Origin of the sequence: Nigerium sp. (assembly GCF_039811905.1) — a bacterium.
Lineage (GTDB): Bacteria > Actinomycetota > Actinomycetes > Propionibacteriales > Propionibacteriaceae > Propioniciclava.
This window is the reverse complement of the sequence record NZ_JBDHZL010000001.1, coordinates 57,672-114,255: the sequence shown is the minus strand read 5'-3', so window position 1 is coordinate 114,255 and position 56,584 is coordinate 57,672. Positions and strand designations below refer to the sequence as shown.

The following is a 56,584-nucleotide window of genomic DNA, read 5'->3' as shown; positions in this document are numbered from 1 at the left end:
CGGAAGTACCCGCCCTCGGTCGGCACCGTGCCCGCGAGCACGGCCGGCAACGACGGCTCGTCGACCTGCAGCCGCACGACGGCCCCGGGCACCCGCCGGGCCACCTCCGCCACGTGGTCGGCCACCCCGGCCGCGAGCGACTGCGCGAGGTCGCGGCGCGCCCCGCGGTCGGCGAGCAGGCGTCCGCCGAGCGGCAGGAACACGGACGCCGCGAGCGTCCACGGGCCGGTCACCTGCACCTTCAGCGGCCCGGAGTAACCGTCGGCGGCCTCTTCCAGGATGTCCAGGTCGTCGCGCAGCGTCGCCCGCGCGCGCCGCAGGTCGACGCCGGGGTGCGCCGCGAGGCGCCACTGACCGGCCGCGAACTCGGCGTCCAGCCCGGCGAGGAGCGCGGCCGCGCGCCCGATCATGCCCGCCCACGGCCCGCGGGCGGGCAGCTCGGGCAGGCACGGCAGGTCGGGAACGTCGCTCAGCATCAGGCGGGCGGCTGCCGGGAAGTCCCGCCCGGGGAGCGATCCGAGGACGGTCGCCCCGCTCACGCGGCCTCCGCGGCCGGGGTCGTCCGGGCGACGGTGCAGGCGCCGACGACCAGATCGTCGGCGTAGTACACCGCCGCCTGACCAGGCGCGATGCCGTACGCCGGCTCGTCGAGGGCGACCCGCACCTCGTCCGCCCCGGCGGTAATCGTCGCCGGCATGGGCTCGCCGTGCGCCCGCACCTGGACCAGCCCGCGCCACGTGCCGGGCCGCGCGTCGGCCGTCCAGGTGGGCCGGATGCCGGTCAGCTCGGTGACGCGCAGCCCCTCCCGCGGGCCGACGGTGACGGTGTTGTCGGCCGGGGAGATGCCGAGCACGTAGCGCGGACGCCCGTCGGGCGCCGGCACGCCCAGGTGCAGCCCCCGGCGCTGGCCGACCGTGTACCGGTGCGTCCCGTCGTGGGTGCCCACCCGGACGCCGTCGGCGTCCACGATCGCGCCCTCGCGGCGCCCGAGCTTGCCGGTCAGGTAGCCCGCGGTGTCGCCGTCGGGGATGAAGCAGATGTCGTGGCTGTCGGGCTTCTTCGCGACCGACAGCCCCCGCGCGGCCGCCTCCGCGCGCACCTCGGGCTTCGGCGTGCCCGCCAGGGGAAACAGCGCCCGCCGCAACTGCTGCTGGTTCAGGACGCCGAGCACGTAGCTCTGGTCCTTCTCGGCGTTGCCGCCGCGGTGCAGCAGCACGGTGTCGCCGTCGCGCGTCAGCCGCGCGTAGTGGCCGGTGGCCAGGGCGTCGAAGCCGAGCGCGAGGCCCCGCTCGAGCACGGCGGCGAACTTGATCTTCTCGTTGCAGCGCAGGCACGGGTTCGGGGTGCGCCCGGCGGCGTACTCGGCGAGGAAGTCGTCGACGACGTCGGCGGCGAACCGGTCGGACAGGTCCCACACGTAGAACGGGATGCCGAGCGCGTCGGCCGCGCGCCGGGCGTCGTGGGAGTCCTCCAGCGAGCAGCAGCCGCGGGCGCCCGTCCGGAACGACTGCGGGTTCTTGCTCAGCGCGAGATGCACGCCCGTGACGTCGTGGCCGGCGTCCACCATGCGCGCGGCGGCCACGGCGGAATCGACCCCGCCCGACATCGCCACCAGCACCCGCATGAAACTCCCCTTTCTCGGCCCGACGTCGCCGCGGCGGATCGCCCGGCGAACCCGACGATTGTAGGCGAGCACGCGGCCGGCTCAGAAGGCCGCGCGGGCGCGGGCGACGGCGTCCGGCAGGGCTGCGAGCAGGGCGTCGACGTCGGCGTCCGTGCTCGTCCAGCCGAGCGAGAAACGCAGGGACGCCGACGCCTCCGCCTCGCTGCGGCCCATCGCAAGCAGCACCTCGCTCGGCCGGTGGACGCCCGCGGTGCACGCCGAGCCGGTCGAGCAGTCGATGCCCGCCGCGTCCAGCAACAACAGCAGGTCGTCGGCCCGCGCGCCGGCGAAGCTCACGTTGCAGATGGCCGGCGACCCGGCGTCCCCCGCCGGGTTCACCGACGCGCCCTCGATGCCCGCGACCGCGCTCACGATCCGTTCGCGCAGCCGCGCCCACCCGGACGCCTCCCGCGCGAGCCCCCGCACCGCCTCCTCGGCGGCCGCGGCGAATCCCGCGGCCAGCGCGACGGGAACCGTGCCCGAGCGCAGGCGGCGCTCCTGGCCCCCGCCGAACCCGACCCTGCCAGGCTCCAGCCCCCGCCGGACGATCAGCGCCCCGACCCCGACCGGCCCGCCCACCTTGTGCGCCGACAGGCTCAGCAGGTCGAGCCCGGACGCCGCGAAGTTCACGGGCACATGCCCGAACGCCTGGACGCCGTCGCTCGCCGCCCACGCGCCCGCGACGTGGGCGTCCTCCGCGAGCTCGGAGACCGGCCAGGCCACGCCGGTCTCGTTGTTCACCCACATGGCGGACGCCACGGCCGCCCTCCCGTCGAGGGCGGCGCGCCAGGCCTCTCGATCCAGGGCGCCGTCGGCGTCCACCCCCACGATCCGCGCGCGCTCGCCCAGGGACGCCGCCGCCTCCGCGACGGCGGGGTGCTCGACGGCGGTCGTGACCACCACGTCCCGCCCCTGCCCGGACGCCCACGCCGACGACGCGCCCCCGAGCACCGCGATGTTGTCGGCCTCCGTCCCCCCGGACGTGAACACGACCTCGGTCGGATGCGCCCCCACGCACGCGGCGAGCCGCTCGCGGGCGTCCTCGAGCAGCGCGCGCGCCGCTCGGCCGGACCCGTGCAGCGAGCTGGGGTTTCCACCCTGCGCCCATGCGTCCGCCATCGCCCGCGCGGCCGCCGGCCGCAGCGGCGCGCTGGCCGCGTGATCCAAGTAGTGGCGGGCCAATGGAAGCGTTCCCCTCAGTCAGAAGCACCTGCCCCCGGCGCCGACGCACCGGGGCGGCGCCAGAATAGAACTCTGCTGGTCAGATGATGCACAATAGAACGTCCCCCCAGCCAGGGGACGACGCCCCAAAACGCCACCAAATAGGGCTTTTGGGTCCCGACCGAAAGAGCTACATGACTCGTCCGACACTGACCCCTCCGCTGGACTCGTCCATTCTGGGCGCCCAAGTCCACGGAGACGGAACCAACTTCGCGCTCTGGGCTCCGCGGGCTACCCGCGTCGAGCTCGCGCTCGTGGGGGTCGACCGGCAACAGACCAACGTGGACATGCACCGCGGCCCCGACGGGGTCTGGCAGGTGTTCTGCCCCGGCGTGGGCGCCCAACAGCGCTACGGCTACCGTGTTCACGGCCCGTGGAATCCCGAGAGCGGCCAGCGGTTCAACCCCGCGAAACTGCTCGTCGACCCGTACGCGCGGGCCATCACCGGCGGCGTCGACTACGCGGGCCCGATCAGCGACCACACCTCCGACTCGAACTTCACCCCCGACCCGACTGATTCGTTCGCCGCGGTCCCGCTCAGCGTCGTCGTCGCCGACACCCCGCCGCCGACGCCGCTCGAGCACCGCCCGACGCCCGACGAGCTGGTGGTCTACGAGACCCACCTGAAGGGCTACACGCAACTGCACCCCCAGGTTCCCGAGCACCTGCGCGGCACGTACGCGGGCATCGCGTACCCCGCGGTCATCGAGCACCTGAAGAGCCTCGGCATCACCGCCGTCGAACTGCTGCCGGTGCACCACTTCGTCTCCGAACCGTTCATCATCGGCCGCGGGCTGTCGAACTACTGGGGGTACAACACCCTGGGCTTCTTCGCCCCGCACGCCCCCTACTCGAGCACCGGCAGCCTCGGCGGCCAGGTCACCGAGTTCAAGGAGATGGTGAGCGCGCTGCACGAGGCCGGCATCGCCGTGATCCTCGACGTGGTCTACAACCACACCGCCGAGGGCGGCCACGAGGGCCCGACGCTGAGCTTCCGCGGCATCGACCACGCCGGCTACTACCGGCTGACCGACGACCTGCGCAACGACTACGACGTGACCGGCTGCGGCAACGCCGTCGACGACTCCAACCCCGGCGTCCTCGACATGGTCATCGACTCGATGCGCTACTGGGTGACCCAGATGGGCGTCGACGGGTTCCGCTTCGACCTGTGCTCGACGCTGATCCGCGACGAGCGGCATCACGTCCAGCAGGATCACGAGTTCAAGAAGCGCATCGCCGACGACCCCGCCTTCAAAGACATCGTCATGATCTCCGAGCCGTGGGACATGGGGCCCTACGGCTACCAGGTCGGCCGCTGGGGCCTCGGCTGGAGCGAGTGGAACGACCGGTTCCGCGGCTACACCCGCGATTTCTGGCGCGGCGCGCTGTCCGGCGTCCAAGAGCTGGCGACACGCCTGCAGGGCTCGACGGACATCTACGAGCAGGGCGGGCGTCCGGCGTACAGCTCGGTCAACTTCGTGACCGCCCACGACGGCTTCACGATGCGCGACATCGTCACCTACGACCTCAAGCACAACGAGGCCAACGGCGAGCGCAACCGCGACGGCGCCGACGACAACCGCAGTTGGAACCACGGCTACGAGGGCGAGACCGACGACGGCACGGTGATCGCGGCCCGGCATCGCACGACGCGCAACATGATGGCCATGCTGCTGCTCAGCGCGGGCATGCCGATGATCCTGGCCGGCGACGAGATGGGCCGCACCCAGCAGGGCAACAACAACGCCTACTGTCAGGATTCGCCGTTGTCGTGGGTCAACTGGCACAGCCTCGACGAGTGGGGCGACCAGTTCGAGCTCACCCGCTCGCTGCTGGCGCTGCGTCAGCAGCACCCCGTCCTGCGCCCGACGACCTTCCGCACGCAAGACGAGGTGACGGACGCCGCGGGCGTCGGCCTGGGCCGCCGTGAGACCGCCTGGTTCCACGAGAGCGGCGCCGAGATGGGCGTCGAGCACTGGCACGAGTGGGGGCGCCGCTCGCTCGGCTGGTACGTCGCCGACGCCGACGAGGGGTTCTACTGCTTCCTGCACGGCGGCGAGGAGCCGCTGGAGGTCACGCTCCCGGCCGGGCCGTGGGGCGAGACCTACCGCATCGTCGCGCACACCGGCGAGCCGGGCGAACTGCCCGACGACGAGATCACCGCCGGCGATTCGGTGACCGTGCCGGGCCGGACCATCCTGATCGCCCAGGCGAGCTTCGTCCCTTCGGCCGGGGCCGAGCCGGTCGGCGACTCGGTCGCCACGGCGGACAGCATCGAGGCGCCGGGCGAGAGCGCGGACAGCATCGTCGAGGGCGGCATCATCGGCGAGGAGAGCATCGCCCAGGAGATCACGACCGAGACCGTGCCCGACGACGGGGCCGCCCACGACGAGCCCCCGGCGCAGCAGGACGCCGGCGACGCGCCTGAGGGCGTCGTCGGCCAGGAGGCGTCCGGGGAGGGCCCGCAGGGCGAGGACGAGCCTCGATCCTGACGACCCGCGGGGCGTCCGCGACGTGTCGTCGCGGGCTGCCCCGGCGCGGTCGGTTGCAGTAGGTTGGGGTGGTCTGCGTATCACCGCGCCAAAGCCGCGCCGTACGGATCAGGAGATCACGCCAATGACCGCTGTCCAGACCGCTGGTGTCGTCAACAAGGGGATCGGCCGCATCCCGGTGACGGACGTCTCGCCCGTCGTCGAAGCGGGCGCCTACCCAGCGAAAGCCGTTGTCGGGGAGCTCATCCCCGTCCGGGCGAAGGTGTTTCGCGAGGGCCACGACGCCGTGAACGCCTCCGTCATCCTCACCGACCCGCAGGGCCGCGAGACGCGCACCGACATGAAGCCGCTCGAGCCCCGGGGGCTCGACCCGTGGGAGGCGTGGGTGCGCCCCGACAGCGAGGGCCCCTGGACCTTCCGGGTCGAGGGGTGGTCCGACCCCTGGGGCACGTGGCTCCACAACGCCGAGGCCAAGCTGCCGGCCGGCGTCGACATCGACCTGGTGTGCCTGGAGGGGCGCGACCTGCTGGAGCGCACCGCCCAGGCGGCCGAGGCGTCCGACGATCCGATTCAGGCGTCCATCCTGCGCGCGACCGCGCAACTGCTGATCCCGCAGCGGCCCCCGAAGGATCTGCTCGACGTGGCGAACGCGTCCGGGCTGGACGCGGCGATGCGCAAGTACGGCCCGCGCGAGCTGGTCTCCCCCACGGCCGACTACCCGATCTGGGTCGACCGCAAGCGCGCGCTGTACGGCTCGTGGTACGAGTTCTTCCCGCGCTCGCAGGGCGCCACGCAGGACGCGGACGGCACCTGGCACTCCGGCACGTTCGAGACCAGCATGGGCCGGCTCGACGAGGTGGCCGCGATGGGCTTCGACGTGGTGTACCTCCCACCGATCCATCCGATCGGCAACGCGTTCAAGAAGGGCAAGAACAACACGCTGGACGCCGACGAGAACGACCCCGGCTCGCCGTGGGCCATCGGCGGCCCGGCGGGCGGCCACGACGCGATCCACCCCGATCTCGGCGACTTCGAGTCGTTCGACCGGCTCGTCGCGCACGCCAACGAGCTCGGCATGGAGATCGCGCTCGACTTCGCGCTGCAGGCGTCCCCGGATCACCCGTGGGTGCAGTCGCACCCCGAGTTCTTCACCACCCGCATCGACGGCACGATCGCCTACGCGGAGAACCCGCCGAAGAAGTATCAGGACATCTACCCGATCAACTTCGACAACGACCCCGACGGCATCTACCACGAGGTGCTGCGGCTGCTGAAGTTCTGGGTCGGCCACGGCGTCAAGATCTTCCGTGTGGACAACCCCCACACCAAGCCCATCAACTTCTGGGCCTGGATCATGCAGCAGATGCGCGAGTTCGACCCCGATGTCCTCTTCTTCGCCGAGGCGTTCACCAAGCCGGCGATGATGGCCGCGCTGGGCAAGGTGGGCTTCCACCAGAGCTACTCGTACTTCACCTGGCGCAACACGGCGGAAGAGCTCCGCGAGTACATGCTCGAGCTCACGCGCGAGATGGACTCGTTCTACCGCCCGGTCTTCTTCGTCAACACGCCCGACATCAACCCGTTCTACCTGCAGTCGGGCAACCCGGCCGCGTTCGCGATCCGGGCGATCCTGGCCGCGACGCTGTCGCCGAGTTGGGGCGTCTACTCGGGCTTCGAGCTCTTCGAGCACGAGCCGCTGAAGGCCGGCGGCGAGGAGTACCGCAACTCCGAGAAGTACGAGTACCGGCCGCGCGACTACAACGCCCAGCCGAACCTGAACATGCTGCTCGGCCAGTTGAACTCGATCCGGCGGGCACACCCGGCGCTGCAGCAGTTGCGCCGCATCGACTTCCACCCGACGAACAACGACGGCATCCTCGCCTTCAGCAAGGTGGACGGCGACGACCGCATCCTCTGCATCGTCTCGGTCGACCAGGACAACACGCTCGAGGGCGAGGTCATGGTCGACATGGCCGCGCTGGGCCTGCAGGACGACGCGCCGCTGCACGTGCGCGACGAGCTGACCGGCGCGACGTTCACGTGGGGCCAGCGCAACTTCGTCCGGCTGGCGCCCGCGCAGCCCGCGCACATCCTGCACGTGCTGTAGGCGCGTCCCACCACATCCACCGCCATCCCCCGCGAAGGACCTATGACCCAGGAACCCGACTGGTTCAAATCCGCTGTCTTCTACGAGGTGCTCGTCCGGTCGTTCGCCGACGCCGACCACAACGGCGTCGGCGACCTGGCCGGGCTCACGTCCAAACTGGACTATCTGGCCTGGCTGGGCATCGACTGCCTCTGGCTGCCGCCGTTCTTCCCGTCGCCGCTGCGCGACGGGGGGTACGACGTGGAGGATTACACCGACGTCCAGCCCGAGCTCGGCACCCTCGACGACCTGCGCGAGTTGCTGTCGTCCGCGCACGAGCGCGGCATGAAGGTCATCAGCGACTTCGTCATGAACCACACCTCCGACGCCCACCCATGGTTCGAGGAGTCGCGCAGCGACCCCGACGGGCCCTACGGCGACTACTACGTCTGGCGCGACGAACCGACCGAGTTCGCCGACGCGCGGATCATCTTCATCGACTCCGAAGAGTCGAACTGGACGTACGACCCGGTGCGCGGGCAGTACTACTGGCACCGCTTCTACAGCCACCAGCCCGACCTGAACTTCGAGAACCCGGCGGTCCTGGCCGACATCATGGCCGCGATCCGGTTCTGGCTGTCGCTCGGCTTCGACGGCTTCCGGCTGGACGCCGTCCCCTACCTCATCGAGGCAGACCGGACCAACTGCGAGAACCTGCCCGGCACGCACGACATCCTCAAGCAGGTGCGCGCGATGTGCGAGGAGGAGTTCCCGGGCACGATCCTGCTGTGCGAGGCGAACCAGTGGCCCGACGACGTCATCGAGTACTTCGGCGACGACGACGAGTGCCACATGGCCTTCCACTTCCCGGTGATGCCGCGCCTCTACATGGGCCTGCGCCGCGGGTCGCGCGAGTCGATCAGCCAGATCCTGGCCGACACGCCCGAGATCCCGCCCGGCTGCCAGTGGGGCACGTTCCTGCGCAACCACGACGAGCTGACGCTGGAGATGGTGACCGAGGACGAGCGGCAGTACATGTGGAGCGAGTACGCCCCGGTGCCCCGCATGAAGTGCAACCTCGGCATCCGGCGGCGCCTCGCGCCGCTGGTCGACAACGACCAGCGGCGGATCCGGCTGCTCCACGCGATGCTGCTCGCCCTGCCCGGGTCGCCGGTGCTGTACTACGGCGACGAGATCGGGATGGGCGACAACATCTGGCTGCCCGACCGCGACGGCGTCCGGACGCCGATGCAATGGTCCTCCGAGGAGGGCGCCGGTTTCTCCGACGCCGACCCCGACTACTTCCCCTACCCCCTGATCGACGACGAGGAATACGCGCCCCAGGCGATCAACGTCGAGGCGCAGCGGGCCGACCCGGCGTCCCAACTGAACTGGGTGCGCACCGTGCTCGACGTCCGGCGGCGCCAGCCCGCGTTCGGCCGCGGCGGCTTCCGCGACCTGGGCGGGGCGCAGCAGGTGTTCTCGTTCGTCCGGGAGCACGACGGCGCGGCCGTCCTGTCCTGCAACAACCTGACCGACACCGAGCAAACCGTCGAGCTGAACCTCAGTGCGTACGCCGGACGCCGCCCGTCGCCCCTGTTCGGGGCCTCGCTCGGCACCGAGCCCGCGGAGATCACCGCGGAGCTGTACGTGCTGACCCTGCCGCCCTACGGTTTCTCCTGGCTCACGATGTGAGGCGACGATGACCGATCACGACCTGACCGAAGCGACCGACCCGACCGAGTCGACCGACGAGGCCCTGAGGGCCGCCTGGTGGGGCCACCTTCAGACCGTCCGCTGGTTCGGCGGCAAGGGCTCCCCGGGCACGATCTCCCGGCTGACGCCGCTGGACTTCTACACCCCCGAGGGGGTTCTGCCCGCGCTGCGCAGCGAGATCGCGACGATCGACTACGACGACGGGCGCACCGAGTACTACCACCTGCTCGCGGCCTACCACGCGCCCGGCGAGGGCCCCGGCGAGCCGCTGGGCGAGGCCGACATCTCGGGCCTCGGCCGGGCGGACGTCCACGACGCGACGGAGGACGAGGCGTCCGTCGTCGAGTTCGTCCGCGTGCTCGACGAGAACCCGCGCGCCGCTATGGACTGGCGGCGCCACCTCGCCCCCGACGAGGTCGCGGGCGCGCGCGTGTGGCGCGGCGAGCAATCCAACACGACGATCGTCGTGGGCGCCGGGCTGTTCAAGCTGTTCCGGCGCGTCGAGCCCGGCCCGAATCTGGACGCCGAGGTGCTCACCGCGCTCGACGGCACCTCCGCGGCCACGCCGGCCCTCTGGGGCCGCCTCACCGGCCCGTGGCCCTCGGGGCAGACCACCGACCTCGGCATGGTCATCGAACGGGTCCCCGACGTCACCGACGGCTGGGAGCTCGCCAGCGCCGCCTGCGCCGCCGGGGAGGACTTCACCGAGCGAGCGGAGGAGCTGGGCCGCGCGCTGCGCCGCGTCCACCGCGAACTCGCGGACGCCTTCGGCACGACCACCCGCCCCGGCGACGAGATCGCGGCCACCATGATCCGCCGGCTGGACGCCGCGGCCGCCGTCGCCGGCGTCCTCGATCCCCACGTGGCCGACCTGCGGCGCGGGTTCGCTGCGCTGGAGGGGCAGCAGGTCGCAACGCAGCGCGTCCACGGGGATTTCCACCTTGGGCAGACCCTCGCCGGCCCACACGGCTGGACCATCATCGACTTCGAGGGCGAGCCGGCGAAGACGGCCGCCGAGCGGCGCGAACCCGACTCGGTGTGGCGCGATGTGGCCGGGATGATGCGGTCGTTCGACTACGCTCGGTCGGCCCATTCCGACCCCTCCTCGGACGCGGCGAAGAACTGGGCCGAAGCCTCCCGTCGCGCCTTCTGCTCGGGATACTGTGGGCCGAAGGATTTCCGCGGCGACCTGCTGTCTGCCTACGAGGTCGACAAGGCCGTTTACGAAGTGGTGTATGAGCTGAGAAACCGACCGACATGGGTCTCGATCCCCATGCGGGCGATCCTCGAGCAAACGCAGCGAGCCGCGGGCTCGCCTGAGTCGAAGGAAATAAAGGAGTGACAATGGGACACGACCCGCACGGTGGGCTCACCGGCTGGGACTTGGAGGGCTGGCACAGCGGCGGCGACACCGAGGCGTGGAAGCGCCTCGGCTCGCACGTGGTGACGATCCATGACGACGACCGCGGTGACATCACGGGCACCCGTTTCGCCGTCTGGGCGCCGAACGCCAAGGCCGTCCGCGTGAACGCAGACTTCAACTGGTGGACCGGCGACGCGATGACGCTCGTTCCGGGCTCGGGGGTCTGGGCCACGTTCATCGAGGGCGTCGGCGAAGGCACCTTGTACAAGTACAACATCCTCGGCGAGGACGGCGTCTGGCGCGAGAAGGTCGACCCCATGGCCCGCTTCGCCGAGCAGGCCCCGGCCAACAGCTCGATCGTCTACGAGAGCAAGTTCATCTGGTCCGACGACGAGTGGATGGAGCAGCGCCGCAACACCGTGCCCCACCAGGCGCCGATGTCGATCTACGAGGTCCACCTGGGCGGCTGGCGCAAGGGCAAGACCTACCTCGAGCTCGCCGAAGAGCTCGTCGAGTACGTCCAGTGGCAGGGCTACACGCACGTGGAGTTCATGCCCGTCGCCGAGCACCCCTTCATCCCGTCCTGGGGCTACCAGGTCACCAACTACTTCGCCCCGCAGTCGCGGCTCGGCAAGCCGGACGAGTTCCGTCACCTCGTCGAGGCCCTGCACAAGGCGGGCATCGGCGTCATCCTCGACTGGGTGCCCGGCCACTTCCCGAAGGACGCCTGGGCGCTCGGGGACTTCGACGGCACCCACCTCTACGAGCACGCCGACCCGCGGCAGGGCGAGCAGAAGGACTGGGGCACCTACGTCTTCAACTTCGGCCGCAACGAGGTCAAGAGCTTCCTGGTCAGCAACGCGCTGTACTGGATCAAGGAGTTCCACATCGACGCCCTCCGCGTCGACGCGGTGGCGTCCATGCTGTACCTCGACTACAGCCGCGAGCCCGGCGAGTGGGTGCCGAACAAGTACGGCGGCAACGAGAACCTCGAGGCGATCGACCTGCTCCGTTACGTCAACAAGCACCTCTACGAGCGCGAGCCCGGCGTCATCATGATCGCCGAAGAGTCGACGTCGTTCCCCGGCATCACCAAGCCGGTCTACCTGGGCGGCATCGGCTTCGGCTTCAAGTGGAACATGGGCTGGATGAACGACTCGCTGCGCTACCTCGCGCTCGAGCCCATCTACCGGCAGTGGCACCACAACGAGCTGACGTTCGCGATGGTGTACGCCTACTCCGAGAACTTCATCCTGCCCATCAGCCACGACGAGGTCGTCCACGGCAAGGGTTCGATGATCAACAAGGTCCCCCAAGACGACTGGCGCAAGTTCGCGACCCTGCGCGCCTTCTACTCGTTCATGTGGGCCTTCCCGGGCAAGATGCTCATCTTCATGGGCCAGGAGTTCGGGCAGCGCAGCGAGTTCAACGAGGAGGCCAGCCTGGAGTGGTGGGTCACCGACCTGTGGGGCCACCACGGTCTGCAGCGCATGTTCAAGGATCTCAACGAGATCTACAAGGCACATCCCGCCTTGTGGAAGCTCGATTCCGATCCCGAGGGCTTCCGGTGGATCAACGCCGACGATGCCAGCGCGAACACGTTCAGCTGGGTGCGCAGCGACGGCGACGGCGAAGAGATCGCGGTGGCGGTCAACTTCAGCTCCGAGCCGTGGCACGACTACCGGCTGGGCCTGCCGCACGCGGGCACGTGGTCGGAGATCTTCAACTCCGACTCCACGGTCTACGACGGCTCGGGCGGCACCGGCAACATGGGCCGCGTGATCGCGACGGCCGACCCGAGCAACGGCTTCGAGAACAGCGCGCTGGTCCAGATCCCGCCGCTCGGCGCGGTCTTCCTCCGGTACGACCCGCAGGCCGACGAGGTGACCGGCACGACGGCCGCCTCCGAGTCGGACGCCGCTGGCGAGCCCGCCGCCGAGGTGGGCGAGGCGACCTCGTCCGAGGTGTCCTCGGCCGGCTCGACGTCCGCCGGGTCGACGTCCGCCGGCTCTGCGGCGGCCGGAGGCGTCGTCTCCGAGGTGGATGCCCTCGACGCCACCCCGGCGTCGCCGGTCACCGCGGTCGACGACAAGGCCGACGTCCAGGCGTCCGAGTAGGGGTGAGTGCCCCAGCAGGCCACGTGCGGCTCCTGCGTGACGGGCCCGAAGGGGTCCTCACGTGGGAGCCGTCCGGCGACCCCGTCGCGCTCGAGCGCGGGGTCGCCGAGGCCTGCCGGCACGCGTTCGCCGACCAGGGTCTTCACCGGCTCGTGGCCCGCGTGGCCGTCGACGACACGGTGGGCCGACGGACCCTCCACCGGCAGGGGTTCCGGTTCGAGGGGCTGCTGCGGGGCGCGGCGCGGCGTCCCGACGGCACGTACACCGACCTGCGCCAGTACGCCCGGCTGGCGACCGACGTCGCCGCCGGCCGCGACGGCTTCACCGCGGTGATGAACACCGTCACGCCGCGCAAGCGGCTGATCGCGCACGCGCTGGTGCAGGACGCCGCGGCCCGCGTCCTGCTGTGCGAGACCTCCTTCAAGCCCGACTGGGAGCTGCCGGGCGGCATCGTGGAGCCGTTCGAGTCCCCCGCCGGCGGGCTCTCCCGCGAGATGGAGGAGGAGATGGGCTGGGGGCCCGAGGTCGGCCGTCCGCTGGTCGTCGACTGGCTGCGCCCGTACCTCGGCTGGGAGGACGCTCTCGAGCTCGTCTTCGCCACCCGCACCGTCTCGGAGACGGACGCCACCCGCCTCACCGCCGACGGCCACGAGATCCTCGCGCTGCACTGGCTCACGCCCGATGCCGCCGTCGAGCGCATGACCGACTTCGGCGGCCGACGTCTGCGCGCCGCGCTGGCTGCGGCGTCCGAGGGCACCACGCGCTACACCGAGGGCGGGTCGCCGCGGCCGTCCCGCTGAGCGACTCCGTCCCGACGTCGCCGTCGCATTCTCCATCGGGAGGCCCCCACGTGAGGACGCCCCCGCCACGGGTCGTGGCGGGGGCGTCGCGTCGTGGGGCGTCAGTCGCGATCGCCGGTCGTCGCGCGGATGCTCAGAACAGCGCGGTCATCAGGTCGCGGCGAGCCTTCGGCACGGAGGGGTCGGAGTTGCCGACGGTGTCGAACAGCTCCAGCAGGCGGACGCGGACGCGGTCGCGGTCGTCGCCCGACGTCGTCCGGACCAACTCGATGAGCCGGGCGAACGCCCCGGCGGGGTCTCCCCCGGCCAACTGGACGTCGGCCGCCCCGAGCTGAGCATCGATGTCGGACGGGTCGGCCTGCGCGCGGGCGACGATCGCGCGCGGGTCGTCGTCCCCCAACCGCTTCAGGAGGCGGGCGCCGTTGCGCCCGGCGATCGCGTCGGCGTCCCCCGGCGTCGCCGCCAGGATCTTCTCGAACTCGGCGATCGCGGTGTCGAACTCGCCCTCGGCCATCGCGGCGTCCGCGGCAGCGAACCGGGGGTCCGGGCCACCCTCCTCCTCGCCTTGCGCGTCGCCCGCGGCCGGAGCCTGCCCGGCCACCGGCTCGGCGTGCCCGACGATGCCGTTGGCGACGGCCACCTTGATCAGCTCGTCGATCATCGCCGACGCGTGCGCCTTGTCGGCCGTGCCCTGGAACAGCGGCGCGAGCTGGCCGCCCACCACGCCGACGACCATCGGGACCGCCTGGATGCCGAGAGCCCCGGCGAGCTGGCTGTTGGCGTCCACATCGAGCCGGACGAGCAGGTACTTCCCACCCGCCGCGTTCGCCAGGCTGGCGAGGTCGTCGGAGAGCTGCTGCGCGTTCGCGCGCGGCGAGTAGAACTCCACGACGAGCGGGTACTGCACCGACTTCGCCAGGAGTTGCTCGAACGTCCGCTCCGTCGCCTCGACCACGTAGTGGGCGCCGCCTGCAGCCCCTCCGGAGGCCCCCGCCGGGGCGGACGCCTTCTGCTGGGCGGCCGCGGCGAGGCCGGACAGATCCACGGCGCGGGAAGAATCGAAACTCGGTGCATTCATGCCTTCCATTCTTGCATCCGTTCCCCTGCGCTCCCGGATCGGAAGGAGGCAAGATGGGGCACATGGTTCACGAACGCGCAGGGCAGCCGGCCCGCCCCGAAGATCTCATCGACTACGACGCCGTGATCGGCGCGTACTACGACCTCACGCCCGACCCGTCCAACCCCGACCAGATGGTCGTGTTCGGCACGTCCGGCCACCGCGGCGCTTCGCTGAAGACCGCCTTCAACGAGGCCCACATCGCCGCAACGACGCAGGCCATCGTGGAGTACCGCGCAAGCCAGGGCGTCGACGGCCCCCTCTTCATCGGGAAGGACACGCACGGCCTCTCCCTCCCCGCGTGGAAGACGGCGCTCGAGGTGCTGCACGCCTCGGGCGTCGACGTGCGCGCGGAAAAGGAGGACGAGTACACCCCGACCCCCGCCGTGTCCCGGGCGATCATCGTCTACAACCGCGACCACAGCGGGCCGCGGGCCGACGGCATCGTCGTCACGCCCTCGCACAACCCGCCCACCGACGGCGGCTTCAAGTACAACCCGCCGCACGGCGGCCCCGCCGACTCCGACGCGACGAAGGTCATCGCGGCGCGGGCCAACGAGTTGCTGGGCGATTGGAAGTCCATCAAGCGGACGCCGTACGAGCAGATCGAGGGCGAGATCACGCGCTTCGACTACCGGACGCCGTACTGCGACGACCTCGTCAACATCATCAACCTGGACGCGATCCGGGGGGCCGGGCTCAACATCGGCGCGCACCCGCTGGGCGGCGCGTCGGCGCAGTACTGGGAGTACATCGCCGAGCACTTCGACCTGGGCCTATCGGTCATCGACCCGACGGTCGACCCCCGCTGGCCGTTCATGACGCTGGACTGGGACGGCAAGATCCGGATGGACTGCTCGAGCCCGTACGCGATGGCGTCCCTCATCGAGAACCGCGACAAGTACTCGCTGTCGACCGGCAACGACGCCGACTCCGACCGGCACGGCATCGTGACGCCCGACGCGGGGCTCATGAACCCGAACCATTACCTGTCCGTCGCCATCCAGTACCTGTTCAGCCACCGCGACGGCTGGAACCCTGAGGCCGGCATCGGCAAGACGCTCGTCTCCAGCTCGATGATCAACAACGTGGCAACGAAGCTCGGAAAGAAGCTCGTCGAGGTGCCGGTCGGCTTCAAGTGGTTCGTCCCGGGCCTGTCCGACGGCTCGATCGGCTTCGGCGGCGAGGAGTCGGCGGGGGCGTCCTTCCTGACGCTCAAGGGCGAGACCTGGACCACCGACAAGGACGGCCTCATCATGGACCTCCTCGCCGCGGAGATCCTGGCCGTCACGGGCGAGACGCCCAGCCAGCACTACGACAAGCTGACCGACGAGTTCGGCAAGACCGCTTACGCGCGCATCGACGCCCCGGCCAACCGCGAGCAGAAGGCCAAGCTGGCCCAGCTGTCTCCGGAAGACGTCGAGGCCACCGAGCTCGCCGGCGAGCAGATCGAGGCCAAGCTCACGCGTGCGCCGGGCAACGACGCGCCCATCGGCGGCCTCAAGGTCGTCACCGAGCACGCCTGGTTCGCCGCGCGGCCGTCCGGCACGGAGGACGTGTACAAGATCTACGCCGAGTCTTTCAAGGGCCCCGAGCACCTCGCCGAGGTGCAGAAACAGGCCAAGGAGGTCGTGGACGCGGTCCTGTCCTGATCGTCCGCAGCAACGCCGAGCGCCCCGCACCGGTGTGCGGGGCCCTCGGCGTCCGCTCGTGTTCTCGACCGACAGGCGTGGCCTACGAGCCGTCGTCGCCGTCCTCGGTCCACTCCATCCGCGCGCGCAGGCCGGCGCGCTGGATGACGCGCTGGATCGTGAGATCGCGGTGCTCGATGTCGGGGACGAACTGGATGCGCTTCAGCCCCTGATCCTGCGCGGCGCTCTCGAAGACGAAGTGGCCATAGCCCAGCAGCATGCCCAACGGCGGCTGCTCGACCGAGATGTCGAGGATGCGGGCGATCGGGACCGTCGCGAGGTGCTGGTTGAAGATTCCGTGCACCCGGAAGACCCGCATGTTCGTGATGACGAAGCGGTCCATGTACTCGTAGTGCAGCCGGTAAAACCCGTAGCCGCCCAGCGCGACCCCTGCGACGAGGCCGAGCGCCCACCCGCGTCCGAGGAACGGCATCAGCGCGAACGCGGCCATCCCGCCGACCACGAACAGCGCGGGCACCACCCGGGTGACCCAGTGCCGTGAGACCTCGTCGACGGCGAACTCGCCCTCGCTGACGAGCATTCTCCGGTAGGTCTGCGGAGTGACCAACCGGGACAGGCGGAGCGCCATCGGCTACCTCACGAGGCCGTCGAAGAACCGCCCGACGGAATCGAAGATGCGGAAGATCCCCCGGACGAAGGCCGCCGCCTCCTCGGGTCGCGTGTACAGGTAGTAGATCAAGAAGGCGACCACGAGCGTCACCACGACGGTCTTGACGAGCTTCGACATGTTGGCCCCCAGGGGAAGTGCACGGGCGTACGCCCCTTTATTCTGGCCCACCCGGACGATCCGCGCGCGAGGCGCGCCGCGTCAGCGCGATTCGTGCACCGTCGTCAGATCGAGGAAAGAATCTGGTCGGACGCCGCGTACGGGTCGAGGTCGCCATCCCGGACCGCAGCCGCGACCTGGACGAAGGCGTCCCGGCCCCGGACGGCGAACTTCTGCCGGACGGTGCCCAGCACGAGCGCCTCCACCTCGCTCGCGGCCCGCTTGAGCCGGCGGTTTTCCCACTCCCCCGACTTCTCGCCGTGCGCGCGGTGCTTGTCGATCTCGGCGATCAGCTCGTCGACCCCGACCTCCTCCTGCGCGATCGTCTTCACGATCGGCGGCTTCCAGTCGCCGGGCCCGTAGGACGCCAGCGCCACCATGTTGCGCAACTCGCGCACGAGCGCCTGGACGCCGTCGCGGTCGGCCTTGTTGATGACGAAGATGTCGGCGATCTCGAGGATGCCGGCCTTGGCTGCCTGGATGCCGTCGCCCATCCCGGGGGCGCTCAGCACGAGGGTCGTGTCGGCCGACGACGCGATCTCGACCTCCGACTGCCCGACGCCCACGGTCTCGACCAGCACGATGTCGAAGCCGGCCGTGTCGAACACGCGCAGCGCCTGCGGGGCCGCCGCGGACAGCCCGCCCAGGTGCCCGCGGGACGCCATCGAGCGGATGAACACCCCTCGGTCGGTCGCGTGCCGCTGCATCCTGATGCGGTCGCCCAGCACGGCGCCACCAGAGAAGGGCGACGACGGATCGACCGCCAGGACGCCCACCCGGTTGCCGCGCTGGCGCAGCGCGGTGATGAGGGCGGTCGTCGACGTCGACTTGCCGACCCCCGGGCTGCCCGTGATGCCGACGACGTGCGCGCGGCCGGTGTGGGGACTCATGAGCTTCATCGCCTCGCGAAGGGTGGGCGCATTGTTCTCGACCATCGAGATCAGGCGCCCGATGGCGCGGGGATTGCCGTTCTCAGCCGCACTCACCAGGTCGTTCACATCAGCGAAAGCCACGATTCGCTCCTTCGACGGGTTCTGCTAGGCACCTTCGATCTTTTCACAGCGGCTGGGCCTCCACGGCCGCTCCCGGGGATTCGTCGACAAACGTCCGGACGCCCTGCCACCAGGGCCGACTTCGCCGCAACGACCCTCGTCGGCGTCCGACTGTGCCAAGGTTAAGGACATGGAAAACTCGGATCTCATTGTGTGCATCGACCACGTTGGCCTCGCCGTCCCGAACCTGGACGAGGCCATCAAGTTCCACTCCGAGGTCTTCGGCTGGCGCCTGCTGCACCGCGAGACCAACGAGGAGCAGGGCGTCGAGGAGGCCATGATCGGCACCGGGGAGCAGCTCCCCGAGAACGCCCAGATCCAGCTTCTCGCCCCCCTGAACGAGAAGTCGACGATCGCCAAGTTCATCGACCGCAACGGCCCCGGCATGCAGCAGCTCGCCTACCGGGTCAGCGACCTCGACAAGGTCACCGAGCACCTCAAGGCGAAGGGCGTCCGGCTGCTCTTCCCCGAGGCGCGCCGCGGCACGAACGACTCGCGCGTGAACTTCTGCCACCCGAAGGACACGGCGGGCGTCCTCGTCGAGCTGGTCGAGCCGAACAAGAACGCCGCTCACTGAACAAAGCGCGTGCGAAAGAGCGCATAGTGCTTCACGATCCCCGGTGTCGTTGTTTCGACACCGGGGATCGGTGCGTGGAGACTCCGGGGTGAGCGGATACGATGCTCGGGTAGCAGACCAGTGAACGTGCGAGAGGAAACCTCGTGTCCCAAAACACCCCCGGCGCCAGCGGGCTCGACCTGTTCGACGAGAAGGCGTCCGCAAGCTTTCCGACCGTCATGCGGGGTTATGAGAAGAGGGCTGTCGAGGAGTACGTGCGGGAGATGGAGCAGCAGCTCTCGACCGTGAAGCACTCCTACCGGGAGTTGCAGCGCGAGCTCACCGCGACGAGCCTCCGCAACGACGACACCGACTTCTCCAAGCTCGGGGGCCACACGGCGTCCCTGCTGAAGGTCGCCGAGTCGCAGGCCAACGACCTCGTCACCAAGGCCCAGAACGAGGCCGACCGCCTCGTCGCCGAGGCGAAGGAAGAGGCGGAGCGCACGCGCACCGAGGCGCTCCAGGAGACCGACGCCAAGCGCCGGTCCGGCATCGACGAACTCAAGGCGCTGCGCGCCGAGCTCGAGCACCAGACCAAGAGCGAGTTGGACGCCGCCCGCGCCGAGGCGGGCGGGCTGCGGGACGCGGTGGACAAGCACCGCGAGATGATCCTCGCCGACGCGCAGCAGCAGGCCAACGCGATGATCGAGGCCGCGCGCGCTGAGGCGGCGCACATCGTCCAGAAGGCCGAACACGAGGCCGCCGAGCTCACCGACCGCGTCACCCGGGAGACCAACGCGATGCGCGCCGACACGGCGGCGGCGGTGCAAGACATCCGGGCCATGGCCGACGCCGAGGTCGCCGAGCTGCGCAACATGGCGAACGCCGAGGTGGCGGCCCTGCGCAACCAGACCAAGCGCGACGTGGAGGAGACGCGCGCCCGCGTCGCCGACGAGGTCGCCGCGCTGCGCGACCAGGCGAACGGCGAGGCCAACCAGATCCGCGCCGAGGTCGCGGCCGAGCGCGACCAGTCGCTCGCCGACCTCGACGTCCAGCAGGGCGAGTTGCGCGACAAGCTGGCGGCGATGGTCGCCGACGCGCGGCAGCAGTCCGACGACCTGCAGGAGAAGCTCGGCGCGGCGTCCGCCGAGCTCCGCGCCCGCCAGCAGACGGTGTACGCCGAGGCCGAGCAGATCAAGGCCGACGCGATCAACGAGGCCGCGGCGATCGTCGCGAAGGCCCGGCACGATGCCGACGAGCACTGGCGGGCCACCGAGGGCGAGTTGGTGCGTCGCACCGAGCAGCTCAAGCGCGAGCAGAACCTGCTGCGCCAGCGCAAGGAGGCCTTGGTCGCCCAGCTCAACAACCTGTCCAGCCTTGCGAACCTCACCGCGCTGGAGTTCCCCGACGAGGAGGAGGGCCACAAGCTCGCCCAACTCATCGAGGAGCCGAGCGAGGGCGAGTCCGGCGAGCCGTCGCACTACGTGGCGGATGACGATCGCGAGTCGCAGTGAGCGCGGCCCCGCCTGACGGGGCCGAACCGACGAATTCCTCGCCGGCCCCGCGGCCGGACTTCCGCTACCGCCGCGATCCGTCGCTCTTGGAGCGCTCGCCGGTCCAGGTGGGCTTCTTCGTCGTGTTGGGCGGGATGCTGGCGATCGGCCTGGTCAACGTCCTGATCAACCTGCAGTTCCTGGTCATCCTGATCGTGCTGTCGCTCTTCGTCGCGCTCGGTCTGAACCCCGCCGTCGACCTGCTGCGCGAGCGGGCGCGCTTCCCGCGTCCGCTGGCCGTCCTCGCGGTGGTCCTCGTCGTGCTGGGCGTCGTGGCCCTGGCCTTCTGGGCTGTCCTCCCCGTGATCAACACCCAGGTCACGAACCTGATCCGCAACGCGCCCGGCTACCTGCAGTCGCTGCGGGAGAACCCGCAGATCGCCGGCCTGGACGCCCAGTTCGACGTCATCGACAAGGCGACCCAGTTCGTGACGTCCGGCACCTGGCTGACCGCGCTGTTCGGCGGAATCCTGGGGGCCGGCCGGCTCGTGGCGAACACGGTGTTCAGCGTCATCATGACCCTCGTGCTGACGCTGTACTTCCTGGCGTCCCTCCCGGTGATCAAGGACACGATCTACCAACTCGCGCCGGCGTCCAAGCGGCCGCGGGTGCGCTACCTGGCGAACGAGATGTTCCGCAGGATCGGCCGCTACATCAGCGGCATGTTCATCGTGGTGACTCTGTGGGCCGTCGGGTCGACCATCGTGATGTACGCGGTCGGGCTCGGCGAGTACGCCCTCGCGCTGTCGGTCGTCGTGGCGATGTTCGCGTTCATCCCGATCGTCGGGTCGAGCTGCGCGCTCGTCATCGTGACGAGCCTCGCGTTCACCGTCTCCCCCACGGCGGGCCTCGTGACGCTCGCCTACTTCCTCTTCTACCAGCAGATGGACGCCTACGTCGTCCAGCCGCGCGTGTTCTCCAAGTCGATGAACGTGCCGGGCGTGCTCGTGATCCTGGGGGCCATCTCGGGCGGCGTCCTGTTCGGCATCGTCGGCGCCCTACTCGCGATCCCGACCGTGGCGTCCCTGCTGCTGCTCTACCGCGAGGTGCTCATCCCGCACCTGGACGCCCGCTGAGCCGGCCTGGCGCGTCGGCCGGGCGCTTGCTGCTCAGCTTGCTCAGAAGAGCCGATCCTCCGCGTCGTCGAGCCCGCGGAGGGCGTCGTAGTCGACCGTGAGGCAGTCGATGCCCCGCGCCGCCGCGACCACCCGCGCCTGCGGCTTGATGAGTTGCGCGGCGAACATCCCCCGGACGGGCCGCAACTGGGGGTCGGCGTTCATGAGCTCGAGGTAGCGGGAGAGTTGCTCCACGCCGTCGATCTCGCCGCGGCGCTTCACCTCGACCGCGACGTACCCGCCGTCGGAGCCACGGAACAGCAGGTCGACCGGGCCGATGGGCGTCGGGTGCTCGCGCCGGACGAGGCGCCAGCCGGCGCCGAACGTCTCGGGATGCTCGGCGAGCAGGGCCTGCAGGTGCGCCTCCACCCCGTCTTTCTGCAGGCCGGGGTCGACGCCGAGGGTGTGCTCGCTGTCGTGCAAAATCTCCTCGATGCCGATGCGGAGGGTGTCGTCGTCTTTGTTCCTGACCTCCCAGACCTCGGCGAGGCCCTGCTCGTCGACCACGTCGTCGTCCGGAGGGCGGACCGTGATCGTGCACGGCGGGTTCATCCAGTTCAGCGGCTTGTACGCGCGGTCGTCCGCGTGCACCGAGATCGACCCGTCGGCCTTGCACAGCAGCAGCCTGGTGGCGAGAGGAAGGTGCGCGGTGAGGCGTCCGGCATAGTCGACCTTGCAGCGGGCAATCAACAATCGCACCGCGCCAGGCTACCCGTTAAGGTGGGTGCATGGCCCGCCGACCCAGCAAGCACCTGCGTCCGGCGAGGCCGCTTTCGGCCAGCCTGGCGCGGGCGCAGACGAAGGCCGACGGCCGGTGGATCGTGCAGACCATCTCCGCCGACCGGGCCCTCAAGCCGTACCTGTGCCCCGGCTGCAATCACACGATCCCGGTGGGGCTCGGCCACGTCGTGGTGTGGCCCGACCAGCCGAGCATCGGGTCGGCGTCCGCCGTCGGTGAGCGCCGGCATTGGCACGTGCCCTGCTGGGCGAGGAGGCGCTGAATGAACCTGCACACCACCGCGATCGGTCACGGCGAGCCGCGCCTGATCTTCCTGCACGGCCTCTTCGGGCAGGGCCGCAACTGGACCACGGTCGCCCGCGGCCTCGAGCCGCTCGGCTCCAGCCTGCTGGTCGACCTGCCGAACCACGGGCGCAGCGACTGGACGGAGACGTTCTCCTACCCCGCGATGGCGGACGCCGTGGCCGGCCTGCTGCGCGCCGGCCCCGGCCCGGCGGTCGTCGTCGGGCACTCGATGGGCGGGAAGGTGGCGATGGTCCTCGCGCTGCGTCACCCCGAACTGGTGCGCGGGCTGATCGTCGTGGACGTCTCGCCGGACGCCTCCGCCGACGGCTACGGCTTCTCCTCCATCGCCGACGCGCTCTCCGCGCTCGACCTCGACCAGGTGGCCGACCGCAAGGCGGCCGACGCCGAGCTGGCGGCGTCCATCCCGGACGCGGGCGTGCGGGGGTTCCTGCTGCAGAACCTGCGCCACCGCCCCCACGGGGAGCCCGGCATGCGGTGGCAGTTCAACCTGGGCCTGCTGTCCCGTGAGTTGGCCGAGGTGAGCGGCTGGCCGGCCGAGCTGAACGACCGGCACTACGACGGGCCGGTGCTCTGGGTGGCCGGCGAACGCTCCGACTACGTGAGCGAGCGGCAGTACCCGGCGATGATGCGGCTGTTCCCCGAGACGGCGCTGCTCACCGTCCCCGGCGCCGGCCACTGGGTGCATTCGGAGCAGCCGGCCGCCACGATCGAGGGTCTGCGGAACTTCCTCCTGGCCGAGGGCTTGCTCGGCGGCCCGACGCCGTAGGCTGGCAGCCATGGTCAACCTCACGCGCATCTACACCCGCACCGGCGACGCCGGCGAAACCCGCCTCTCCGACAACTCGGTGGCGAGGAAGACCGACCTGCGCGTGCGCGCCTACGGCGACGTCGACGAGGCGAACGCGATCCTCGGCATCGCCACCGCGTCCGGCGAGCTGCCCGAGGCGTTGCAGGCGGCCCTGCGCACCATCCAGAACGAACTGTTCGACGTCGGGGCCGACCTGTCCACCCCGGTCGTCGCCGACCCGCCGTGGGCGCCGCTGCGCATCGAGCAGGCCAACGTCGACCGGCTCGAGGCCTGGTGCGACGAGTTCTCCGCCGACCTGCCCGACCTGAGGTCGTTCATCCTGCCCGGCGGCACGGTGGCGGGCGCGCAGTTGCATCTGGCGCGCACGGTCGTCCGGCGGGCCGAACGCACGGCGTGGGATGCGGTGGAGGCCTATGGTCTCGGCGTCCAGCCCGAGGGGCAGCCCGGGGGCGTCAACATCATCGCCGTCACCTACCTCAACCGGCTGTCGGACCTGCTGTTCATCGCGTCCCGGGTCGCGAACGTGGCCGCCGGCGACGTGTTGTGGGTGCCCGGAAAGGACCGCGAGCCGGCCGACCAGCGCGCCCGCAAGCAGCGGGAGCGCATCGAGAAGGCGTCCGGAAAGGCGTCCGAGTAGGGCCGCAACGCGCAACAACCGGCGCACAGCGCCGGTCGGTCACAGGTCGGGGCTCTCGCCGTACAGCACGCCCGGCGGGGACGCCTCGATCCAACTCAGGAACGTCGTCATGTCGGGCGGCGCGAGCGCGAGCTCGAGTTGGCCGTCGGGGACCGTGAGTTCAGCGATGCGCCCCTGATCGTAGAGCGAGGACGCCTCGGCGGCGTCCGCCTCGCGGGTGCCGGCCACCTGGGCCCGGCCCCGCTCGAACGTCGCCCGCGGGCGGAGCGAGAGGCTGAACACGCGGTACCACTCGAAGCGCTCCCCCGCCAGACGCGCGACTCCGAGCATCCAGGCGGGGCTCGGAGTCGTGGTCGAGGGGTAGCGCATCGAACAGTCGAACACCCACCCCTGCTGCGCGAGCCAGCGCCTGCGGACGACCAGCCACGCGACGGGAAGAATGATCAGGACGGCAACCACCCCGAGCACGAAAGCGGTCCAGCTCCATGCATCGGGCACTGCCGTCACCCCCCTCGCGCCGGCTCCCTAATGGGCCTGGCCGTGTGCCTTCTGGGCGGCCTTGACCTGCGCGGACGCCCGGTTGAAGTGTCGCCTCGTGGCCTCGTCGGTCTCGCCCTCGTTCAAGGCCTTCTCGGCCTCGCGGAGTTCCTTCTCGGCGCCTTCCAACGAGATCTCCTGAGCGATCTTCGCATACTGCGCGATGACCGAGACCCGATTGTCCGCCACCGAGACGAAGCCGCCGTCGACGGCCATGATCTCCCGCTCACCCTGGACCGTGATGACCTCGACGGCGCCCGGCACCAGGGCAGCCAGGAACGGCTCGTGACGGGCGAGGATGCCGACGTCGCCCTCGGTGGTGCGCGCGGTGACCTGCGTGGCCTCGCCCTCCCAGACGCGGCCGTCAGCGCACACCACCTCGACGTACAGCGGCTCGTCCGCCATGTCAGCCCTCCTTCTGGATCCGGTCCCAGTTCTCCATGACCATGTCCATGCCGCCGACGTTGAAGAAGGCCTGCTCGGCGATGTGGTCGACCTCGCCGTCGCAGATCATCTTGAACGACTCGATGGTGTCCTTCAGGTCGACCGTCGAGCCCTCGATCTGGGTGAACTTGGTTGCCATGTAGGTGTTCTGGCTCAGGAACTGCTGGATGCGGCGGGCCCGGGCGACGGTGATCTTGTCCTCTTCGGAGAGCTCGTCGACGCCGAGGATCGCGATGATGTCCTGCAGTTCGCGGTTGCGCTGGAGGATCTGCTTGACCCGCGTCGCCACGTCGTAGTGCTCCTGCCCCACGAACTGCGGGTCGAGGATGCGGCTGGTCGAGGTCAGCGGGTCCACGGCCGGGTAGAGGCCTCGGGACGCGATCTCGCGGCTCAGCTCGGTGGTCGCGTCCAGGTGGGCGAAGGTGGTCGCCGGCGCCGGGTCTGTGTAGTCGTCGGCGGGCACGTAGATCGCCTGCATCGAGGTGATCGAGTGCCCGCGCGTCGAGGTGATCCGCTCCTGAAGCTGACCCATCTCGTCGGCCAGGTTCGGCTGGTAACCGACGGCGGAGGGCATGCGGCCGAGCAGCGTGGAAACCTCGGAGCCGGCCTGCGTGAACCGGAAGATGTTGTCGATGAACAGCAGCACGTCCTGGTTCTGCACGTCGCGGAAGTACTCGGCCATCGTCAGCGCCGACAGCGCGACGCGGAGTCGGGTGCCCGGCGGCTCGTCCATCTGGCCGAACACGAGCGCCGTGTCCTTCATGACGCCGGCCTCGATCATCTCGTTGATGAGGTCGTTGCCCTCACGCGTGCGCTCGCCGACGCCTGCGAACACCGACGTGCCGCCGAAGTTGTGGGCGATGCGGTAGATCATCTCCTGGATGAGCACCGTCTTGCCCACGCCGGCGCCGCCGAACAGGCCGATCTTGCCGCCCTGCACGTACGGGGTCAGCAGGTCGAGCACCTTGATGCCCGTCTCGAGCATCTGCGTCTTGGGCTCCAGCTCGTCGAACTTCGGGGCCGGGCGGTGGATCGGCCAGCGCTCCTGGATCTCGAGGGAGGCCGTGTCCTCGTTCAGGCAGTCGCCGATCACGTTCCACACGTGGCCCTTGGTGACGTCGCCCACCGGGACGCTGATGGGGCCGCCGGTATCGATCACCTCGGTGCCGCGGCGCATGCCGTCGGTCGGCTTCAGCGAGATCGCCCGGACGATGTTGTCGCCGACGTGCAGGGCCACCTCGGCGGTGATCTCGCGGGTGAGGTCGCCCGCCTCGATCTCGATCTTGAGGGCGTTCAGGATGTCGGGCATCTGATCGGCGGGGAACTCGACGTCCACCACGGGGCCGATGACTCGGGCCACGCGGCCGACCCCGGCCTTCCGCTCGGTGCCCTGAGCCTGGTCTGCTGTCACGGTCATGTTCTTGTCTGCCTCTCGTCCCCTAGTCGGAGTCGCTTGACTCGGCCAGCGCGCTGGCGCCGCCGACGATCTCGGTGATTTCCTGCGTGATTTCGGCCTGACGCGCCTGGTTCTCCTCGCGCGTCAGATCCTCGATGAGCTGGGTCGCGTTGTCCGTCGCGGACTTCATCGCGCGCTGCTGGCTCGCCAACTGGGACGCCGCGGCCTGCAGCAGGTAGAACCACACGCGGCTGCGCACGTACAGCGGCATCAACTCGTCGAGCACCGTCTCGGGGTCGGGCTCGAACTCGTAAATCGGGTAGGCCTCGTGCTCCCCCAACTCGCGGACGCCTTCGACGACCTCGAGCGGCAGCAGCCGCCGCACTCGCGGCGTCTGCGTGAGCATCGACTCCATCCGCGTGTAGACGGCGTGGATCTCGTCGACCCCGCCCTCCTCGTACGGCGTCAGGAAGTCGCCGATCAGCCGGTCGGCGATCTCCTGGGCGTTCGCATACGTGGGAGCGTCGGAGAAGCCCTCCCACTGCGCCTCGATCGGCAACTCGCGGAAGTTCAGGAACGAGATGCCCTTGCGCCCGGACACGTAGCGCTTGACCTCGACGCCCTCGTCCTGGACCCGGCGGCGGAAGCTCGCGACCATCTTGATCACGTTGCTGCTGTACGCCCCGTTCATGCCCCGATCCGAGGTGAAGAAGACCAGGGCGACCCGGCGCGGGTGCTCGTGCTGCCGCTGCGTCAGCGGATGCTCCGTCGTCGCGTGGGCCGCGAGCGCGGAGACCGCCCGGTTCAGCTCACGCGTGTACGGCAGGGCGGCCTGCGCCGCCTGCTGGGCCTTGATGATCTTCGAGGCCGCGATGAGCTCCATCGCCTTGGTGATCTTCTTGGTCGCGGTCACCGACTTGCGCCGCTGCCGCAACTCCCTCAGGCCGGCCGCCATGAATCAGTTGCCCCTCTGCACGGTGATCTGCTCGTTGTCCATGTGTTCGTCGTCGAGCGCCTTGGCGTGCTCGGCGTCGTCGCCGGCGGGCTTCGACTCCTCCGCCCGGAACGACTCCTTGACCTTGTCGATCTCGGCAGCGAGCGCGCTCGCGGTGTCGTCGTCGAACTTCTGCGTCTCGGCGATCGTGGACAGGATGTTCGTGTTGCGCCGCAGGTGATCGAGCAGTTCGCGCTCGAACCGCAGCACATCCGGCACCGGGATGTCGTCGAAGTGACCGTTGGTGCCCGCCCACACGCTGACGACCTGGTCCTCCACCGGGTACGGCGTGTACTGCGGCTGGCGCAGCAGCTCGGTGAGCCGGGCGCCCCGATCCAACTGGCGACGGGACGCCGCGTCCAGGTCGGACGCGAACATCGCGAACGCCTGCATGTCGCGGAACTGGGCCAGGCTGATCTTCAGCGTGCCGGCCACGCCTTTCATCGCCTTGATCTGGGCCGCGCCGCCCACGCGGGACACCGAGATGCCGACGTCGATGGCCGGTCGCTGGTTCGCGTTGAACAGGTCCGACTGCAGGAAGATCTGGCCGTCGGTGATGGAGATCACGTTCGTCGGGATGTAGGCCGACACGTCGTTCGCCTTGGTCTCGATGATCGGCAGGCCGGTCATCGAGCCGCCCCCCAACTCGTCGGAGAGCTTCGCGCAGCGCTCCAGCAGGCGGGAGTGCAGGTAGAACACGTCGCCGGGGTACGCCTCGCGGCCCGGCGGCCGGCGGAGCAGCAGCGACATCGCGCGGTACGCCTCGGCCTGCTTGGTCAGGTCGTCGAACACGATGAGCACGTGCTTGCCCTGGTACATCCAGTGCTGGCCGATGGCCGAGCCGGAGTAGGGGGCGATGTACTTGAAGCCGGCCGGGTCGGACGCAGGCGCGTGCACGATGGTCGTGTAGTCCATCGCGCCCGCTTCCTCCAGCGTCGAGCGCAGCGCGGCGATCGTCGACCCCTTCTGGCCGACCGCCACGTAGATGCAGCGGACCTGCTTGGTCGGGTCGCCGGAATCCCAGTTCGACTTCTGGTTGATGATCGTGTCGACCGCGATGGCGGTCTTGCCGGTCTTGCGGTCGCCGATGATGAGCTGGCGCTGGCCGCGTCCGATCGGGATCATCGCGTCGATCGCCTTGATGCCCGACTGCAGCGGCTCGCGCACCTCCTGGCGGTCCATGACGCCGGCGGCCTGCAGTTCCAGAACGCGGCGCTCGGGAACGTCGGCGATCTCGCCCAGGCCGTCGATCGGGTTGCCCATCGCGTCCACCGTGCGGCCCAGGTAGCCGTCGCCGACGGGGACGGAGAGTACCTCGCCGGTGCGACGCACCGTCGACCCCTCGTCGATGCCCTCGGAGTCGCCCAGCACGACGACGCCGATCTCCCGGACGTCGAGGTTCAGTGCGATGCCGAGGGTACCGTTCTCGAACTCCAGCAGCTCGTTCGCCATGGCGGAGGGCAGGCCCTCGACTCGGGCGATGCCGTCGCCGGACGTCGCGACCGTGCCCACCTCGTCGCGGCTCGCGGTCTCGGGGGTGTAGTTCTGCACAAACCGGTCAAGAGCGTCCCGGATCTCCTCGGGACGAATCGTGAGTTCCGCCATTGGTTGCGTCCTTAGCAATCGTTGTGATTCAGCTCAATTTGCGCCGCGCGTCATTCAGACGCCCGGCGACGGTGCCTTCGATGACCTCGTCACCCAGGGACACCCTCACCCCGCCCAGCACCTCGGGGTTGACGACCACGCGCAGCGTGACGTCGCGCCCCGCCTGCTTCACCAGCGCGGCGCGCAGGCGCTCGGCCTGATCGTCCGCCAGCGGGCGTGCGACCTCGACGGTGGCCACCGCGCGGCCCCGCATGTCTGCCGCGGCCTTGAGGTAGCCGTTCATCGTCAGATCGAAGGTCCGGTCCCGCGCGAGCACGGCCCGGCGGGCGAGGCCCGCCACCGGCTTGATGACCTTGTCACCCAGCACGTCGGCCAGCAGACCCTGACGCGCGGACGCCGGCGTGCTCCGGTCGGACAACGCGGCCCGCAGGTCGGGGTTGCCGTCGACGATGCGGCCGACCCGGAACAGCTGGTCCTCCGTCTCGTCCAGCTGCCCCTCCGCCTGCGCGGTCGCGAGCGCCGCCCGGACGCCCTGCCGCTCCAGCGCGTTCACGAAGGCCCCGCTGGTGTTCCAGCGAAGGTTGGTCGCCTCGGCGAGGATCTTCAGGGCGCCGTCGGAGACCTTGCCCTGGAACAGGCTCGTGACCAGGCCCTGACGCGCCTGGTCCGGTGCGGACTGATCGCTCAGCGCCCGACGGAGGCTGGGCGTCCGGCCCAGCGTGTCGACGATGTCGAACAGTTCGCCGGCCAGGTCGTACGACGGGTCGAGCCCGTTCAGCACCTGATCCAACGACCCCTGTCGCGCCTCGGCGTTCGCGCTCATGCCCGCTCCACCGGTTCCCGCTCGAGCGACTCGATGAAGCGATCGACCGTGCGGCGAGCGCGCTCGTCGTCATCCAGCGATTCTCCGACGATGCGCCCCGCCAGCGTCGTGGCCAGGCCACCAACCTCGGTGCGCAACTGGCTGATCGCCTGGGCACGCTCGGCCTCGATCTGCGCCTTGGCGTTGTTCAGCAGGCGAGCGGACTCGTCCTGAGCCTGTTGACGCATCTCGGCCACGATCGTCGCCCCCTGGGCCTTCGCCTCCTCGCGGATGCGCGCGGCCTCCTCACGGGCGGTCGCGAGCTGCTCTTTGTACTCCTCCAGAGCGGCCGCGGCCTCGGCCTGCGCCTTCTCGGCCTTCTCCATGCCGCCCTGGATCGCGGCGGCGCGCTCTTCGTACGTGGCCTCGAACGCGGGCACGACCTTCTTCTGGATCACCAGCCAGCAGATCAGGAAAAGGACGATGCCCGCGATGATCTCGGACAGGTGCTCCGGCAGGAGCGGTCCGAACCCTTCAAGCGGCAACATGACGTCTTACCTCACTGAAGCACGAAGGCGAGGGCGATGCCGATGATGGCGAGCGCCTCGACCACGGCGAAGCCGATCCACGCGGTGCTGAGCATCGCGCCACGGGCCTCAGGCTGACGAGCGGTCCCGTTGATCACCGAGGCGAAGATCCACGCCACACCGAGGGCCGGGCCCAGGGTCGCGAGGCCGTAGCCGAGCATGTTGAGGGAGCCGTTCAGCTCAAGAAGGTGAAGCATGGAGTTTCCTTTCGGATCTTGGTTACTGCGTGACTGCGTCGTTGTTGCGGGATCAGTGCGATTCGGCGATGGAGGACGCCACATATTGGGCGGTCAGGACGGTGAAGATATAGGCCTGGATCGCGCCGACCAGCAACTCCAGGGCGAAGATCGCGAAACTGAACACGATGCCGATGCCGCCCGCCGTCTTGAGCAGGGCCACCGGGAACCCGTTGGCGGGTTCGGTCATCGCGAGCAGCATCGTGGAGCCGATCACGAACACCATCACGACCAGGTGCCCGGCGAACATGTTCGCGAAGAGTCGCAGGGCGAGCGTGAACGGCCGGACGATGAAGTTCGACAAGAACTCCAGCGGAATGATGAGCGCCCAGAGGGCTTTCGGGACCCCTTCGGGCAGCGTCATCTTGCGCATGTACGTGCCGAACCCCCACTTGGCGATGCCGGCGCCGTTGTACAGCAGCCAGGTGAGCAGGGCGAGCCCGTAGGCGTAACCGATCTTGCTGAAGGTCGGGAACATGAACAGGAAGAACTGCCCGAACAGGTTGTTGATCCAGATGAAGGTGAAGAGCGCGATCAGATACGGCAGGAAGCGCCGGTAGTCGTGACCGAGGGCGTCCCGCGCGATCGTATTGCGAATCAGGTTGTAGAACTGCTCGCCGAGAAACTGCTTGCGGCTCGGGACGACGGTCTGGCGCCGCGCCATCCACAACCAGAAGGCGATGACGATGATCGCCGCGATGACCGCCTGGGTCAGGTGGTTGTTGAGCCACGAAAACTGGGGCCCCAGGTCGGGAAAGAGCGGGCGGGAGTTGAAGCTCTCAGCGCTGGGCGGCCACCCGGAGTGGTCGCCTTCCCCTTCTAACGGGATCAGACGGCTTGCGAGCCCACCCATGTGCCCTCCTGCTGGTGCGATCATGCCCGACCGTAACGCTTGATGACGATGTAGATGCCAGCCACCGTACCCAGGATCAACCCGACAGGGAGCCAGAACGTCGTGTTCAGCGCGCGATCGGCGAGCCAACCAAGACCGCCATAGAAAAGAAGGCCGGAGATGAGGTAACTGATGATGCGCAAGCCCTGGTCCACGCCGCCCTGCTCGTCCATAGCGTTTGGGACTCTATCAGGGTTCGTGGGGCTGGTCACATGCACACTCCCCGTCCTCGACGGGCGTATCGAAGACTGAAACACGCAGGTGGGCGAACACCCAGATCTCCGCGGCCAGCCACCCCAGGACGACCAGGATCGCGCCTGCCCCCAGGGGCGCACGCTGCAGCCAGGCGAAGCGCTCGGGGCTCCCCAGGACGAGCGCGAGGGCCCCGCCCAGCAGGGAGACCCGGACGGCATAGGACGCCAGCGCGGCGACCATCAGACGCTCGGGGGAGGCGTCCGCGAACGCGATCTGGATCGCGTGTCCGATGATGCTGAACGCGAGCGCGAGCACGGCGCCGAGCGCGGCGGACAGGGCGGCAAGGCGTCCGCCCCACACCCAGGCGCCCAGGATGGCGACACCGGCGGCCAGGTGGCCGCCGACGGCCGCGCCGGCCAGCAGCCGGCGCACGTATCCCGCGGCCTCGCTCGGACGCCGCCGTGCGGTCCGGGCGGTCACCGGTGGCCCCTGCCCGGCGAATGCGCAACGCCGGGCCTGGCGCCCGACGCGCGGACCGCACCGACGGCGTCCGGGCGGGCCCAGCGCCGGCGCAACAGCGGTCCCCAGGTCAGGAAGGCGGCGACGACGATGCCGATCGCGACGAGCGCGTAGGCCCACCAGTGGCCGACGATCCCGATGAGCACCATCCCGTAGGCGACGACCGCCGACCAGAGCCACAGCAGGGCGACGGCCACGCGGTGCGGATGCCCGAGCGCGAGCATGCGGTGGTGAAGATGCTGCTTGTCGGCCTGGTACCACAGCTTGCCCGCCAACGTCCGCCGGACGTAGGCCATGACCAGGTCGGCGAAGGGCAGGGCCATGACCGCGATGGGCAGCAGCAGCGGCAGGTACGCGCTGACGAGCGCTCCCCCCTCCGGCCGCAGCCGCGAGGGGTCGAACTGCCCCGTCAGGCTGATCGCGGAGCAGGCCAGCAGGAACCCGAGCAGCATCGAGCCCGAGTCCCCCATGAACATGCGTGCCTTGTGGATGTTGTGGGGCAGGAACCCCAGGCAGATGCCCGCGGTCGTCACCGTGATGAGGGACGCCGTGGTGGCCCGGACAAGGTCCTGTTCGTAGCTCAGCACGTACGCGTAGCCGAAGAACGCGCTAGCGCCGATCGCGACGACGCCCGCGGCGAGGCCGTCGAGGCCGTCCATGAGGTTGATCGCGTTCACGCAGACGAGGATCACGAACACGGCCAGCACGATGGACGCCGCGCTGTCGAGCGTGACTACACGGTCGGGCAACGGGATCCAGTAGAACTTGACGCCGTTCGCGACGACGATGCCGGCCGCCACGACCTGCCCGGAGATCTTCGCGAGCGCGTTCAGCTCGATGAGGTCGTCCATGAGCCCCACGGCGCTGATGAGCGCGCAGGCCGCGAACACCACGCGGGTGTCGTGGCCCACGATCGGGAAGCTGCCGAGCCACGGCAGGCTGCCCCCGACGAGGAACGCGGCCGCCGTGCCGGCCAGCAGCGCGATGCCGCCGAAGTACGGCACGGGCTTCGTGTGGACGTCGCGGTCGCGGACGAGGGCCACCGCGTTGTAGCGGTACGCGAAGCGGCGCGCGATGCTGGCCACGACGTACGTCACCGAGACGGCGACCAGGAGCACCAGCATGTACTCGCGCATGTCAGGCGGAGGCGTCCGGCTCGTCGGGCAGCAGGCCGGGGACGACCGCGTTGATCTCGGCGACGCTGAGGCGCCCCGCGCGCAACAGGCGCGGCGTAGGCCCCGACAGGTCGACGATCGTCGACGGAACGGGGCCCGAGGTCGGCCCGGCGTCCAGGTAGACCGAGACCGCATCGTCCAATTGCTCCGCGGCATCGGACGCCGTCAGCGCGGCCTCCTGGCCGCTGACGTTCGCCGAGCTGACGGCCAGCGGGCCGGTGCGGCGCAACAGCTCGCGCGTGAAGTCGTGGTCGGGGACGCGCACCGCGATCGTGTCGCCCCGGTCGCCGAGGTCCACGTGCAGGCTCGGGGGCGCGGCGAGAATCAGCGTCAGCGGACCCGGCCAGAAGGCCTCCCCCAGGGCGAGCACCGCCTCGTCCACCCCGGACGCGAGCGCCCGGACCATCGCGGTCTCGGCCACGAGCACCGGCGGCGGCATGTCGCGCCCGCGGCGCTTGGCGGCGAGGAGGGCCGCGACGGCGTCCGCGTTGAAAGCATCCGCCCCCACGCCGTAGACCGTGTCGGTCGGCAGGACGATGACCTCACCGACCGCCACCGCCGCGCACGCGGCCGCCAGGGCGGCCTCGCTGTCGGAGGCGACGTCGTAGGTCTTGGGCGCGGTCATGTCCCCATCCTGCCAGGAGTTCGGCGGGCCGCCACGAAGCGCGGGCGCCCGTTGAGGTCGTGTTGGTCGCCGACGCGGTCGAAGAGGCCCGTCCGGACGAAGACCTCGGGCGCCGATTCTCCCTGCGCGTCGGCGTGTTCGGCGTACGCCCAGCCGCCCGGACGCAGCAGGCGTCCGGCGACCGCGGCGACGACGCGCAGCGCGTCGAGGCCGTCCGCGCCCGAAAACAGCGCGAGCGCGGGGTCGTGCTCGCGGACGTCCACCGGCAGCGAGGCGTAGGCGTCCAGGGGAACATAGGGCGGGTTGGCGACCACGACGTCGACGGTGCCGTCCAGCTCGGCGAACGCGTCGGCCATGTCGCCCTGGACGACCTCGACCCCCGTCCCCGCCAGGTTGCGCCGCAGATACCCGGACGCCTCGGGCGACAGCTCGACGGCGTACGCGTCGGCGTCCGGGCCCTCGGTCGCGAGGGCGAGCGAGATCGCGCCCGAGCCGGCGCACAGTTCGACGACGCGCGGCCGACGTCCGGACGCCGCGACCGCGCGCAGGCGCTCCAGCGCGACGCCGGTCATCACCTCGGTCTCGGGCCGAGGGATGAACACGCCGGGTCCGACCTCGAGCCGGACGGTCCGGAACCACGCCTCCCCCGTCAGATGCTGCACCGGGACGCCGCCCGCGCGCCGCGCGACGAGCGCCCGGAAGCGCTCCTCCGCCTCCGCGGGCACGTCGCCGGCCAGCAGCAGCCCCTTCAGGTCGGTGCCCAGCGCGTGCGCGAGCAGCGTGCGCGCCTCGGCCTGCCCGACCTCGGCGCGCCCCCAGGCCACCAGGGACGCCGCGCCCGTCACGTCAGCGCTCGCCGAACTCGCCGAGCCGCTCGGCCAGGTCGGCGGCCTGCAGGGCGTCGATGACCGGCTGCAACTCCCCACCGAGCACCTGGTCGAGGTTGTGCGCCTTGTACCCGATGCGGTGGTCGGCGATCCGGTTCTCCGGGAAGTTGTACGTGCGGATCCGCTCCGAGCGGTCCACGGTGCGCACCTGCGACTTCCGCGCGGCCGCCGCCTCGGCGTCCGCGGTCTCGGCGGCCAGCGCGGTGAGCCGCGCGCGCAGGATGCGCATGGCCTGCTCCTTGTTCTGCAACTGGCTGCGCTCGTTCTGGCACGTCACGACGGTGCCGGTCGGCAGATGCGTGATCCGGACCGCGGAGTCGGTCGTGTTCACGCCCTGACCGCCCTTGCCCGAGCTGCGGTACACGTCGATGCGCAGGTCGTCGTCGTTGATCTCGATCTCGCTGTCGTCATCGACATCGGGCATCACCAGGACGCCCGCCGCGGACGTGTGGATGCGTCCCTGCGTCTCGGTGACCGGCACGCGCTGCACGCGATGGACGCCGCCCTCGAACTTCAAGACGCCGTACGGCATGTTCTCCGGCTCCGCGTTCCCGGACGCCTTCACGGCCATGGTCAGGGATTTCACCCCGCCCAAGTCCGTCTCCTGGGCGTCCAGCACCTCGGTCTTCCACCCGCGCGACTCGGCGTAGCGCGTATACATGCGGGCGAGGTCACCCGCGAAAAGCGCCGACTCCTCGCCGCCCTCGCCCGACTTGATCTCCAGCAGGGCGTCGTGGGAGTCGTTCGGGTCGCGGGGGGCGAGCAGCGCGGTCAGGCGCTCGGTCACCACGGCCAGCCTCTCCTCCAGCGCGGACGCCTCGGCCGCGAACGCCGGGTCCTCCGCGGCCAACTCGCGGGCGGCGTCCAGATCGTCGGTCAGGGCATCGTGCTCGGCCAGCGCCTTGACGATGGGCGTGAGCTCGGCGTACCGGCGCCCGATGCGGCGCGCGCGGCCGACGTCGGCGTGCGTCGCGGGGTCGGCGAGCTGCCGCTCGAGCTCGGCGAACTCGGTGCGCAACTGATCAGCGGACTCGAACATGGGCTCCCCAGGACGATGGCGGCGCGACCCGCGGGCGCCGCCCACGGGACGCAGAAAGCGCCGGGCCCAGGGACGCCCCTGGTGCCCGGCGCACGGTGCTGCTTACTTGGCCTTCCGGTTCGCGTACCGCTTCTGGAAGCGCGCGACGCGGCCGCCCGTATCGAGAATCTTCTGCTTGCCCGTGTAGAACGGGTGGCACGCGGAGCAGACCTCGGCGCGGATCTGGCCGCCCTTCGCCGTGCTGCGCGTGGTGAACGTGTTGCCACAGGAACACACGACGGTGGTCTCGTGGTAGTCGGGGTGGATGCCCTGCTTCATGGTGTTTTCTCCTCGTGAGTCAGGCGCCGGGTCGCCTCAGTCGCTGCTGGGCCCGCTGGTGGGCCGCGGCGTGAACCGGCACCGAGGACCTAGTTTGCCGTAGGCCCCCACGTTTGGCCAAAACGCGACGGGGCCCGGGGCTATTCCCGCCGCCCGGCCGCGCCGCGTGCGGCCCTGATCAGTCGTTGTTCGGCGTCGTCCGGGAGATGACGTGCAGGAACTCGAGGTTCGTGGACGTCTTCTTCAGCCGGTTGATCAGCATCTCCAGCGCCTGCTGGTCGTCGAGGCCCGACAGGACGCGGCGCAGCTTCCAGATGATGGAGAGCTCCTCGCGCGTCATCAGTTGCTCCTCGCGACGCGTGCCGGACGCGACCGGGTCGATCGCCGGGAAGATGCGCTTGTCGGCGAGCTCGCGGCGCAGGCGCAGCTCCATGTTGCCGGTGCCCTTGAACTCCTCGAAGATCACCTCGTCCATCTTCGAGCCGGTCTCGACCAGCGCCGTCGCGAGGATCGTGAGCGACCCGCCGCCCTCGATGTTGCGCGCCGCGCCGAAGAAACGCTTCGGCGGGTAGAGCGCGGCGGAGTCGACACCGCCGGACAGAATGCGTCCGGACGCCGGCGCGGCCAGGTTGTAAGCCCGGCTCAGACGCGTGATGCCGTCGAGCAGCACGACCACGTCGTGGCCGAGCTCGACCAGGCGCTTCGCCCGCTCGATCGCCAACTCGGCGATCGTCGTGTGGTCGTCGGCGGGACGGTCGAACGTGGACGCGATGACCTCGCCCTTCACGCTGCGCTGGAAGTCGGTGACCTCCTCGGGGCGCTCGTCGACCAGGACGACCATGAGGTGCACCTCGGGGTTGTTCGCCGTGATCGAGTTCGCGATCGACTGCATCACCATCGTCTTGCCGGCCTTCGGCGGGCTGACGATCAGGCCGCGCTGGCCCTTGCCGATCGGGGCGACGATGTCGACGATGCGGCCCGTCATGTTGGTCTGGGTGGTCTCCAGCCGCAGCCGCTCCTGCGGGTACAGCGGCGTGAGCTTGTTGAACTCGGCGCGGCCCTTGGCGTTCTCGGGGTCGTCGCCGTTGATGCTCTCGATCCGGACGAGCGCGTTGAACTTCTCCTTGCGCTCCCCCTCCCGCGGCTGGCGGATCGCGCCGGTGACGACGTCGCCCTTGCGCAGGCCGAACTTCTTCACCATCGACAGCGAGACGTACGCGTCGTTCGAGCCGGGCAGGTACCCCGTCGTCCGGACGAACGCGTAGTTGTCGAGCACGTCGAGGATGCCGGAGACCTGGACCAGCACGTCGTCGTCGGTGACGACCGGCTCGGCCTCCAGCCGCTCCAGGTTACCGCCGCCCCCGCCGCGGTTGCGGCGGTTCTGCCGGTCCCGGTTGCGCCGGCGACGGTTCCGGCGGCCGCCGGAGTAGTCGTCGTCGTCCCGGCGGGAGTTGTGCTGGTTGGTGCTCTGGTTGTTCTGGCCGCCGTTTTGCTGCTTGGCCTCGTGGTTGCCTCGCTGCTGCTGGCCCTCGTCGCCGTCGTCTCCCTCGGAGCGCTGGCGGTCGGAGCGGTCGCGCCGGCGGCGCCCGCCCTCCTGGGCGAGCTGCTCGAGCCGCGCCGCGACGTCGTCGCCGCCCGCGGACGCCTGCGCACCCTCGGCGCCCTGCTCGCGCGAGCTCTGCTGGTCGGAGCCGCCCTGATCGGACGCCGGCCGCTCGGCCGGCAACGGCGCCTGGTCGGCCTGCTTCGCCGGGGCTTCGGACGCCTCCCGGCCCTCGCCGCCGCGTCCCGCGCCCTGCTCGGGACGGGCGCCGTCGCCGTCTCGGGATGAGCGGGAGCGGTCGGGGCCGCCGGACTGCGCTGTGCGGATGGCGGCCACCAGGTCGGACTTGCGCATCGCGCCGGTCCCCTTCAGGCCCATGGAGCTCGCCAGCTTCTTCAGCTCGGGCAGCAGCATGGACTCGAGTCCGGACCCACCGCGCTTGGCGGGAGCGGATTCCATCGTGTCGGTCACGGAGTTCCTTTCGGAGTGACTGCCGGCAGGCGTCGCCGCGCGTCGGTACCGGGCAGCCCGCTCGCAGAGACGAGCTCAGACTGGGAAAATAAATGTGCGGATCACAAGGATCGCAGCCCCTAGGGGGGATCATCGGGGCAGGCGGCGATTGCGCTACCGCGAGTCTAGCACCACGTCGGGGGCATCGGTCGAGCGCGCCGCCCGCGCGCCGCGCAGCCCGTAGAGCAGCCCCATGACGAGCAGCGCGACGCCCGCGACGACCCCGATGTTGTCGACGACCTGGTGCAGCGGCGGGTAGGTCCGCTCGACGCCCTCGCCGCCCGGTAGCTGCTTGAACGGCGCGTACGCGGTCCAGATGCAGTAGAACAACCCGAGCAGGCGCAGCGGCTGCGGGAGGTGCGGACGCCGCAGCAACACCGCGGCGAGCGGGACGACCCACACGTAGTGGTGAGACCACGAGATCGGCGAGGCGAGCAGCGAGGTGAACCCCGCAAGGCAGATCGCGAGCGTCGCCTCCCCCGCCTTGTGCATCGCGACCGCCGCGGCGATGCCGACCAGCGCCACGATCGCGCTGATGACCAGGCCGCCGCGGCTCAACTCGCCGAACAACCGTGCCCACACGCCCATGACCGACTGGTTGGTCTTGAACTCGATGCCGCTGTTGATGCCGCTGTTGCCCCCGACGAGCCCGAGCCAGTACGTGCGGCTCGCCCCGGGCAGCAACAGCCAGGTCAGGGCCGTCGCGCCGCAGAACCAGGCGAACGCCATCAGGCCGGGCTTGCGGCGTCCGGAGAAGAAGTTGTACGCGGCGACCGTCGCCGGCGTCAGCTTGACGGCGGTGGCCAGGCCGACCAGCCAGCCCTCCGGCAGGATGCGCCGGCCGAGCAGCCGGCGTCCGGGGGCCGAATCGAGCACGGCCGCCCCCACGAGGATGATGCCGAGCTGGCCGAACCCGAGCGTCTCGCGGACGGGCTCGACGAGCCAGACGGCCGCGGTGGTGAGCAGCGACAGGCGCCACCCGCCGAAGCCCAGTCGGTACAGGATGCCCATCAGGACCGTGACGTTCAGGAAGAGCCACGCGAACTGCGCGACCGCGAGCGGGACGACCCCCCACGGCACGGCGAGGAACGCGGCGAACGGCGGGTAGATCCACGGCAGCTTGCCGTACGGGGTGGCGTAGAAGTCGCGGCCGGCCAGCAGATCCTCGGCGGCCCGGCGGTAGACGTCGAGGTCGATCATCGCCGGCGCCCACGGCTCGAAGTTGCCCCCGGCGATCGTCGTCGCACCGGCCCAGAGGGCCGCCACGTAGGGCGGGATGATCCAGATCAGCCACCGCCGCATCCGGGCGGCGAACTCTCGGTTCACGACCGCCCGGCCCGGGTGAACTCCGCGCGCAGTTGGTCGAAGTCGGTGGCGACGGGGAACTGGCCGAACTCGGCGACGACGTTGGCCGGCGGCCGGAACAGGATGCCCGCCTCCGCCTGCGTCAGCATGCCCGTGTCGTTATAGGAGTCGCCGGTGGCGACCACCCGCAGGTTCAACGACTGGAACGCGCGCACCGCCTCGGTCTTCGCGTTGGGCTGGCGGAGCCGGTAGCCCACGATGCGGTCGTCGGCGACCTCGAGGTTGTGGCACAGCAGCGTCGGGTAGCCGAGCTGAGCCATCAGGGGCATGCCGAACTGGTAGAAGGTGTCGGAGAGGATGACCACCTGATAGCGCTCGCGCAGCCAGTCCAGGAAGTCGGCCGCCCCCGGGACCGGACCCAGGCCGGCGATGACCTCCTGAATCTGCGAGAGCCGGATGCCGTGGGCGTCCAGCACGCGGAGGCGGTGCCCCATGAGCTCGTCGTAGTCGGCGATGTCCCTCGTCGTGAGCCGCAGCTCATCGACCCCCGTCCGCTCGGCCACGTTGATCCAGATCTCGGGGACGAGCACCCCTTCGAGGTCGAGGCAGGCGAGGTCCATCGGTCACATTCCTTCCACGCGCAACACGCGGATACCCTGGCGCACGTCCGCGAAGGTTTCCAGTTCCGACACGGTCGATCGGACGGCCTCGTCGGTCGCCACGTGCGTGGTGACCATCAGCCGCGCTCCCCCGCCCTCGGTCGAGTGCGGGGCCTGCCGCACCGACTGCAGCGAGACGCCACCGCGCGCGAAGCAGTCGGCGACGCGGGCCAGCACGCCCGGAGCGTCCCGCACCACCATCGACACGTAGTACCGGGACGACGACATGCTCGCGCTGGCGATCGAGCGATTGCTGTGCAGGGACGCCCGCGGCCCGGCCACGCCGCGCACCCGGTTGCGGGCCGCGGTCACGACGTCGCCCATGATGGCGGACGCCGTCGGCGTCCCGCCCGCGCCGGGGCCCATGAACATGAGCCGCCCGGCGTTTTCGGACTCGACGAACACGGCGTTGTACGCGCCCCGGATCCCGGCGAGCGGGTGGTCGAGCGGCACCATCGTGGGGTGCACCGCCACGGCGATCGAATCCTCGCCGGCCAACTGGCAGTCGGCGAGCAGCTTGATGACGCAGCCCATGTCGTTCGCGGCCTCGATGTCTTCCGGCGTCACCGCGGTGATGCCCTCGCACGAGACATCGTTCAGCGTCACGCCCGTGTGAAAGGCGAGGCTGGCCAGCAGTGCGGCCTTGGCCGCGGCGTCCTGCCCCTCGACGTCGGCCGTCGGGTCGGCCTCGGCGTAGCCCAGTTGCTGCGCCTCGGCGAGGGCCTCGGGGAACGTCGCGCCGGTGGAGTGCATCTGGTCGAGGATGTAGTTCGTCGTGCCGTTCACGATGCCCTTCACGGCGATGACCCGGTCGCCGATCAGCGACTCGGCGAGCGGCCGGATGATCGGGATCGCCCCGGCGACGGACGCCTCGTAGTACAGATCGACCCCGGCGTCCGCGGCGGCGGCGAAGACCTCGGCCCCGTGGGTGGCCAGCAGGGCCTTGTTCGCCGTCACGACGGACGCCCCCACCGAGAACGCCTTGAGCATGAGCGTTCGCGCCGGCTCGATACCGCCCATCACCTCGATGACGAGGTCCAGGCCCGGCTCGTCCAGCAGCGCGGATGGGTCGGTCGTCAGGAGCTCCTCGGGGACGCCGGGCCGCGGCCCGGCAGTCCGGACGCCGATGCCGACCAGCTCGAACGGGCGCCCGATCCGCGCCTGGAGCTCATCGGCCTCGTTCAGCAGGAGGCGGGCCACCTGCGACCCGACCACCCCGCACCCCAGCAGGGCCACCCGCAGCGGCCCAGTGCCCTTGTTCATCACGGCTCTCCTACTCGCCCGAAAGGCCCCCGTCGAGGGCCAGCAAGTCGTCCAGCGTCTCACGCCGGATCAGCGTCGACACCTTACCGCCCCGCACCGACACGACGGCCGGGCGGGGCGTGTAGTTGTAGTTGCTCGCCATCGACCGGCTGTACGCGCCGGACGCCGGCACCGCCAGCAGGTCTCCCGGGGCGACGTCGCCCGGCAGGAACACGTTGCGCACGAGGATGTCGCCGCCCTCGCAGTGCAGCCCGACCACGCGGGACAGCTCGACGGGGGCGTCGCTGGCCCGGTTGGCGAGCACGGCGGAGTACTCGGCGGCGTACAGCGCGGGACGAATGTTGTCGCTCATGCCGCCGTCGACACTGATGTACCGGCGGGTCTGGCCGCCGCCCACCTCGACGTACTTCGTCGTCCCGACGGTGTAGAGAGCCGTGCCCGACGGCCCGCTGATCGTGCGGCCGGGCTCCACCGAGAGGTGGGGTCGCTCGAGGCCGAAGGCGCGGCACTCGTGGTCGACGATCCCCTCCAGGTCGCGGGCGAGCTCGTCCACGGGAGCCGGCGTGTCGTCCGTGGTGTACGCGATCCCGAAGCCGCCGCCCAGGTCGAGCTCGGGCAGCGTGACGCGGGTGGCCTCCTTGAACTGGCTCATCAGCCGCAGCGTCCGGCGGGCCGCGACCTCGAAGCCGTTCGTGTCGAAGATCTGGCTGCCGATGTGGCTGTGGATGCCGCGCAGGTCGATCGTCGGGCTGCCGTAGCAGCGGACCATCGCGACGAGCGCCTGACCGCCCGAGATCGAGAAGCCGAACTTCTGATCCTCATGCGCCGTGGCGATGTACTCGTGCGTGTGCGCCTCGACGCCCGTCGTCACCCGGATCAGCACCTGCGCCCGGACGCCCAACTCGGTCGTCAGGCGCTCGAGGCGTCCGATCTCGTCGGCCGAGTCGACCACGATGCGGCCCACGCCCCGGGTGAGCGCGAGCCGCAACACCTCGTCGGACTTGTTGTTGCCGTGGAGCGCGATGCGGGCCGGGTCGAACCCGGCGCGCAGGGCGACGACGAGTTCGCCGTGGCTGCTCACGTCCAGGCACAGGCCCTCGGAGTCGATCCAGCGGGCGACGTCGGCGCACAGGAACGACTTGCCCGCGTAGTAGACGCTCCACGCCTCGAAGGCGTCGCGCCAGGTGCGCGCGCGGTCCCGGAAGTCGACCTCGTCCATGACGTAGACCGGCGACCCGCACTGCCGCACCAGCTCGTCGGCCGTCAACCCCCCGATGCGCAAGCAGCCGTCGTCGGCGCGCGTCGCCGTCGAACTCCACAGGCCGTCGGCGAGCCGGTTGGCGTCGTCGGGCTTCCGCAGCCACACGGGGGCTGCGGAGGTGGCATCGGCATGGATCGATCCGGCGACGTGCATGTGGGTCATGGGTTCAAACTCTGCCAGAGTGCTGTTTCAGCGCAGGCCCGGGCCCAGCCGCTGGACCCCGCCCAGGACGGACGCCGTGCGCGATGACCGCCGTCGGGCTGCTATGCTGAACGTCGCTTCGCGGGGCAGGCGCCAGCCGGCCGCGCGAGACAGGCCCCCATAGCTCAGGGGATAGAGCACCGCCCTCCGGAGGCGGGAGCGTAGGTTCGAATCCTACTGGGGGCGCCTTGGCTGGACCGTCCGCGAGGCCGCGGGCCCAGGGCACGAATCAAGCAGACCGGTGGTCGGATTTGTCCCGATATCGAGATATCCCGAGCGCCCGCGTTCTCTTGGCGCGTCGACTTCGTTAGCATGGAACGGGCGGCCCAGACCGGCATGCCCGAGACGTGAGGGAAGAAGGCGATTGTGGCGACGGCGCCAGACAACCAGGACATCTCCACAGACTTCGGAGCCAACGATTGGCTCATCGAGGAGATGTACGAGCAGTACCAAGAAGACCCCGGGTCAGTGGACGCCGTGTGGGCCGAGTTCTTCAAGACCCCCGGCAACCGTCCGGGTGGCGACGACGCGGCCGCGGACGCCGCGCCCACGAAACAGCCGCAGGCCGAGCCCAAGAAGCCGGCGCAGCCTCAGGCCGAGAAGCCGGCGTCCGAGGCGACGAAGCCTCAGCCCGCACCCGCGCCGAAGAAGCCGGCGCCCGAGGCGTCCGCCCCGAAGCCGGTTCCGGCCGACAAGCCCGCTCCCGCACCCCAGCCCGCGGTCCAGCAGGAGACGCCGGCGTCCTCGAAGCCCGCGCCCGCGCAGGCGAAGCAGACGCCCAGCCAGCGTCCCAAGAAGTCGAACGGAACCAAGGGCCCGAGCGACCCCGGGTCCGCCGGCGGGCTGTCGGCCAACCGGCCCGCCACGGCCGCGAAGCGCGAGGCCAAGGAGGGCCCGACCAAGACCGTCATGCGCGGCGCGCCGATGCGCACCGCGAAGAACATGGACGCGTCGCTCACGATGCCGACGGCGACGACGGTGCGCAACATCCCGATGAAGCTGGTGATCGACCAGCGGCAGATCATCAACGACCACCTGCGGCGCACGACGGGCGGCAAGATCTCGTTCACGCACATCATCGGGTACGCGATGGTCCGGGCGCTCGTCCTCGTGCCCGACATGCAGCACTCCTACGAGGTGGTCGACGGCAAGCCGAACCTCGTCACGCCGAGCTCGATCAACCTGGGCCTGGCCATCGACCTGAAGAAGGGCGACGTCCGGCAGTTGCTCGTGCCGAACATCAAGCAGGCCGAGGACATGTCGTTCCTCGAGTTCTGGCGCGCCTACGAGGCGCTGGTGAAGAAGGCCCGCGACGGCGCGCTCACCGTCGACGACTTCGCCGGCACGACGTGCTCGCTCACCAACCCGGGCGGCATCGGCACGAGCCACTCGGTGCCGCGCCTCATGAACGGCCAGGGCGTCATCCTGGGCGTCGGTTCGATCGACTACCCGCCCGAGTTCCAGGGCGCGAGCGACACCAAACGCAACGAGCTCGCGGTCTCGAAGATCACGACGCTGACGTCCACCTACGACCACCGCGTGATCCAGGGTGCGACGTCGGGCGAGTTCCTGAAGGTGATGCACGAGCTGCTCATCGGTCAGCACGACTTCTACGACGAGATCTTCTCCTCCCTCCGGGTCCCCTACCAGCCCATCCGCTGGATGGAAGACGACGCGGCGCATCGCGCCTTCGAGGTGGGTAAGGGCGCGCGGGTCATCGAACTCATCGACAGCTACCGCTCGTTCGGGCACGCGCTGGCCGACCTCGACCCGCTCGAGTACCGGCAGCGCTGGCACAAGGACCTGCAGATCGAAAGCCACGGCCTGACGCTGTGGGACCTCGATCGGGAGTTCCCCGTGGGCCGCTTCGGCGACCACGAAAAGGAGACGATGAAGCTCCGCGACATCCTGACGCAGTTGCGCCAGTCGTACTGCGGCAGCGTCGGCGTCGAATACATGCACATCGCCGACAACGAACAGCGCCGCTGGATGCAGGAGCAGTTCGAGCACCCGGCCACCCGCTGGCCGCGTGAGGAGCACCTGCGCATCCTCGACCGCCTCAACGAGGCCGAGATCTTCGAGACGTTCCTGCAGACCAAGTTCATCGGTCAGAAGCGGTTCAGCCTCGAGGGCTCGGAGTCGATGATCGTCATGCTCGACGAGATCTGCGAGGAGGCGGCGAACGCCGAGCTCGACGAGGTCTGCATCGGCATGCCCCACCGCGGACGCCTGAACGTGCTGGCCAACATCGTCGGCAAGAGCTACGGGCAGATCTTCCGCGAGTTCGAGGGCACGGTCGACCCCAACGGCACGATGGGCACCGGCGACGTCAAGTACCACCTGGGCGCCGAGGGCGAGTTCACGGCGACGTCGGGGGCGTCCATCAAGACGTCGGTCGCCGCGAACCCGAGCCATCTCGAGGCCGTCGCCCCCGTGCTGGAGGGCATCGCCCGGGCCAAGCAGGATCACCTCGGCCCGCCCGATGACGACGACTACTACCCCGTGCTGGCGATCCTGCTGCACGGCGACGCCTCGTTCGCGGGGCAGGGCGTCAACTACGAGGTGCTGCAGATGAGCCAACTGCGGGGCTTCAAGGTGGGCGGCACGATCCACGTGGTCGTCAACAACCAGGTGGGCTTCACGACCGCGCCGAGCGAGTCGCGCAGCTCGGTGTACTGCACCGACCTGGCGAAGTCGATCTCGGCGCCGGTCTTCCACGTGAACGGCGACGACCCCGAGGCTGTCGCACGTACCGCGCAACTCGCCTTCCGCTACCGTCAGCAGTTCCACAAGGACGTCGTGATCGACCTGGTCACCTACCGGCGCCGGGGCCACAACGAGGGCGACGACCCGAGCTTCACCCAGCCGCTGATGTACGACCTGATCGAGCAGAAGCGCAGCGTCCGCAAGCTCTACACCGAGTCGCTCGTCGGTCGCGGCGACATCACGCCCGAGGACGCCGACGAGGTCGTGGAGAAGTTCCGCGCCCGCCTGGAGAGTGTCTTCAAGGAGGTCCGCGACTCGAAGGAGGAGGACGACGACGCGTACATGCGCGCCCCCTTCTACCCGGCCAAGCTGGGCAAGGACCAGGGCACGTCGATCTCGCGCGAGACGATGCTGGCGATCGCCAAGGCGCAGGTGACGTTCCCGGAGGACTTCTCCGTCCACAAGAAGGTCCGCCCCCAGCTCGAGCGGCGGGCCAAGGCGATCGAGCAGGGCAACATCGACTGGGCCACGGCCGAGTCCTTGGCGTTCGGCTCACTGCTCATGGAGGGCCGCAACGTCCGCGTCGTCGGGCAGGACACGCGCCGCGGCACGTTCTCCCAGCGCTTCGCCGCGGTCGTCGACCGGCAGACGAACGCCGAGTACGTCCCGCTGAAGCACCTGTCGGACGACCAGGGCCAGTTCTACGTCTACGACTCGCTGCTGAGCGAGTACGCGTCGATGGGGTTCGAGTACGGCTACTCCGTCGCGTCCCCGCAGGCGCTGGTGTGCTGGGAGGCGCAGTTCGGCGACTTCGCGAACGGCGCCCAGGCCATCGCCGACGAGTTCATCAGCTCGGGGTTCGCCAAGTGGCAGCAGAAGTCGGGCGTCGTCCTGCTTCTGCCCCACGGCTACGAGGGGCAGGGCCCCGACCACAGTTCGGCGCGCATCGAGCGGTGGCTCCAGCTGTGCTCCGAGGGTGCGCTGGCCGTGTGCCAGCCGTCGACGCCGGCGAGCTACTTCCACCTGCTGCGGACGCACACGTACGTGAACTGGCACCGTCCGGTCGTCATCCTGACGCCCAAGTGGATGCTCCGGCACAAGGCGGCGGTCTCCCAGGTGGAGGACTTCACCAACGGCAGCTGGCAGCCGGCGATGGCCGACCCGACCATCTCCGACCCGAGCAAGGTCCGGCAGGTCATCCTCTGCACCGGCAAGATCCGCTGGGAGCTCTACAACGAGCGCACCAAGCGGGGCTTGGAGGACGAGGTCGCGATCGTGACCCTCGAGCGGCTCTACCCGCTGCCGACGAAGGAACTCGCCGGCATCCTGGAGCCGCTGCGGCACGTCACGGACGTCCGCTGGGTGCAGGACGAGCCGATCAACCAGGGGGCCTACCCGTTCCTCCAGGCGGCTCTCCCACCGGCGATGGCGGAAGCGATGCCCGGCCACGAGTTCGCCATGAAGGTCGTCGCGCGGCCCGCGGCGTCCGCCCCGTCGGTGGGTCTGGCGCACGTCCACGCCGAGCAGGCGGCCGAGCTCATGGAGCAGGCCTTCGCGAAGCCGGAGTGATCGGGTGTACTTCACCGATCGCGGCGTCGAGGAGTTGGAGGCGCGCAGGGGCGACGAGGAGGTGACCCTCGCGTGGGTCGCCGAGCAACTGCGCGTCTTCACCGACCTCAACCCCGACTTCGAGGTGCCCATCGAGCGGTTCGCCACGTGGCTGGCCCGGCTCGACGACCCCGACGACGACCTCGAATAGCCCACCCGGACGCCGACCGCACCCGGACGCCCCGGCTCAGCCGGGGCGTCCGGTCAGTTTCAGGGCCCTCGTGGACGCCGGCGCCACCGCCCCGGCGACGACGGCCACGCACACGGCCGCGCCCGCCCAGGCCCAGGGCTGGTGTGTCGCGAAGCTCACCATGCTCGCCAGGTGGATCAGAGCGGCCGCCACGACGGGCCCCCGCGCCCAGCCCCGCAGCCGCCACAGAAACACCGCCGCGACGCCCACCACCGCGCCCCAGGCCAGCAGGAACGCGGCCACCCCTCCGGCCGCGGCTCCCCCGGACGCCAGCGTGAGAGCCGCGACGACCACGAGAAACCCCGCGGAGGCGAGCGTGCCCAGCACCGCGACGACCAGGGGAAGGGGGCGTCGCGGGGACGAGGTGGTCATCGGGGTCTCCTGGGCGTCGGGGCGGTTCACCCTGGGCAGACTAGAGCCCGCGGGCGACGCAGCGCGGCTCCTGGGCCGCCTCCACGTCCGACCGGCGGGACTCCGCATGGCAATCCGTGCAACCTCTTGTTTTAGTGCTCGGAACTTGCCAATCTTGTGCGGGTGCCGCGTCCCGCACTCCGGGGCGCGTCTGTCGTTTCACTCGAACTCCAAGTTCTCTAAGGAAGTGGTTGCCGCATGGATTGGCGTGATCGCGCGGCCTGCCTGACGGAGGATCCGGAACTGTTCTTCCCCGTGGGGAACACCGGTCCTGCCATCATGCAGATCGCCGAAGCCAAGAAGGTGTGCGAGCGCTGCGACGTCCGCGCCGAGTGCCTGCAATGGGCTCTCGAAGCAGGCCAGGATCACGGAGTTTGGGGCGGCCTGAGTGAGGACGAGCGGCGCGCGATGAAGCGCCGCAACGCCCGCTCCCGGGTCCGCTCCTGACCTCAGCCGATCGGGATCTCGACGCGAGCGACGGTGCCGGCCCCTCCGGGGAGCGACTCCATCGCGAACGTCCCTCGCATATCGGCCACGAGCGTGGAGACGATCGAGAGCCCCAGGCTCTTGGTCTGCTTCCCGATCTCGAACCCCTCCGGTAACGGTTCACCGTCGTTGACGACCTCGACCACCAAGCGTCCGTCCTCTTGATGAGGGCGGACGCTCAGCGTTCCGGGCCCGTCCTGCAGCCCGTGCTCGATGGCGTTCTGCGTGATCTCGGCGAGCACGAGCGACAGGTTCGTGGCCACATCGGCCGGCACGTTGCCGAAGGTGCCCTCCCGCTTGAAGCGCACGAGCGCCTGCGACGTCGCGACGTCGCGGACCATCGACAGGAGCCGGTCGGCGACGTCGTCGAAGTGGACGGTCGTGTCGAACGCCTGCGACAGGATCTCGTGCACCACCGCGATGGCCCCCACGCGCTTCTGGGCGTCGTTCAGGGCGCCCTCGGCGTCCCCCGACTGCGTCCGCCGGGCCTGCAGCCGCAGCAGCGCCGACACGGTCTGCAGGTTGTTCTTGACGCGGTGGTGGATCTCGCGGATGGTCGCGTCCTTGGTCATCAGCAGGCGGTCGCGCTGACGCAGGTCCGTCGTGTCGCGCAGCATCAGGAACGCGCCGCAGGGGCCCGAGTCGTCGCGCAGGGGCTGCATCCGCATCAGCACGGACGCATGCTCGGTCTCGAACTCGATCTCCCACGGCGCGTTGTCGCCGAACGTCGCCGCCCGCTCCATCGGCATCCGGACGCGGCCCGCCAGCGACTTCATCACCTGGCCGATGTTCTCGCCCTCCAGATCGTCGATGAGGCCCATGCGCCGGTGGGCGCTGATCGCGTTGGGGCTGGCATACGTGATGATCCCGCGCGCGTTCACCCGGATGCACCCGTCGCCGACGCGCGGGCTCTGCCACTGCCGCAGCGCGTTGTGCACCATCGGGAACTCCCCGCGCCACACCATGCCGCGCAGGATCTGCGCGGTCTCCAGGTAGGTGTCCTCCAGCGCACCCGGCGCCCGGACGCCCATGCGGTTCGTGTGGATCTCCACGACGCCGATGACCCGCCCGGCGCGGGAGATGGGGATCGCCGTGACGTCGACGGGAATGCCCGCGTTGGCGGCGTTCGCGGACATGTGGCAGATCTGGCCGGACAGGTAGGCCTCGGTGACGAGGTGCTCGGGCTCGTAGGAGATGTCCTCCCCCACCACGTCCTCCTCGAGCGCGGTCGGCCCGGTCGTCGGGCGGATCTGCGCGGCCGCCCAGAAGATGTTGTCGTCCACGTCGGGGACCCACAGGATCAGGTCGGAGAACGACAGATCTGCCAGGATCTCCCACTGGCGCACGAGCTGCCCGAGCCAGTCGGTCTCGTCGGCGTTGAGCGCGGTGTGCTGGACGATGACGTCGAACATGGACAGCATGCGCCCACCCTACTGACGCCCCCGCCCCCTCAGTCGGACGCCGGACGCCGCGTCCGCAGAGATTTGGGACGCCGGCGGCGTCCATGGCAAAATGGCACTTCGCGCCCCGAGGGCGCGCCCACGAACGTACGCACACGAGGAGAACGACATGGGTAAGGGTGGCCGCAAGCGCCGCGCCCGGCGCAAGAACAAGGCGAACCACGGCAAGCGCCCGAACGCGTGACGCTGCCGCATCAGGCGTGACGAGGCCGGCGACGCCGGCGTCCGAAAGAAAAGCCCCCGTCGTGAAGACGGGGGCTTCGCTGTGCTCAGGGCGGGAAGGCGTCCGCGGGGACGCCCCACCTCACTGCCGACGGACGATCACCTCGGTGTGGCTGTAGCGCATCACCAGGCGGGCGCGCAGACCGTCGGGCGCGGGCGGACCGCCGCAGCACCGCTTCACGAGCGCCTTGACCGCGGCCTCGGCGTCGGCAACGTCCAGACAGTCCTCGCACGCGTCCAGGTGGCGCCGGATCTCGTCGGCCTCGGCCTCGGTCAGCTCCCCATCCAGGAAGGCGTCGACGTGACGCATCGCCGCGTGGCAGTCGATCTCGCCGTTCTCGTCATGCATCGGACTCCGCCCCCTTCCCGATCCCGTATTCGCGTGCGTGATCGGCCAGCAGCGTCCGCAGTTGGCCGCGGCCACGGTTGAGCCGCGACATCACGGTGCCGATCGGGGTGCCCATGATCTCGGCGATCTCCTTGTAGGAGAACCCGTCGACGTCGGCCAGGTAGACGGCCAGCCGGAAGTCGGGCGACAACTGGGCCAGCGCCTCGGTGACCGCCGAGTCGGGCATGCGATCCAACGCGTCCATCTCCGCGCTGCGGAGGCCGTCGGAACTGTGCTGCCCAGCGCGGGCGAGCTGCCAATCCTCCACGTTCTCGCCGTCGGAGAGCTGCGGCTCGCGCTGCTTCTTGCGATAGCTGTTGATGTAGGTGTTCGTGAGGATGCGGTACAGCCACGCCTTGAGGTTCGTGCCCGGCTTGAACTGGTGGAACGAGGCGTACGCCTTCGCGTACGCCTCCTGCACCACGTCTTCCGCATCAGAGGGGTTGCGCGTCATGCGCAGCGCGGCACCGTACAACTGATCCATGAACGGCAGCGCGTCGCGCTCGAAGCGCTCGTCACGCTCGTGCGGGGTCTCCTGGGCGAGGTCGACCGAGTCGGTGTCGGAAGCTGGCGGCAGAGTCATCGCGTACGAGAGTACCGGGCTCCGCAGCCCGCTGCGGCCACCCGCACGGGCACTGGGTTCGGCGATCGTCATGCTCACGACCTGTACAACCCGTCCAGTGGGCGGCATATTCCGGCCACGCGGACGCCACACGCCCGGCGCCAGGGGTTGGCCCGGCGGCCCATCCGCGCTAGTAATAGGGCATGAACCTTCTACGTGGAGTGGGCCGGGCCATGCTGGCCACCGTTTTCGTCTCCAACGGGGTCAAGGCCCTGAAGGATCCGGAGGCTCTCGTACCGGCGGCGGAGCCGCTCGCCGCGAAGTTCGTCCCGCTGGCGCAGCGCACGCTCCCCGAGGCCGTGAGTGCCTACGTTCCGGAGGACACCAAGAACCTGGTGCGTCTCAACGGCGTCGCGTCCATCCTCGGCGGGCTGGGGATGTTCACGAACATCTCGACGCGGGGCGGCGGCACGCTCGCGGCCGTCTCGATGCTGCCGCACCTGATCGCGTCCAACCCGCGCGGGGCGGCCGACAAGAAGGCCGCGCGCTCCATCTTCCTGCGCAATCTGGCGCTCACCGGGGCCGCGCTCGTCGTCAGCCAGGACACCAAGGGCAACCCCAGCCTCGGCTGGCGCGCCAACGACTTCAGCTACCGGCTGGGGCAGCAGGCGCGCAAGCGTTCCGAGTCGCTGGCGAAGGACGCCGAGCGGTTCGGCAAGCGCACGCGCAAGCAGCTCGACCGGTCCACGAAGGACCTCAAGGCGAAGCTGCCGTGACGCACCTCGCCGGGCCGTGCCGGTGAAATGGGGCGCCCCGACCCCGGGGCGCCCGGTCACCGGTCGTGTGGTGGTGCCCGGCTCGAAGTCGGCGACCGCGCGCGGGTACGTGCTCGCCGCGCTCGCCGATGGCCCCTCGACGCTCACCGGCGTCCTTGACGCGCGCGATACCCGCCTGATGCGCGCGGGGCTGTCCGCGCTGGGGGTCGGGTTCGTCGACGCGGGCGACGGGGTCGTCCGCGTCGATCCCCCCGCCCGGTTCGTGCCGGGCGCGGTGGAGGTCGGCCTCGCCGGCACAGTCATGCGCTTCCTGCCCCCGATCGCCGCGCTGGCGTCGGGGCGTTCGTCGTTCTCCGGGGACGCGGAGGCGTCCGCGCGGCCCGTCTTTCCGCTGCTCGACGGCTTGGGTCAGGTCGGCGTCCGCGTCGACCATCCCGAGGGGCTGCCGTTCGCCGTGTGCGGCGCCGGGGGCGTCCCGGGGGGTGAGGCGACGATCGACGCCTCCGGCTCCAGCCAGTTCGTCTCAGGGCTGCTGCTCGCGGGCGCTCGTTTCGACGGCGGGCTGACGCTGCGTCACGAGGGGCCCCCGCTCCCCAGTCCGGCCTACATCGGCATGACGGTGGAGATGCTGCGCCGGCGCGGCGTCCTGGTGGAGGCGACGGGGCCGACGTCCTGGCGGGTCGAGCCCGGAGCGATCGCGGCGTCCGACGAGGCCATCGAGACCGACCTGGTCAACGCGGCCACCTTCTTGGCCGCCGGCATGGTGACCGGCGGCACGGTCGAGCTCGCCTGGCCGGCGGTCACCCTACAGGCGGGCGACGCGATCCTGGCCGCGTTGGAGGCGTTCGGTGCGCGCGTCACGCGGCTCCCGGACGCCGTGCGCGTCACGGCCGACGGCCTCACCGGCGCCGACGTCGACCTCGTCGACGCCGCCGAGCTGACGCCGATCGCCACGGCCCTGGCCGTGTTGGCCGACGGGCCGTCGCGGCTGCGAGGGGTGGCGCACATCCGCCATCACGAGACGGACCGGCTCGCGGCCCTGGCCGCCGAGTTCGGGGCGCTGGGGGCGGACGTCCGGGAGACGGCGGACGGGCTGCAGATCACACCCGGACGCCTCACCGGCGCCGAGTTCCACACGTACGCCGACCACCGGATGGCCCACGCCGCCGCGGTCGTCGGGCTGGCGGTCGAGGGCGTCGTGCTGGACGACGTCTCCTGCACGACGAAGACCATCGCCGACTTCCCGCGCCTGTGGGAGGGGCTCGTCGGTGGGTAGGCACGGCTACGGGCGCGACGAGGAGGCGTCCTACGGGCGTCCGCCACGGCGGACGCGCCCGCGGACGAAGGATCGCCCCGACTACTCCGACGCCGAGACCGGCCGCGTCCTGACGGTCGACCGCGGCCGCTATCGGCTGCTGCTCGACAACGCCGACGGCCGCCGCGAGGTGCTCGCCACGAAGGCCCGCCAGTTGGGCCGCAAGGGCGTCATCGTCGGCGACGAGGTGCGCGTGGTCGGCGACACCTCGGGCAGCGAGGGCACGCTCGCGCGCATCGTCGAGGTCGTCGAGCGCACGACGGTGCTGCGCCGGACCGCCGACGACGACGACCCGTCGGAGCGTCCGATCGTCGCGAACGCGGACCAACTCGGCATCGTGACGGCCCTGGCCGACCCGCCGCCGCGTCCCGGCATGATCGACCGCATCCTGGTCGCCGCGTACGTCGGCGGGTTGGCCCCGCTGCTCATCCTCACCAAGGCCGACCTCGCCTCCCCGGACGCCCTGGCGGCCGAATACGCCGACCTCGACCTCGACATCGTCGTCACCGAACCGGACGCCGACCTCACCGAACTCCGCGACCGCCTCGCCGGCCACACGACCGTGCTCGTCGGCCATTCGGGCGTCGGCAAGTCGACGCTCGTCAACGCGCTCATCCCCGACGCCGACCGCGCGACCGGCCACGTCAACGTCGTCACCGGGCGCGGCCGCCACACGTCGACGTCGGCCATCGCCCTCCCCCTCCCCGCCCCGGGCGGCTGGATCATCGACACCCCGGGCGTCCGGTCGTTCGGGCTGTCGCACGTGACCGCCGACGCGATCGTCGCGGCGTTCGGCGACCTCGCCGAGATCGTCGAAGACTGCCCCCGCGGCTGCCAGCACGACTCGTCGGCGCCCGAGTGCGCCCTGGACGCCGCCGTCGCCGACGGACGCCTCCGCGCGAGCCGTCTCGACTCGTTCCGCCGGATGGAACGGGCGTGGATGACCCCGCCGAGCTACGACCGGTGACGCGGTCGCCTCGCCGCGCCCGATAGGCTCTCCCCCATGGTTGATCAATCCCTCCTGGACGACCTGCGCTTGGCCCACGTGCTGGCCGACAACGCGGATTCGCTGACGATGACGCGGTTCAAGGCGCAAGACCTCCAGGTGACGACCAAACCCGATCTCACCCCCGTGTCCGACGCCGACGTCGCCGTCGAGGAGGCGATCCGTCGCACCCTGCGGCGCGCCCGCCCTCGCGACGCGGTGCACGGCGAGGAGGGCAGCGACACCGGCTGGGGCCCGCGCCGGTGGGTGATCGACCCGATCGACGGCACGAAGAACTTCGTCCGCGGCGTCCCGGTGTGGGCGACGCTGATCGCGCTGATGCAGGGCGAGGAGGTCGTCGTCGGCCTCGTGTCCGCGCCCGCGCTGCAGAAGCGCTGGTGGGCGTCCAAGGGTAACGGCGCGTTCACGGGCAAGACGCTCATGAGTGCCAGCCGCATCTCCGTGTCGCGCGTCGACGCGGTCGCCGACGCCTCGCTCAGCTACAGCTCGATCGGCGGCTGGGTGAACTCGGGGCGTGGGCAGGCGTTCGTCGACCTGCTGCGCGACTGCTGGCGCACCCGCGCCTACGGCGACTTTTGGAGCTACATGCTGCTCGCCGAGGGTGCCGTCGACATCGCGACCGAGCCCGAGCTCGCGCTGCACGACATGGCCGCGCTGGTGCCGATCGTCACCGAGGCCGGCGGGCGTTTCACGAACCTGGACGGCCGCGACGGCCCGGTGGGCCCGGGCGCGCTGGTCACCAACGGGCTGCTGCACGACGAGATGCTGGGCCGCCTCGCCCCGCTCGAAGACACGCTGGAGATCGAGGGCTGAGGCGTCCGGACGCCGTGGCATGCGGCCGGCGTCCGGACGAACCCGACGCCGACCGCTCGGCGGGCGGCGTCCCCCGGCTCAGTGGGCGACGACGCGGATCGACTCGGGCATCGCCTCGAGGGCCGCGATGACCTCCCGCGGGGCCTCGGTGTTCACGTCCAGCACGACGTAGCCGACGTTGCCGCGCGTCGCGAGGTTCTGGCCCTCGATGTTCGCCCCGAGATCGGCCAACATCGTGTTGATCTTGGCCAGGACGCCCGGCACATTGCGGTGCAGGCTCACGATCCGCTTGTGCTCGCTGGCGCCCACCTGCACCTGCGGCATGTTCACCGACAGGCTGGTCGCGCCCGTCTTGACGTAGTCGATGAGCTTCCCCGCGACGAAGCGGCCGATGTCCTGCTGGGCCTCCTGTGTCGACCCGCCGACGTGCGGGGTGAGGATGACGTTCGGCACCCCCCGCAGGGGGCTCTCGAACGTGTCGCCGCTGGCCTTGGGCTCGTGCGGGTAGACGTCCAGGGCCGCGCCGGCGATGTGGCCCGAGTCGAGGGCGGCCCTCAGGGCGTGGTCGTCGACGACGAACCCGCGCGACAGGTTCAAGAACAGCGAGCGGGGCCGCATCTTGGCGAACTGGGCCGCGCCGAACAGGCCGCTGGACCCGGGGCGTCCGTCGACGTGGACGGTCACGGTCTCGGCGATGCCGAGCAGCTCGTCGAGCGACCCGACGCCGCGCGCGTTGCCCAGGGCCAGCTTGTCGACGATGTCGTAGTAGTACACGTGCATCCCGAACGCCTCGGCGAGCACGGAGACCTGCGAGCCGATGTTGCCGTAGCCGACGATGCCCAGCGTCCGGCCGCGCACCTCGTGGCTGCCCTTCGCGCTCTTGTTCCACAGCCCGTCGTGCATCGCGGCGTTGTGATCGGTGAGGTGGCGCGCCAGCGAGACGATCTCGGCGAGCACCAACTCGACGACGGACCGGGTGTTGCTGAACGGGGCGTTGAACACGGCCACGCCGTGGGCGGTCGCCTCGGGGAGCGCGATCTGGTTGGTGCCGATGCAGAAGGCGCCGATCGCCTTGAGCTGCGGGGCCGCGTCGAGCACGCGGGGCGTGACGAACGTGGTCGATCGGACGCCGAGCAGGTCGACCCCGTCGAGGGCGTCGATCAACTCGTCCTCGGAGAGTGCCTTGGACCGCGTTTCGACGTCGACGCCCGCCTCGCGGAGCCGCCGGACGCCGTCGGCATGGATGTTTTCGACCAGGAGCGCTTTCACGTTCCCTCAGTCTAGGACGCGCCGGCGTCCGTCCTGAATCGAGGGATGCTCGCCAGCAGCTGGCGGGTGTAGTCCTGCTGCGGATCCTCGAACAGCGCGCGCGTCGAACCGCGCTCGACCACGCGCCCGTGCTGCATGACGACCGCCGTCGTGCACAGATGCCGGACGACCCGCAGGTCGTGGCTCACGAACACGAGCGTCAGCCCCAGCCGGTCGACGAGATCGGTGAGCAGGTTCAGTACCTGCGCCCGGACGCTCACGTCGAGCGCCGAGACGGGCTCGTCCGCGATCAGCACGCGCGGATCGGGCGCGAGGGCGCGGGCGATCGCGATGCGCTGCCGCTGGCCGCCCGAGAACTCGTGCGGGTAGCGGTCGGCGTCCGCGTAATCGAGGTCGACGGCCGTCATGAGCGACTCGACGCGCTGCGCCCGGTCGACGCCCGCGAACGCGCGGGCCATCAGGGGAGATCGCAGCGGCTCGGTGATGATCTGCCGGACCGTCATGCGCGGGTCGAGGCTCGACCGAGGATCCTGAAACACCAGTTGGACGCTCGACCG

At 70.3% G+C, this 56,584-nt stretch carries 53 protein-coding genes, 1 tRNA gene and 2 pseudogenes (2 of these 56 only partly in view); 21 read left to right on the top strand and 35 right to left on the bottom strand.

Annotated features, from left to right (window positions below; all coding sequences use genetic code 11):
* From WMJ97_RS00480 to WMJ97_RS00470, 3 genes are all read right to left on the bottom strand, one after another.
* Window positions 1-539, bottom strand: the 5' portion of a protein-coding gene (locus tag WMJ97_RS00480; protein ID WP_347346985.1) for a hypothetical protein. Its footprint begins 436 nt before the window's first position; 539 of the gene's 975 nt are visible here — the first part of the coding sequence; its start codon is at window positions 537-539; the stop codon falls past the left edge of the window.
* Complete coding sequence (gene mnmA, locus WMJ97_RS00475; RefSeq protein WP_347346984.1) at window positions 536-1,624, bottom strand: tRNA 2-thiouridine(34) synthase MnmA; 1,089 nt, start codon at window positions 1,622-1,624, stop codon at window positions 536-538. Before mnmA ends, WMJ97_RS00480 begins: the two co-directional genes overlap by 4 nt.
* 81 nt (window positions 1,625-1,705) lie before the next feature.
* Window positions 1,706-2,830, bottom strand: coding sequence for an aminotransferase class V-fold PLP-dependent enzyme (locus WMJ97_RS00470; protein WP_347346983.1), 1,125 nt, complete (start codon window positions 2,828-2,830; stop codon window positions 1,706-1,708).
* Between the two features lie 188 nt (window positions 2,831-3,018).
* On the opposite strand from WMJ97_RS00470, the pseudogene glgX reads away from it, so the two are divergent.
* The 6 genes and pseudogenes from glgX to WMJ97_RS00440 all read left to right on the top strand — a co-directional run.
* Window positions 3,019-5,103, top strand: a pseudogene (gene glgX, locus WMJ97_RS00465) (glycogen debranching protein GlgX); the annotation flags it as partial.
* Window positions 5,104-5,503: 400 nt separating this feature from the next.
* Window positions 5,504-7,486 (top strand): alpha-1,4-glucan--maltose-1-phosphate maltosyltransferase, encoded by a 1,983-nt coding sequence (locus tag WMJ97_RS00460; RefSeq protein ID WP_347346982.1) that lies wholly within the window; start codon window positions 5,504-5,506, stop codon window positions 7,484-7,486.
* 42 nt (window positions 7,487-7,528) lie between these two features.
* The gene (treS, locus tag WMJ97_RS00455) at window positions 7,529-9,160 is read left to right on the top strand and encodes a maltose alpha-D-glucosyltransferase (protein WP_347346981.1); all 1,632 of its coding nucleotides are present in this window, start codon (window positions 7,529-7,531) and stop codon (window positions 9,158-9,160) included.
* A 7-nt stretch (window positions 9,161-9,167) separates the two neighbouring features.
* Window positions 9,168-10,523, top strand: coding sequence for a phosphotransferase (locus WMJ97_RS00450; protein WP_347346980.1), 1,356 nt, complete (start codon window positions 9,168-9,170; stop codon window positions 10,521-10,523).
* Window positions 10,524-10,525: 2 nt separating this feature from the next.
* A pseudogene (gene glgB / locus WMJ97_RS00445) lies at window positions 10,526-12,421 on the top strand (1,4-alpha-glucan branching protein GlgB); the annotation flags it as partial.
* A 263-nt stretch (window positions 12,422-12,684) separates the two neighbouring features.
* Window positions 12,685-13,461 (top strand): NUDIX hydrolase, encoded by a 777-nt coding sequence (locus WMJ97_RS00440; protein WP_347346979.1) that lies wholly within the window; start codon window positions 12,685-12,687, stop codon window positions 13,459-13,461.
* Window positions 13,462-13,594: 133 nt separating this feature from the next.
* Here WMJ97_RS00440 and WMJ97_RS00435 read toward each other — a convergent pair whose 3' ends face one another.
* Window positions 13,595-14,539 carry a tetratricopeptide repeat protein gene (locus tag WMJ97_RS00435; RefSeq protein ID WP_347346978.1) on the bottom strand — a complete coding sequence of 315 codons (945 nt, stop codon included), beginning with the start codon at window positions 14,537-14,539 and terminating at the stop codon, window positions 13,595-13,597.
* Window positions 14,540-14,601: 62 nt separating this feature from the next.
* Here WMJ97_RS00435 and pgm point away from each other — a divergent pair, with 62 nt between their 5' ends.
* Complete coding sequence (pgm, locus tag WMJ97_RS00430) at window positions 14,602-16,230, top strand: phosphoglucomutase (alpha-D-glucose-1,6-bisphosphate-dependent) (protein ID WP_347347040.1); 1,629 nt, start codon at window positions 14,602-14,604, stop codon at window positions 16,228-16,230.
* Window positions 16,231-16,312: 82 nt separating this feature from the next.
* On the opposite strand, the gene WMJ97_RS00425 is transcribed toward pgm, so the two are convergent.
* From WMJ97_RS00425 to meaB, 3 genes are all read right to left on the bottom strand, one after another.
* A complete protein-coding gene (locus WMJ97_RS00425) occupies window positions 16,313-16,858 on the bottom strand; it encodes a PH domain-containing protein (protein ID WP_347346977.1) in 546 nt (181 codons plus the stop codon).
* A 3-nt stretch (window positions 16,859-16,861) separates the two neighbouring features.
* A complete protein-coding gene (locus WMJ97_RS00420; protein ID WP_347346976.1) occupies window positions 16,862-17,017 on the bottom strand; it encodes a hypothetical protein in 156 nt (51 codons plus the stop codon).
* 104 nt (window positions 17,018-17,121) lie between these two features.
* On the bottom strand, window positions 17,122-18,069 hold the full coding sequence (meaB, locus tag WMJ97_RS00415; protein ID WP_347346975.1) for a methylmalonyl Co-A mutase-associated GTPase MeaB: 948 nt from the start codon (window positions 18,067-18,069) through the stop codon (window positions 17,122-17,124).
* 169 nt (window positions 18,070-18,238) lie between these two features.
* Between meaB and mce the strand changes: the two genes are divergently transcribed.
* The 3 genes from mce (at window position 18,239) to WMJ97_RS00400 (ending at window position 21,293) form a co-directional block, all read left to right on the top strand.
* A complete protein-coding gene (gene mce, locus WMJ97_RS00410) occupies window positions 18,239-18,685 on the top strand; it encodes a methylmalonyl-CoA epimerase (RefSeq protein WP_347346974.1) in 447 nt (148 codons plus the stop codon).
* Window positions 18,686-18,828: 143 nt separating this feature from the next.
* Window positions 18,829-20,178 carry a DivIVA domain-containing protein gene (locus tag WMJ97_RS00405; protein WP_347346973.1) on the top strand — a complete coding sequence of 450 codons (1,350 nt, stop codon included), beginning with the start codon at window positions 18,829-18,831 and terminating at the stop codon, window positions 20,176-20,178.
* An 86-nt stretch (window positions 20,179-20,264) separates the two neighbouring features.
* Entirely contained in the window at window positions 20,265-21,293 is a 1,029-nt protein-coding gene (locus WMJ97_RS00400) for an AI-2E family transporter (protein WP_347346972.1), read from the top strand.
* Between the two features lie 42 nt (window positions 21,294-21,335).
* Here WMJ97_RS00400 and nucS read toward each other — a convergent pair whose 3' ends face one another.
* On the bottom strand, window positions 21,336-22,031 hold the full coding sequence (gene nucS, locus WMJ97_RS00395) for an endonuclease NucS (protein ID WP_347346971.1): 696 nt from the start codon (window positions 22,029-22,031) through the stop codon (window positions 21,336-21,338).
* Between the two features lie 29 nt (window positions 22,032-22,060).
* Between nucS and WMJ97_RS00390 the strand changes: the two genes are divergently transcribed.
* From WMJ97_RS00390 to WMJ97_RS00380, 3 genes are read left to right on the top strand one after another with little or no spacing between them, the layout of a single operon-like run.
* Window positions 22,061-22,333, top strand: coding sequence for a hypothetical protein (locus WMJ97_RS00390; RefSeq protein ID WP_347346970.1), 273 nt, complete (start codon window positions 22,061-22,063; stop codon window positions 22,331-22,333).
* Window positions 22,334-23,143 carry an alpha/beta fold hydrolase gene (locus WMJ97_RS00385; protein WP_347346969.1) on the top strand — a complete coding sequence of 270 codons (810 nt, stop codon included), beginning with the start codon at window positions 22,334-22,336 and terminating at the stop codon, window positions 23,141-23,143.
* 10 nt (window positions 23,144-23,153) lie between these two features.
* Entirely contained in the window at window positions 23,154-23,822 is a 669-nt protein-coding gene (locus WMJ97_RS00380; protein WP_347346968.1) for a cob(I)yrinic acid a,c-diamide adenosyltransferase, read from the top strand.
* A gap of 39 nt (window positions 23,823-23,861) precedes the next feature.
* On the opposite strand, the gene WMJ97_RS00375 is transcribed toward WMJ97_RS00380, so the two are convergent.
* From WMJ97_RS00375 to lysA, 21 genes are all read right to left on the bottom strand, one after another.
* On the bottom strand, window positions 23,862-24,320 hold the full coding sequence (locus WMJ97_RS00375) for a DUF2550 domain-containing protein (protein ID WP_347346967.1): 459 nt from the start codon (window positions 24,318-24,320) through the stop codon (window positions 23,862-23,864).
* A 27-nt stretch (window positions 24,321-24,347) separates the two neighbouring features.
* Entirely contained in the window at window positions 24,348-24,764 is a 417-nt protein-coding gene (locus WMJ97_RS00370; protein WP_347346966.1) for a F0F1 ATP synthase subunit epsilon, read from the bottom strand.
* A 1-nt stretch (window position 24,765) separates the two neighbouring features.
* Window positions 24,766-26,220, bottom strand: a complete 1,455-nt coding sequence (gene atpD, locus WMJ97_RS00365) for a F0F1 ATP synthase subunit beta (protein ID WP_347346965.1) — start codon at window positions 26,218-26,220, stop codon at window positions 24,766-24,768.
* A gap of 22 nt (window positions 26,221-26,242) precedes the next feature.
* On the bottom strand, window positions 26,243-27,154 hold the full coding sequence (locus tag WMJ97_RS00360; protein WP_347346964.1) for a F0F1 ATP synthase subunit gamma: 912 nt from the start codon (window positions 27,152-27,154) through the stop codon (window positions 26,243-26,245).
* Window positions 27,155-27,157: 3 nt separating this feature from the next.
* On the bottom strand, window positions 27,158-28,798 hold the full coding sequence (gene atpA / locus WMJ97_RS00355; RefSeq protein WP_347346963.1) for a F0F1 ATP synthase subunit alpha: 1,641 nt from the start codon (window positions 28,796-28,798) through the stop codon (window positions 27,158-27,160).
* Between the two features lie 28 nt (window positions 28,799-28,826).
* Window positions 28,827-29,621, bottom strand: coding sequence for a F0F1 ATP synthase subunit delta (locus WMJ97_RS00350; protein WP_347346962.1), 795 nt, complete (start codon window positions 29,619-29,621; stop codon window positions 28,827-28,829).
* On the bottom strand, window positions 29,618-30,148 hold the full coding sequence (locus tag WMJ97_RS00345; protein ID WP_347346961.1) for a F0F1 ATP synthase subunit B: 531 nt from the start codon (window positions 30,146-30,148) through the stop codon (window positions 29,618-29,620). Before WMJ97_RS00345 ends, WMJ97_RS00350 begins: the two co-directional genes overlap by 4 nt.
* A gap of 11 nt (window positions 30,149-30,159) precedes the next feature.
* On the bottom strand, window positions 30,160-30,384 hold the full coding sequence (gene atpE, locus WMJ97_RS00340) for an ATP synthase F0 subunit C (RefSeq protein ID WP_347346960.1): 225 nt from the start codon (window positions 30,382-30,384) through the stop codon (window positions 30,160-30,162).
* 52 nt (window positions 30,385-30,436) lie between these two features.
* Window positions 30,437-31,276 carry a F0F1 ATP synthase subunit A gene (gene atpB, locus WMJ97_RS00335; RefSeq protein ID WP_347346959.1) on the bottom strand — a complete coding sequence of 280 codons (840 nt, stop codon included), beginning with the start codon at window positions 31,274-31,276 and terminating at the stop codon, window positions 30,437-30,439.
* A 20-nt stretch (window positions 31,277-31,296) separates the two neighbouring features.
* Window positions 31,297-31,488 carry an AtpZ/AtpI family protein gene (locus WMJ97_RS00330; RefSeq protein ID WP_347346958.1) on the bottom strand — a complete coding sequence of 64 codons (192 nt, stop codon included), beginning with the start codon at window positions 31,486-31,488 and terminating at the stop codon, window positions 31,297-31,299.
* A 16-nt stretch (window positions 31,489-31,504) separates the two neighbouring features.
* A complete protein-coding gene (locus tag WMJ97_RS00325) occupies window positions 31,505-31,990 on the bottom strand; it encodes a hypothetical protein (protein WP_347346957.1) in 486 nt (161 codons plus the stop codon).
* Window positions 31,987-33,165 (bottom strand): MraY family glycosyltransferase, encoded by a 1,179-nt coding sequence (locus WMJ97_RS00320; protein ID WP_347346956.1) that lies wholly within the window; start codon window positions 33,163-33,165, stop codon window positions 31,987-31,989. Before WMJ97_RS00320 ends, WMJ97_RS00325 begins: the two co-directional genes overlap by 4 nt.
* Before the next feature lies 1 nt (window position 33,166).
* The gene (locus WMJ97_RS00315) at window positions 33,167-33,829 is read right to left on the bottom strand and encodes an L-threonylcarbamoyladenylate synthase (RefSeq protein ID WP_347346955.1); all 663 of its coding nucleotides are present in this window, start codon (window positions 33,827-33,829) and stop codon (window positions 33,167-33,169) included.
* Window positions 33,826-34,674, bottom strand: coding sequence for a peptide chain release factor N(5)-glutamine methyltransferase (prmC, locus tag WMJ97_RS00310; protein WP_347346954.1), 849 nt, complete (start codon window positions 34,672-34,674; stop codon window positions 33,826-33,828). Before prmC ends, WMJ97_RS00315 begins: the two co-directional genes overlap by 4 nt.
* A 1-nt stretch (window position 34,675) precedes the next feature.
* Complete coding sequence (prfA, locus tag WMJ97_RS00305) at window positions 34,676-35,755, bottom strand: peptide chain release factor 1 (protein ID WP_347346953.1); 1,080 nt, start codon at window positions 35,753-35,755, stop codon at window positions 34,676-34,678.
* Window positions 35,756-35,857: 102 nt separating this feature from the next.
* Window positions 35,858-36,073, bottom strand: coding sequence for a 50S ribosomal protein L31 (gene rpmE, locus WMJ97_RS00300; RefSeq protein WP_347346952.1), 216 nt, complete (start codon window positions 36,071-36,073; stop codon window positions 35,858-35,860).
* Window positions 36,074-36,251: 178 nt separating this feature from the next.
* On the bottom strand, window positions 36,252-38,075 hold the full coding sequence (rho, locus tag WMJ97_RS00295; protein ID WP_347347039.1) for a transcription termination factor Rho: 1,824 nt from the start codon (window positions 38,073-38,075) through the stop codon (window positions 36,252-36,254).
* Between the two features lie 165 nt (window positions 38,076-38,240).
* On the bottom strand, window positions 38,241-39,452 hold the full coding sequence (locus tag WMJ97_RS00290; RefSeq protein WP_347346951.1) for a glycosyltransferase 87 family protein: 1,212 nt from the start codon (window positions 39,450-39,452) through the stop codon (window positions 38,241-38,243).
* Window positions 39,449-40,051 (bottom strand): bifunctional phosphoserine phosphatase/homoserine phosphotransferase ThrH, encoded by a 603-nt coding sequence (gene thrH / locus WMJ97_RS00285; protein ID WP_347346950.1) that lies wholly within the window; start codon window positions 40,049-40,051, stop codon window positions 39,449-39,451. The genes WMJ97_RS00290 and thrH overlap by 4 nt, the downstream gene beginning before the upstream one ends.
* 3 nt (window positions 40,052-40,054) lie before the next feature.
* Window positions 40,055-41,353 carry a homoserine dehydrogenase gene (locus WMJ97_RS00280; protein ID WP_347346949.1) on the bottom strand — a complete coding sequence of 433 codons (1,299 nt, stop codon included), beginning with the start codon at window positions 41,351-41,353 and terminating at the stop codon, window positions 40,055-40,057.
* 10 nt (window positions 41,354-41,363) lie between these two features.
* Window positions 41,364-42,776 (bottom strand): diaminopimelate decarboxylase, encoded by a 1,413-nt coding sequence (gene lysA / locus WMJ97_RS00275; RefSeq protein ID WP_347346948.1) that lies wholly within the window; start codon window positions 42,774-42,776, stop codon window positions 41,364-41,366.
* A gap of 153 nt (window positions 42,777-42,929) precedes the next feature.
* Between lysA and WMJ97_RS00270 the strand changes: the two genes are divergently transcribed.
* The 3 genes from WMJ97_RS00270 (at window position 42,930) to WMJ97_RS00260 (ending at window position 47,280) form a co-directional block, all read left to right on the top strand.
* Window positions 42,930-43,001: transfer RNA gene (locus WMJ97_RS00270), tRNA-Arg, on the top strand.
* Window positions 43,002-43,178: 177 nt separating this feature from the next.
* A complete protein-coding gene (locus WMJ97_RS00265) occupies window positions 43,179-47,090 on the top strand; it encodes a multifunctional oxoglutarate decarboxylase/oxoglutarate dehydrogenase thiamine pyrophosphate-binding subunit/dihydrolipoyllysine-residue succinyltransferase subunit (RefSeq protein WP_347347038.1) in 3,912 nt (1,303 codons plus the stop codon).
* 4 nt (window positions 47,091-47,094) lie between these two features.
* The gene (locus WMJ97_RS00260) at window positions 47,095-47,280 is read left to right on the top strand and encodes a DUF6104 family protein (protein WP_347346947.1); all 186 of its coding nucleotides are present in this window, start codon (window positions 47,095-47,097) and stop codon (window positions 47,278-47,280) included.
* Between the two features lie 36 nt (window positions 47,281-47,316).
* Here the strand turns inward: WMJ97_RS00260 and WMJ97_RS00255 are convergent, their stop codons facing one another.
* A complete protein-coding gene (locus WMJ97_RS00255) occupies window positions 47,317-47,691 on the bottom strand; it encodes a hypothetical protein (protein ID WP_347346946.1) in 375 nt (124 codons plus the stop codon).
* A 237-nt stretch (window positions 47,692-47,928) separates the two neighbouring features.
* Here WMJ97_RS00255 and WMJ97_RS00250 point away from each other — a divergent pair, with 237 nt between their 5' ends.
* Window positions 47,929-48,177 (top strand): WhiB family transcriptional regulator, encoded by a 249-nt coding sequence (locus WMJ97_RS00250; protein ID WP_347346945.1) that lies wholly within the window; start codon window positions 47,929-47,931, stop codon window positions 48,175-48,177.
* A gap of 2 nt (window positions 48,178-48,179) precedes the next feature.
* Here WMJ97_RS00250 and WMJ97_RS00245 read toward each other — a convergent pair whose 3' ends face one another.
* The 3 genes from WMJ97_RS00245 to WMJ97_RS00235 all read right to left on the bottom strand — a co-directional run bounded on the left by WMJ97_RS00245 (window position 48,180) and on the right by WMJ97_RS00235 (window position 50,869).
* The gene (locus WMJ97_RS00245) at window positions 48,180-49,637 is read right to left on the bottom strand and encodes a histidine kinase N-terminal domain-containing protein (RefSeq protein ID WP_347346944.1); all 1,458 of its coding nucleotides are present in this window, start codon (window positions 49,635-49,637) and stop codon (window positions 48,180-48,182) included.
* Window positions 49,638-49,980: 343 nt separating this feature from the next.
* A complete protein-coding gene (gene rsrA / locus WMJ97_RS00240) occupies window positions 49,981-50,247 on the bottom strand; it encodes a mycothiol system anti-sigma-R factor (protein WP_347346943.1) in 267 nt (88 codons plus the stop codon).
* Complete coding sequence (locus tag WMJ97_RS00235; protein ID WP_347346942.1) at window positions 50,240-50,869, bottom strand: sigma-70 family RNA polymerase sigma factor; 630 nt, start codon at window positions 50,867-50,869, stop codon at window positions 50,240-50,242. Before WMJ97_RS00235 ends, rsrA begins: the two co-directional genes overlap by 8 nt.
* A 182-nt stretch (window positions 50,870-51,051) precedes the next feature.
* Between WMJ97_RS00235 and WMJ97_RS00230 the strand changes: the two genes are divergently transcribed.
* The 4 genes from WMJ97_RS00230 to WMJ97_RS00215 are packed head-to-tail and all read left to right on the top strand — an operon-like array spanning window position 51,052 to window position 54,758.
* Window positions 51,052-51,624, top strand: a complete 573-nt coding sequence (locus WMJ97_RS00230) for a DoxX family protein (RefSeq protein WP_347346941.1) — start codon at window positions 51,052-51,054, stop codon at window positions 51,622-51,624.
* Window positions 51,625-51,640: 16 nt separating this feature from the next.
* Window positions 51,641-52,900 (top strand): 3-phosphoshikimate 1-carboxyvinyltransferase, encoded by a 1,260-nt coding sequence (gene aroA, locus WMJ97_RS00225; protein ID WP_347346940.1) that lies wholly within the window; start codon window positions 51,641-51,643, stop codon window positions 52,898-52,900.
* The gene (rsgA, locus tag WMJ97_RS00220; RefSeq protein ID WP_347346939.1) at window positions 52,893-53,906 is read left to right on the top strand and encodes a ribosome small subunit-dependent GTPase A; all 1,014 of its coding nucleotides are present in this window, start codon (window positions 52,893-52,895) and stop codon (window positions 53,904-53,906) included. The genes aroA and rsgA overlap by 8 nt, the downstream gene beginning before the upstream one ends.
* 36 nt (window positions 53,907-53,942) lie before the next feature.
* Window positions 53,943-54,758 (top strand): inositol monophosphatase family protein, encoded by an 816-nt coding sequence (locus WMJ97_RS00215; protein ID WP_347346938.1) that lies wholly within the window; start codon window positions 53,943-53,945, stop codon window positions 54,756-54,758.
* Between the two features lie 78 nt (window positions 54,759-54,836).
* On the opposite strand, the gene serA is transcribed toward WMJ97_RS00215, so the two are convergent.
* Together serA and WMJ97_RS00205 are read right to left on the bottom strand one after the other, a co-directional pair.
* Window positions 54,837-56,027 carry a phosphoglycerate dehydrogenase gene (serA, locus tag WMJ97_RS00210; protein WP_347346937.1) on the bottom strand — a complete coding sequence of 397 codons (1,191 nt, stop codon included), beginning with the start codon at window positions 56,025-56,027 and terminating at the stop codon, window positions 54,837-54,839.
* Between the two features lie 11 nt (window positions 56,028-56,038).
* Window positions 56,039-56,584 carry the 3' portion of an ABC transporter ATP-binding protein gene (locus WMJ97_RS00205; protein WP_347346936.1) on the bottom strand. 294 nt of this gene lie beyond the right edge of the window, so the window shows 546 of its 840 coding nt (coding positions 295-840); the start codon falls outside the window, past its right edge; it ends in the stop codon at window positions 56,039-56,041.

Coding starts and splice junctions, on each gene's coding strand:
- mnmA (WP_347346984.1), bottom strand. CDS start 1,624: ATGCGGGTGCTGGTGGCGATGTCGGGCGGGGTCGATTCCGCCGTGGCC.
- WMJ97_RS00460 (WP_347346982.1), top strand. CDS start 5,504: ATGACCGCTGTCCAGACCGCTGGTGTCGTCAACAAGGGGATCGGCCGC.
- treS (WP_347346981.1), top strand. CDS start 7,529: ATGACCCAGGAACCCGACTGGTTCAAATCCGCTGTCTTCTACGAGGTG.
- WMJ97_RS00450 (WP_347346980.1), top strand. CDS start 9,168: ATGACCGATCACGACCTGACCGAAGCGACCGACCCGACCGAGTCGACC.
- WMJ97_RS00435 (WP_347346978.1), bottom strand. CDS start 14,539: ATGAATGCACCGAGTTTCGATTCTTCCCGCGCCGTGGATCTGTCCGGC.
- pgm (WP_347347040.1), top strand. CDS start 14,602: ATGGTTCACGAACGCGCAGGGCAGCCGGCCCGCCCCGAAGATCTCATC.
- WMJ97_RS00425 (WP_347346977.1), bottom strand. CDS start 16,858: ATGGCGCTCCGCCTGTCCCGGTTGGTCACTCCGCAGACCTACCGGAGA.
- WMJ97_RS00420 (WP_347346976.1), bottom strand. CDS start 17,017: ATGTCGAAGCTCGTCAAGACCGTCGTGGTGACGCTCGTGGTCGCCTTC.
- mce (WP_347346974.1), top strand. CDS start 18,239: ATGGAAAACTCGGATCTCATTGTGTGCATCGACCACGTTGGCCTCGCC.
- WMJ97_RS00390 (WP_347346970.1), top strand. CDS start 22,061: ATGGCCCGCCGACCCAGCAAGCACCTGCGTCCGGCGAGGCCGCTTTCG.
- WMJ97_RS00385 (WP_347346969.1), top strand. CDS start 22,334: ATGAACCTGCACACCACCGCGATCGGTCACGGCGAGCCGCGCCTGATC.
- WMJ97_RS00380 (WP_347346968.1), top strand. CDS start 23,154: ATGGTCAACCTCACGCGCATCTACACCCGCACCGGCGACGCCGGCGAA.
- WMJ97_RS00370 (WP_347346966.1), bottom strand. CDS start 24,764: ATGGCGGACGAGCCGCTGTACGTCGAGGTGGTGTGCGCTGACGGCCGC.
- atpD (WP_347346965.1), bottom strand. CDS start 26,220: ATGACCGTGACAGCAGACCAGGCTCAGGGCACCGAGCGGAAGGCCGGG.
- WMJ97_RS00360 (WP_347346964.1), bottom strand. CDS start 27,154: ATGGCGGCCGGCCTGAGGGAGTTGCGGCAGCGGCGCAAGTCGGTGACC.
- atpA (WP_347346963.1), bottom strand. CDS start 28,798: ATGGCGGAACTCACGATTCGTCCCGAGGAGATCCGGGACGCTCTTGAC.
- WMJ97_RS00350 (WP_347346962.1), bottom strand. CDS start 29,621: ATGAGCGCGAACGCCGAGGCGCGACAGGGGTCGTTGGATCAGGTGCTG.
- WMJ97_RS00345 (WP_347346961.1), bottom strand. CDS start 30,148: ATGTTGCCGCTTGAAGGGTTCGGACCGCTCCTGCCGGAGCACCTGTCC.
- atpE (WP_347346960.1), bottom strand. CDS start 30,384: ATGCTTCACCTTCTTGAGCTGAACGGCTCCCTCAACATGCTCGGCTAC.
- atpB (WP_347346959.1), bottom strand. CDS start 31,276: ATGGGTGGGCTCGCAAGCCGTCTGATCCCGTTAGAAGGGGAAGGCGAC.
- WMJ97_RS00330 (WP_347346958.1), bottom strand. CDS start 31,488: ATGGACGAGCAGGGCGGCGTGGACCAGGGCTTGCGCATCATCAGTTAC.
- WMJ97_RS00320 (WP_347346956.1), bottom strand. CDS start 33,165: ATGCGCGAGTACATGCTGGTGCTCCTGGTCGCCGTCTCGGTGACGTAC.
- WMJ97_RS00315 (WP_347346955.1), bottom strand. CDS start 33,829: ATGACCGCGCCCAAGACCTACGACGTCGCCTCCGACAGCGAGGCCGCC.
- prfA (WP_347346953.1), bottom strand. CDS start 35,755: ATGTTCGAGTCCGCTGATCAGTTGCGCACCGAGTTCGCCGAGCTCGAG.
- rpmE (WP_347346952.1), bottom strand. CDS start 36,073: ATGAAGCAGGGCATCCACCCCGACTACCACGAGACCACCGTCGTGTGT.
- rho (WP_347347039.1), bottom strand. CDS start 38,075: ATGGAATCCGCTCCCGCCAAGCGCGGTGGGTCCGGACTCGAGTCCATG.
- thrH (WP_347346950.1), bottom strand. CDS start 40,051: ATGGACCTCGCCTGCCTCGACCTCGAAGGGGTGCTCGTCCCCGAGATC.
- WMJ97_RS00280 (WP_347346949.1), bottom strand. CDS start 41,353: ATGAACAAGGGCACTGGGCCGCTGCGGGTGGCCCTGCTGGGGTGCGGG.
- lysA (WP_347346948.1), bottom strand. CDS start 42,776: ATGACCCACATGCACGTCGCCGGATCGATCCATGCCGATGCCACCTCC.
- WMJ97_RS00255 (WP_347346946.1), bottom strand. CDS start 47,691: ATGACCACCTCGTCCCCGCGACGCCCCCTTCCCCTGGTCGTCGCGGTG.
- WMJ97_RS00250 (WP_347346945.1), top strand. CDS start 47,929: ATGGATTGGCGTGATCGCGCGGCCTGCCTGACGGAGGATCCGGAACTG.
- WMJ97_RS00245 (WP_347346944.1), bottom strand. CDS start 49,637: ATGCTGTCCATGTTCGACGTCATCGTCCAGCACACCGCGCTCAACGCC.
- rsrA (WP_347346943.1), bottom strand. CDS start 50,247: ATGCATGACGAGAACGGCGAGATCGACTGCCACGCGGCGATGCGTCAC.
- WMJ97_RS00235 (WP_347346942.1), bottom strand. CDS start 50,869: ATGACTCTGCCGCCAGCTTCCGACACCGACTCGGTCGACCTCGCCCAG.
- WMJ97_RS00230 (WP_347346941.1), top strand. CDS start 51,052: ATGAACCTTCTACGTGGAGTGGGCCGGGCCATGCTGGCCACCGTTTTC.
- WMJ97_RS00215 (WP_347346938.1), top strand. CDS start 53,943: ATGGTTGATCAATCCCTCCTGGACGACCTGCGCTTGGCCCACGTGCTG.